Here is a 57,671-nt window from a genome sequence, read left to right as displayed (position 1 = left end):
GAACGACCCCGCCGTGCGGGTCCTCGGTCTGGTGGCGGCCAAGTCCGACTTCATCCCCGGCATCCGCACCCTCGACGAGGCCCACGAGGTGGGCCTGTTCGACCCCGCCACGTACGACACGATCGAGGCGGTCGGCTCGGACGAGGCGATCGAGGGGATGCTCACCCTCAACCGCCGGTGCGGCATCCTGGCCGGGCCCACCGGCGGGGCCGCCTACTTCGGCGCGGTGCGGCGGCTGCGCGTCGTCGACGCCGAGCTGACCGGGGGGCAGGAGCGGCAGACGGCGGTGTTCATCGTCTGCGACCGGGTCGAGAGCTATCTCGGCTACGTACGGCAGCGGCGCCCGGACCTGTTCGGGCGCCCGGCGCGGGCGAACTCGCCGGCCGATCTGACCGAACAGGAGATCCGTACGGCCCCGTCCGTCGCAGTCGCGGACGCCCAGGCCTGGATCGGCACCGGCCGGCCGCTGGTGGTCGACCTGCGCAGCCCGTTCGCGTACGCCGCGCTGCACATCGACGGCTCGGTGAACATCGTCGACGAGGTCTTCGAGGAACTGCTCCGCGGCGGACTGCCCTTCAGCCGCAGCCGCCCGGTCCTGCTGGCCTGCCCGGTCGGCGAGAAGTCCGCCCGCTACGCCGCGCTGCTCACCCGGATGGGACACCCGGACGTGCGCAGTCTGGCCGGCGGCATCATCGCCTGGCGGGACGCGGGCGCGCCCCTGGTGCGGGACTGACCGCCATGACCGCATCCCACCTGCGCGCCCAGGGCACCGCCGCGCTCACGGAGCTGGCGCAGTGGCAGCGCGCGCTGCGCGGCCAGTTCCCCATCATCACCGGCCATCCGGATCTCGCCTACCTGGACAGCGCCGCCACCGCCCAGAAGCCCCGGGCGGTGCTCGACGCCGTCCAGACCTACCTCACCACGACCAACGCCAACGCCGGACGCGGCACCTACCCCTGGGCGAACCGGAGCACCGCCCTGATCGAGGAGGCCCGCGAACGGGTCAGACGGTTCCTGGGCGACCCGGCCCCGGACGGCTCGGCCGTCCACTTCACCAGCGGCACCACCGAGGGACTGCGCGCGCTCGCCCGTGACTGGCTGCCCTCGTTCCTCTCCGACGGGGACGAGATCGTCGTCCCCGTCGCCGACCACCGGGCGAACATCGAGCCGTGGCTGGAGGCCCAGCGGCTGCTGGCCGGCCAGGGCGTGCGCGTCCGGGTCCGGCCGATGCCCTACCAGCCCGGCTCCGGCGACTACGACCACACCGCGCTCGCCGAACTGGCCGGGCCGCGTACCCGGTTCGTCGCCGTCACCCACGTCCACCACGTGTACGGCGGCGACATGAACATCGACCGGATCCGCCGGGCGGTCGGCCCGGACGCGGTCATCTGCCTGGACGCGGCCCAGAGCGTCGGCCATGTGCCGGTGTCGGTGGCCGGTCCGGAGGTCGACTTCGTCGTCTTCTCCGGGCACAAGGCGATGGCCCTGCCGGGGACGGGTGCCGTCTGGGCCCGCCAGGCGCGCGGACCGGCGTTCACCCCCGGCGGCTGGTCCGGCACTCCCAACACCGTCGGCATCGCCTCCCTGACCGCGGCCCTGGACTGGCTGGACGCCGCGGGCGTCGACCGGATCGAACGGTGGACGGTCGCCTTGGCGGCCCGCCTCACCGACGGACTGCGCCGGCTGGACGCGTACGAGATCCTGGGCTGCCAGACCAGTCTCGCCGCCGACTCGTCCGTCCAGCAGCGCCGGGGCATCGTCACCTTCCGGCACCGCGCCGTCGACTCCGGCGACCTCGGGTTCATCCTCTTCAGCGAAGGGTTCATGGTCCGCTCCGACCAGCACTGCCAGGGCGGCGCGGGCGAGCCGACGGGCTCGGTACGGGTGAGTCTGCACGTCTACAACGACGTGGCGGAGATCGACCGGCTGCTGTCCGTCCTGGCTTCACTGGCGTGAGTGACGCGCGGCGCCGCGGAGGCATAATGGGAACCGTTTTCACCTGTAGACTCGTGGTACGGACGGGACATCGGGTGCGAGACGGTGAGGTGGCACGACCCCATGGGACTGAGCCTGGCGACGGCGGAACGATGGGTGGAGCGCTGGGAGCGCCAGCAGCAGCGGTACGCCATCGACCGCGAGGAGCGCTTCACCGTCATCGCCGACGTCGTCGAGCACATCACCGCCGGCCGGCCGGGCCGCCCGCTCGTCGTCGACCTCGGCTGCGGCCCCGGCTCGCTGGCCGCCCGGCTGGCCCGCCGGCTGCCGTCCGCCGAGATCGTCGGGGTCGACCGGGACCCGCTGCTGCTGGAGCTGGCCAGGACCCACCACGCGGACGCCGCCCGGTACGTCGACGCGGAGATCGACGCACCGGGCTGGACCGAGGCCCTGGGCCTCGACCGCCCGCTGGACGCGGCCGTGTCCACGACCGCCCTGCACTATCTGCCCCCGGACGCGCTGCGGCGCACCTACCGGCGGCTCGCCGGACTCCTGCGGCCCGGCGGTGTCCTCGTCAACGGCGACCACCTGCCGCACGAGGATCCCGCCCTCGCCGCCATCGCCGACCGGGTCGGCAGCCGGCACGCCGAGCGGCAGCGGGCCTGGCCCGAGGAGGACTGGACGTCCTGGTGGACGGCGGTCGCCGAGGAACCCGAACTGGCCGACCTCCTCACCGAACGCCGCGCCCGCGAACCCTCCGCCGGCACCCCCGAGCCCGCGCCCCTCTCCCTCGCCGCGCACGTCCGGCTGCTGCGGGAGGCGGGGTTCCGGCAGGCGGGCGCGGTCTGGCAGTACGGCGACAGCCACGTGGTCGTCGCGATCCGCTGACTCAGGGCCGCCCGGACAGGGAGCACAGGGTCAGCAGGTCCGCGGCGTCCGCCCCGGCGGGCCGGGCGACCGTGCGGGAGGCAGGCGGCCGCTGGCCCGCCGCGAGCCAGTTCTCCAGCGCGGTGAACGCCGAGCGGTGACAGGGGGTGAGCGGGCGCAGCCGGTCCGGGAAGGCGTCGACGAGCCCGTCGGTGTGGGTGCCGCCCTCGATCCGGTAGTAGCGGTGCGCGTGGCCCCGCCCGGCGTCCTCCACCATGCGGGCGTAGACGTCCGAGTCCCGGCCGATCGGGAGCAGGACGTCGAGGGTCCCGTGCAGGGTGATCAGCGGCTTGCCGATCCGCCCGGTGAGCGCGATCTTCTCCACGGCCCGCCGGACCTCGTCGGGCCGCGCCGTGTAGTCGTAGTCGGCGTCGCAGCCCGGGGTGCCCGGCGCGCAGTACGGCGTTCCGGCCTCGGCTGTCCCGTCGTAGCCGGGGTCGAGTTCCTCACGGTGGATACGCTGGGTCAGGTCCCAGTAGACCTGGTGGTGGTACGGCCAGAGGAACTCCGAGCCGGCCGGGAATCCGGCGGCGTGCAGCGCGGCCCGCGCCCGCTCGGCGTCCGCGCCGCCCGCGGCGTACCGGGGGTAGGCGCGCAGCGCCGGCGGCAGGAAGTGCAGCAGCGTGGGGCCGTCGGCGCGCCAGAGGGTGCCCTCCCAGTCCACGCCGCCGTCGTACAGCCCGGGGTGGTTCTCCAGCTGCCAGCGCACCAGGTAGCCGCCGTTGGACATCCCGGTCGCCAGCGTGCGGGACGGCGGGCGCAGATAGCGCTGGGTGACCGCCGCGCGGGCGGCCCTGGTGAGCTGGGTGAGCCGCTGGTTCCACTCGGCGATGGCGTCGCCCGGTGCGCTGCCGTCCCGGTGGAAGGCGAGCCCGGTGTTGCCCTTGTCGGTGGCGGCGTACGCGTAACCGCGGGAGAGGACCCAGTCGGCGATGGCCCGGTCGTTGGCGAACTGCTCGCGGTTGCCGGGCGTACCGGCGACCACCAGTCCGCCGTTCCAGCGGTCCGGGAGGCGGAGGACGAACTGGGCGTCGTGGTTCCAGCCGTGGTTGGTGTTGGTGGTGGAGGTGTCGGGGAAGTAGCCGTCGATCTGGATGCCGGGGACCCCGCTCGGCACCGTCAGGTCCTTCGGGGTGAGCCCGGCCCAGTCGGCGGGGTCCGTGTGGCCGGAGGCGACCGTCCCGGCCGTGGTCAGCTCCGTCAGACAGGCCGCCCGCTGACGTTCGGCGCCGGGCACGCGCACGTGTGCCTGGCGGGCGCAGTGGCCCCTGGCGTCGGCGGACGCGGACGCCGTGGTGACTGCCGCTGTCGCCGGGACTGTCGCCGTCGCCGTCGCCGGTGAGGAGGTGAGGGCGAGCGCGGCCAGAGCGAGGGCGGCCGGGACGGCCCGTGGCCAAAAGCCTGGTGCGGAGCGGCGGGTGGGACGCATCAGCTGCCTCCGGGGTCGAGTGCGGGGATGCGCGGAGGTTAGGCGGCCGGCAGTGGGTGTGACCATGGCGGGCCGGCACACAGGACTTCCTCTCGACCTGGGTTGCGGACCTATGCCTTGGCCGCTCGGCCGCCCCGATGATGCCCCCACCCATCCCCCAGGAGCAGGAGGCAGTCGCCATGAGAGAGCCGAGAGAGCCGAGAGAGCCGCACTCCGCCGGGCGGAGCCGCCGGGTCAGGCGAGGCATCCGCCGTTGGATCGCCGCCGCGGCGGGCGCCCTCGCCCTCACGGCAGGTCTGGTGGCCGTGGGCCCGCCCGCCGCCGCCGCGGGCCTGACCCAGGTCACCGGTTTCGGCACCAACCCCGGCAACCTCGCCATGTACAGCTACGTCCCCGACGCCCTGCCCTCCGGCGCCCCGCTCGTGGTCGCCCTGCACGGCTGCACGCAGAGCGCGAGCGACTACTACACCCACTCGGGCTGGCCGAAGCTCGCCGACCGCCTCGGCTTCGCGGTGGTCTTCCCCCAGACGAACGGTGCGAACAACGCCAACTCCTGCTTCAACTGGTTCGAGCCGGGCGACAGCAGGCGCGGCAGCGGCGAGGCCCTGTCGATCAGGCAGATGGTCGACAAGGCGGTCACGCAGTACGGCAGCGACACCCGGCGCGTCTACGTCACGGGCCTGTCCGCCGGTGGCGGCATGACGGCGAACCTGCTCGCCGCGTACCCCGATGTCTTCGCGGGCGGATCCATCGCCTCCGGGCTGCCCGCCCACTGCGCCGGCAGTGTGACCGCGGCGTACACCTGCATGTACAGCCCGCCGGACAGGACCCCGGCCCAGTGGGGCGACCTGGTGCGCGCCGCCGCCCCCGCCGGCACCGCCTCGTGGCCCCGGGTGGCGGTCTGGCAGGGCTCCGCCGACACCACGGTCCGGCCCGCCAACGCGACCGAACTGCGCGACCAGTGGACGAACGTGTGGGGCGTCGAACAGACCCCCTCCCGCACCCTGAGCCTCACCGGGGGCACCACGCTCAGCGTCTACGACGACGCCTCCGGCAGGCCCGCGGTCGAGGTCTACTCGGTCTCCGGTATGGCGCACGGGCTCGCGGTGGACCCCGGCAGCGGTGCCGAGCAGTGCGGCAGCACCGGCACGTACTACCTCGACACCATCTGCTCCGGCTACCACACCGCCCGGTTCTGGGGCCTGGACGGCGGGGGCGGGGATCCCGGAACGCTGCCCGCCCCCACGGGGCTGACCGTCACCGGAACCACCGGCACGACCGTCGCCCTGCGCTGGAACGCGGTCGCCGGGGCGGACTCCTACCAGGTCTTCCGCGGTGGTACGAAGGTGGCGGGCACCGCGTCCACCGCCCACACCGACACGGGCCTGGCCACCGGCACGGCCTACCGCTACACCGTGACCGCCGTCGACTCCACCGGTCGTGCGGGCGCGGCCTCCGCCGCGGTGACCGCGACCACCACGGGTTTCACCCCCACCTGCCACACGGCGAGCACCTACGACCACACGGTCGCCGGGCGGGCCTACGCGAGCGGCGGCCGTGCCTACGCCCAGGGCTCCGACCAGTACCTGGGCCTGTGGAACACGTTCACCGTCCAGACGCTGAAGCAGACCTCGCCGGGCTACTACGTGATCACCGGCTGCTGATCCCCGCGACGGGACGTCACTCCCTGCGCAGGATCAGGCGCCCATGCTGGAAACGCTCGTTCTCGAGGGGTTGCCGCAGCATGCGGCCCAGCTCCTGGAACCCGGCGTCCTTCGCCAGGCCCGCCAGCTGGTCGACCGGCCAGCGGTGGGCGGTGGTGACCGCGTGGTCGAAGGGCGTCAGGGGCTCTCCCCCGGACTCGAAGAACCCGAGGAGAAGGTGGCCGCCGGGGGCCAGCGCCCGGTGGAACTCCGCCAGATACACGGGCACGTCGGCGGGGGCGGCGTGGATGATCGAATACCAGGCGACGATGCCTCCGAGGGTGCCGTCGGCGACGTCGAGTGCGGCCATGGACCCGACGGAGAACCGCAGATCCGGGTAGAGCGCGCGAGCGTGCTCGATCAGCGCTTCCGACAGGTCGACCCCGAAGACGTCGAGGCCCAGGTCGCGCAGATGGGCTGCCACATACCCGGGTCCGCAGCCCAGGTCCCCCACCGGGCCGGCCCCGGTCTGGCGGACGAGGCCGGCGAACGCCTCGATGATGGAGCGATCGAGGGGAAGGCGGGCCAGGCCGTCCCGCACCAGGGCGACGTACTGGGGCGCGATGGCGTCGTACGCCTGGGCCGTGGTGTTCAGTTGAGACGTGTCGATGGTGTGCAAGCCAGTTCTCCTGGTCGGTGGCCGGTCGGTCAGCGGCGGGCGGCGCGGCGCTGGGGCGGCGTGATGCGCACGGGCTTCGCCACGGGCGCGTTCTGTATGTCGTCGAGCTGGGCGGTGATCGTGGCGCGCAGGTCGTCGTAGTCGCCGAAGGAGTGGTCGTGGAACAGGGTGTAGCCCGACCACATCAGGTTGGCGCACACCCGTGCGGGCACCCGGCCGGTGCGGGCGCCCATGCCGACCAGGGCCACCGACTCGATGCTGCCGGGCGCTTCGCTGTTCTGCCGGTGGATCGCCTGGAACGCGGCGGCGCTGGCCAGGGCCACGTTCAGGGTCTCGCTCACGTTCTGCGAGGACTGCTCCATCGTCGGCGTGGAGATCAGGACTTCGGGTTCACCGCCCCGGACGGGACGCAGACCGCGCTGCCCACCGGGAGACTTCCGCCGAACCGGTCGCGGATCGCCCGCTGCACCCGCAGCTGGATGCCCGCTCCGAGGTACCGCGTGACGGCCGCGTCCACGCCACCGTCCATCCGTCCGCGGGAGTTGGTCGGACTGACCCAGGCGTCGGCCTTCTCGTCGAGGATCGACCCCTTGCGGATCTCGATCTCGGGGTGGTCGGCGAACGCCGCCCGCCAGGCCTCCACCACACTCGCGTCGATGTCGGTCAGCACGACCCTCAGCGGCGACTGCACGCGGTTCACGGTCACGGTCCACTCCCATCGGCACACGGATCTTCCACCGCTCCGGACGCTACCGCCCCCCACTGACAACGCCGTTGGGAAGATCGCGTTGTCAGAGAAGACCGAGCGCGGCGGGCTGTGCACGGTGCGGCTGACCGAACTGGAGGAGGATCCTCTCGTGTCCTGAGCACGGCCCGGGGGCCTCACCGCCAGTCGCCGGCCACCCCGGCCAGCAGGCGCGGATGGGCGGCCCCGTCACACTCCACGATCACGTCGGTGGTGAACAGACGATCGGTGACGGCCGAGATACCAGCCGCTCACGAAGACGGCGTACAGGACGGCGGCGGCGCCGAGGCGACGGGGGGTTATCCAGTTCAGCACCCAACCAGTTTTCCAGGGTGCCGGGTTGGCGGTGGAGGCGGCAGCCGATCAGTTCTCCTGGAGGACGGAGAGCACGTTCCCGGCGGGGTCGGTGAACCAGGCGATCGCCGCGGGGCCCTCGTCGCCCCGGACGATGCCCTTCTCGTCGTGCTCGAATCCGGGGTAGCGCTCCAGGGTCACGCCTCGTCGTTCCAGCTCACCGACGGTGGCGTCGATGTCGTCCACGGGGAAGTTGAGGATGGTGAACGTCGCGGGGGCGTGCGTTTCCTTGGGGTAGACGAAGATCCGCGCGCCGCTGCCGAGCCTGATGATCAGCATCCGCATGGCCCCCTGCCCGGTCTCCTCCACCTCGAGACCGAGCGTCTCACCGTAGAACCTGCGGGCCGCGGCGAGGTCGTCGACCGAGAAGCCGCTGAACGCCTGCGATTGTCCGAGCATGCCGTGTGTCTCCTTCACGGGTGAGCCGTCCGACACCCCAGGCCACACCACCCGCCCCTCGGTCCCGCCCCACGCCACGCGGGCGGCGTCCGGATGGTCGTGTCCCCTTCACCCGCAGGAAGCGGTCCGGGAACCGTGGTCCGGAACCGGCAGGTCCGGGTACTCGGCGCGGCATGATGAGACGAGCGGTGTGGCAGGGACTGGTCGCCGGTACGGCCGGTGTGGCGGTGATGACGCTCGGCGAGAAGGCGGAGCAGCGGCTGACCGGGCGGCCCGATTCGCACGTCCCGGCGCGGACGCTGGAGCGCCTGGCCGGACTGCCCGAGCGCCCGGGACGCCAGCCGGTGGCGGTGAACTGGGCCATGCACGTCGGCCAGGGCGCCCTGCTCGGTGTCCTGCGGTCGGTCATGGCGCACGCCGGTCTGCGCGGCGCGTGGGCATCGGCGCAGTTCGCGGTCGTACGGCTGACCAATGACCAGATCCTGGAGAACGCGACCGGCGTCGGCGCCCCGCCCCCGACCTGGCCGCGCGCCGAGCTGATGGCCGACCTGCTGCACAAGACGGTGTACGCGTTCGCCACCGGCGCCGTCGCGGACGCGCTGGCCGCCCGCGACGGTCCAGGACCCGGCCAACGGCACGCGGGCCGGAGCCCGGGCCGCCGCGCCGGCGCGGGGCCGCCGCCGCGTGATCAGGCCTGGGGTCGCTGAACGCGCAGACCGGTCCCGTAGCCGCGTCGTGTCACGGCGCGGGTCTGCCGGCGTCCCGTGGCGGCGTACCACTGGACGGCCAGCGCCGCCGCGAGCAGGAGTTCCGCGGCGTCACCGCCGTAGTACATGATCTGCGCGCCGGTGTGCAGATCGTCGGCGGTGAAGGCGGTGCCCGGCGGGCCCGCGGCGTACAGGCCCTTGGCCAGGGCCGCATGGGCGGCCCCGGCGACGAGCAGCGTTCCGGCGCGCACCGGCAGGCTCCGGCGCCGGCGCACGGGATCCAGCTGGCAGACGGCGAAGCCGAACAGCAGTCCCGCGCCCACCATGTGCAGGTGGACGAGGACGTCGAGCGGCGGGTGGCGGTGGGTGACGGACATCAGACCGGTCCGGTACAGGGCCCACACGCCCCCGATGTGCAGGGCCGCGGCGAGCGGGGGCAGCAGCAGCCATCCGGCGATCCTGGAGTGCGCCACGCTCAGCAGGCCGCGCCGGGGACCGCCGGGCGGCAGGGTGCGCAGCGTCAGCGTGAGGGGCCGGGCCATGACGAGCAGGACCGGCGCTGCCATGCCGACGAACAGATGACGGACCGAGTGCTCGGTGAAGGGGCCGCCTGGCAGCGGCCCGCACCACCCCCAGAGCAGCAGCGCCACACCGGCGCCGAACGCGCCGTCCCGCCGCCCGGGCCAGCCGTCGCCACGGCGCCGCAGACGCCCCGCGGCCAGCGCGTACGCCACTCCGGCCAGGAGACCCACGAGGGCGACCACCGGTCCGAGGGGCGGAGGGTGGCCGGCCGTCACGGTGTCCGCGGGCCCCGCCGTGCGGCCCGGGCGGACAGTCCCGCGCCGATGAGGAGCAGGACGAGGCCGGCCAGGTTCCAGGCCCAGTCGTACGGGGTCACGTCGACGCCGTAGCGGATCTGGTGCAGGCGCAGCAGCTTGTGGTCGACGATCCCGTCGAAGACCTGGAAGGCGCCGAGGCCGAGGAAGAGCCCGGCCCAGGCGTGTGCCGGAGACAGGGCGTGCCGTCGGCGCAGGTCCGCGAAGAGGACGAACCCGGCGACCAGTCCCAGCAGTTCCGCGGTGTGCAGCAGGCCGTCCGACAGCAGTGCCACCCCGTCGGAGGACCGGTCGTAGAAGTGGTGCCAGTGGAGGATCTGATGGAACACGATCTCGTCGATCGCGGCCATGACCGCTGCGCCGATCAGAGCGCAAACGGCCAGTGACCGCCGAGGCCCGGTCGCGCCCCCGGCGCGCGCCCACTGTTCATCCATGCCCCAACGCCTTTCCCCTCTCCTGCCGCGTCATGCTCGTGACGAGGGCTCACGGCCCGGTTCCGGCCAGCGGCCGGCGCGGTGTCAGGCCGCCACCGTCTTCTTCCGGGGGCGGCCGGGGCGCTCGGCGCGTCCCGTTCGGGCGAGGGCGTCGATCAGTCGCTCCCGGCTCATCTTCGACCGGCCGGCGACATTCAGATCGGTCGCCCGCCGGTACAGCTCGGCCTTGCTGAGCTTGCGCAGCTCGGACTCGGCGGCCACGCCCTCGCTCTTCGGCGCCTTCTTACTCGCCGCGCCCGCCTTGCCCCCGCCCTCCCTGCCCGCCTTGCCCCCCTTGCCCCCGCCCGCCTTGCCCGCCTTGCCCGCCTTGCCCCCGCCCTCTTTCGCGGTGCCGCGGGCGCGGTCGATACTGCCCTGGAGGACTTCCATCAGGTCCATGACGTCGGTCGCCGGTGGTGCCTGCTCGGCGGGCGTGATCTCCTGGCCCTCGGCCTTCGCCCGCACCAGCTCCCGTACCTTCTCCTGGTAGGTGTCGTGGTAGCGGGACGGCTCCCAGGGTCCGCTGAGCGCGTCGACCAGTCGCAGCGCCATGTCCAGCTCCTTGCCGCGCTCGGCGCGCGCCGAGGGCAGCTCGGGCAGTTCCCTGCCCGGGTCGCGGACCTCGTCGGCCCAGTGCAGGGTCTGCAGGACGAGCAGCTCCTCCTCCGCCCGCAGGGCGGTCAGATACTGCCGGCCGCGCATCACGAGCGTGGCGATCCCGACCTTGCCGGACTCGGCCAGCGCCGCGCGCAGCAGCTCGTACACCTTCTGGTACTGCTCGCCGCGCGGGGCGACGTAGTAGGTGCGGGCGAAGTAGACCGGCTCGACCTCGTCCAGGTCGACGAAGTCGGAGATCTCGATGGTCCGGGAGCGGCCCGGCGCGATCTCGTCGAGTTCGTCGGGCTCGACGAGGACGTACTCGCCCTCCCCCACCTCGAAGCCCTTGACGATGTCCCCGGCGGAGACTTCCTCACCGGTGCGCTCGTTGACCCGGCGGTTGCGGATGCGGTCGGAGGTGCCGCGCTGGAGCTGGTGGAAGTGGACGGTGTGGTCCTCGGTCGCCGTGTACAGGCCGACCGGCACGCTGACCAGTCCGAAGGTGATCACGCCGGTCCACATCGCCCGGGCCATCGGCGCCGCTCCTCGGTCCCTGGACCACCCCGGCATGGGTGCTCCCTGCCCTTGACGCTGGCACCGTCGCGCCCGGGACGCGCGCCGGGCGATCCACATGGAGCACACCCCGGCCGCGGGGGCGGCGCGGACCGGCCGCCCCGGCCAGAGGTCGGGCACGCTCTCCCAGTTCTCCACGCCGAGCTTCTCGGCTTCCTGATCGAGCGTGCGCGCCGCGAGTCCGCCGAGCGCCCCTCGCGGAGTGCTTCAGGCCGCGAGCAGCTGGTGCACGAGGGTGCCGGCGGCCCACTCCCGCCACTCCTCGGGTGTCCAGCCCCGCTCGTGCACCAGGAGCACATAGGTCTCCGGGGCGAGGACGGCGAGGGCGATGTCGGCGGCGCGGTCCGGGGCCAGGCCGGGCCGCAGCGCCGACTTCGCCTCCAGCGCTTCGGCGAAGCGGAGCTGCACGGTGCGGCGCTGTTCGATATTGGTGTGCCACAGCTCGGCCAGCTCCGGATCGTTCGCCGCGGCCGACCGGACCACCTCCAGCAGCGGGGCGACCCGTGCCAGGATCCGCGCGGCGCCGGCCGCCTGTAGCCGCACCTGCTCGACGGCGGGCGCGGCCAGCGCCTCGGCGACCCAGGGGCGGTCGAGTGTCGCGACGGGCTCGGTGTCGCCGGCGATCTCGATGTCGATGAGCTCGGAGAGGATCGCCCGCTTGGTGGCGAAGGTGAAGTACAGCGTCTGCACCGCCATCCCGGCGCGGTCCGCGATCGCCTTCATGGTCGTCGCCGTGTAGCCGTGCGCGGTGAACAGGTCCCGCGCCGCGCCCAGCATGCGGGCCCGGTTCGCCGCGGTCCTGGCGCGCCGCGTCCCGGTGGTCTTCCCCGAGTCCATCTGCCGTCCGTTCCTCTCCGACCGGTCACCGACGACCGTCGACCGTCACCGACAGGTCACCACCGACTGGGCACCCCAGCCGCTGCTCACCCCGGCGACTGGTCACCGACTCTAGTCATGTGGCCGGCGCAGTGGGACGGTCACCTCCCCCGTGCCCTCGGCGCTCGCGCCGCCGGCGACGCGCACGGTGAAGGGCCGGTCGGTGCCCTCCGCGGTGACGCGCAGGACGTCGCCCTCCCGCCGTACGCGGAACACGGCGGCCTCCGCGCCGGTCAGGTCCGGTACGCCGACCCGGCGGGCGTACTCCGCCGAGGCGGGCGGGTGGACGAGCAGGGCCGGGTGGTCCAGCCAGTCGCCGTCGGGCCGCCGTTCGTCGCCGGCCAGCGGCAGCACGGCGCCCTCGCGGACGTACAGCGGCAGGCTGTCGTAGCCGTGCCGTTCGGTGCGCCACGCCGGTCCCGTGACCCGTTCGCCGGTCAGCAGGTGGGTCCAGGTGCCCTCGGGTAGATAGACCTCGACCTCGCCGTCCTCGGAGAACACCGGCGCGACCAGGAGGTCGGGGCCGAGCAGGTACTGGCGGTCGAGCGGGCGGCACGCGGGGTCGTGCGGGAACTCCAGGACCATGGGCCGCATCACCGGGACGCCGGTGCGGTGGGCTTCCGCGGCGGCGCCGTACAGGTAGGGCATCAGACGGTGCTTGAGCCGGGTGAACCGCCGGGCGACGTCGACGGCCTCCTCACCGAACTCCCACGGCACCCGGTACGACGACGAACCGTGCAGACGGCTGTGGGAGGACAGCAGGCCGAAGGCCAGCCAGCGCTTGAAGACCGACGGGTCGGGCGTGCCCTCGAAGCCGCCGATGTCGTGGCTCCAGAACCCGAAGCCGCTCAGCGACAGGGACAGGCCGCCCCGCAGCGACTCGGCCATGGCCTCGAAGGACGACCAGCAGTCGCCGCCCCAGTGCACGGGGTACTGCTGCCCGCCCGCGGTCGCGGAGCGGGCGAAGAGCACGGCCTCGCCCGGCCCGCGTTCCTCGGCGAGGAGTTCGAACACGGTCTGGTTGTAGAGGTGGGTGTAGTAGTTGTGCATCCGCTCCGGGTCCGAGCCGTCGTGCCAGACCACGTCGGTCGGGATCCGCTCGCCGAAGTCCGTCTTGAAGCAGTCCACGCCCTGGTCGAGGAGCGGCTTCAGCTTCGACTGGAACCAGGCGCGGGCGTCGGGGCTGGTGAAGTCGACCAACCCCATGCCGGCCTGCCACAGGTCCCACTGCCAGACGTCGCCGTCGGGCCGGCGCAGCAGGTGCCCGAGCGCGGCGGCCTCGTCGAACAGCGGGGATTTCTGTGCGATGTACGGATTGATCCAGGCGCTGACCTTCAGCCCCTTGGCCTTGAGCCGGGCGAGCATGCCCTCCGGGTCGGGAAACACCTCGGGGTCCCACTGGAAGTCGCACCACTGGTACTCGCGCATCCAGAAGCAGTCGAAGTGGAAGACGGAGAGCGGGATGCCGCGCTCGGCCATGCCGTCGACGAACGACATCACGGTCGGCTCGTCGTAGTCCGTGGTGAAGGACGTGGTGAGCCACAGGCCGAAGGACCAGGCGGGCGGCAGCGCCGGGCGGCCGGTGAGGGCGGTGTAGCGGGTGAGGACGTCCTTCGGGGTGGGGCCCGCGACGACGTAGTACTCCAGCGTCTGGTCCACGACGCTGAACTGCACCTGCCCGACGGACTCGGAGCCGACCTCGAAGGAGACGGCGCCGGGGTGGTTGACGAAGACGCCGTAGCCACGGGAGGAGAGGTAGAAGGGGATGTTCTTGTAGGCCTGCTCACTGCTGGTGCCGCCGTCGGCCTGCCAGATGTCGACGGTCTGGCCGTTCTTGACGAACGGGGTGAAGCGCTCGCCGAGCCCGTAGATCTGCTCGCCGACGCCAAGCGCGAGCTGGGCGAGGACATGGTGCGCGCCGTCGTCGGTGACGGCGAAGGCGGTGCCCTTGCGGCCGGACCGGGTCACCTCCCGTCCGTCCGGGGCGTGGAAGGTCAGGGCCCACGGGGCGGCCCGGTCCAGGCGCAGGGTCAGCGGCCCGCTGGTCAGTTCGGTGACGGTGCCGTCCCGGCGGACCTCGCCCGCTCCGCCGGTCTCGGCCGCGAGGGCGAAGTCCGGTCCCGGGCGCAGCGGGCCGGCGTGATGGGTGAGGCGCACACCGATGACGCCCTCGGCGGGCGAGAAGCAGTCGACGGTGAGCAGCGGCGCGTTGAGCGTGTCCCCTCGGTGCCTCACCCGCTGCGTGGAGGCATGGGCGGTGAAGCGCTTCGATTCGACGCGCACATCGCGCACCTCGGTGGCGTATGCGACCTGGACGCCGTCACGGATGCGCCAGAACCCGTTGGTGAACTTCATGGTCTTCCTCGGGGGAGCGGGGCTGTTCGGCGGGGACTGCGGAGACTGTCGCCCGGGGAGTCGGATCGTACACAGAGCCAGCGCGGGCTGCCGGGCGTTCGGCCAACAAATGCTCACTGAACAGGCCCTTTCTTCATGCACCATGGATCGGCCCCCACTGGGCGCTCAGAAGAAGTCGTGTACGGGTCTAGCGGGACGCCGATCGATTGACGTATTAGTCATCTGGCCGAACAAAAGCCCCGGCGGGGAGGCCGGGCCATCCGACAGCAAGGGCCGCAGCATGTCGAAGCGCTTCAACCACCGCCGGGCCGTGGTGCCGCTCGTCGCCGTCTCCGTCCTCGTCGCCGCGCTGGCCGGATGCGGCCGGCAGCGTGACGGCGACGTCTACACCGTGCTGAACTCCTCGACCGACGAGACCTACCACCGCTGGGACGCGCAGGCGATGGACCGCTGCGGGGAGCGGCTGGGCGTCACCATCGAGCAGCAGAGCGTCCCGGCCGCGCAGGTGATGACGAAGGCGCTGCGCATGGCGTCCTCGAAGTCGCTGCCCGACATCGTCCAGTTCGACGCCTCCGAGATGCCGACGTTCGCCGAGGCGGGCGGCCTGATCGACCTGGAGACCCTCGGCCTGAGCACCCGGGACATACCCGGGGGCATCGTCGACTTCGGTTCCTACGAGGGCACGTACTACGGTGCGGCCCGCTCCGTGAACACCCTCGCGCTGTTCTACGACCGGGACGTCCTCGACGCGGCCGGCGTGGCGGTCCCCACCACCTGGGACGAGCTGCGGGAGGCCGCGCGGAAGCTCACCCGGGGCAAGCGGTACGGGCTGGCGCTCAGCGCGGGCGGCGCCGAGGACGGCGTCTTCCAGTTCACGCCGTTCATGTGGTCCAACGGCGGCGACGAGACCCGGCTGGACGGCCCGCGGGTCGTCGAGGCGCTCGACTACTGGAAGGCCCTGCTGGCCGACGGCTCGCTGTCGAAGTCGACGGTCAACTGGACACAGGCGGACGTCAACGACCAGTTCATGGCGGGCAACGCGGCCATGATGATCAACGGTCCGTGGCAGGTGGAGACCCTCAACACCAAGAAGTCGCTGCGCTGGGGCATCGCGCGGATCCCGGTGCCGAAGACGGGCGGGGACTCGGTCGCCCCGCTCGGCGGTGCCGTGCTCACCGTGCCCCGCACCGGCGAGGCGGAGCGGGAGAGGACGGCGGGCCGGATCGTCGCCTGCCTGGCCGGCCAGATGGAGCAGCTGACCTACGCGCTGAACAGCTGGATGGTCCCCGCCCACGCCGGGGCCGCCGCCGTGTGGCGCGAGCGGGTGCCCGAACTGCGGGCACTGGCCGACCAGGTGGCCACCGCCCGGTCCCGTACCGCCAAGCTCGGCGCCGGCTGGCCGAGCGTGTCGCTCGCGCTCCAGAGCGCCTTCCAGTCCGCCCTGACCGGCGAGTCCAGCGAGGCCGCCCTGAAACGCGCCCAGCAGCGGGCCACGAGCGGAAACTGAGGTACGCGACGTGACCACGTCCACCGTCACCGCTCAGGCGCCGGGGAAAGCCTCCGGGCGGGCCGCCGGGCCGGGCCCGGCCCGGCTGCGCCGCCGCCGCACGCTGGCCCAGTGGGGCTTCGTCGCCCCCGCCGTCGTCTTCATGGCCCTGTTCTTCGGCTACCCGCTCGTCCGCAACGTGGTGATGAGCTTCCAGCGCTACACGCCGAGGACGTTCTTCACCGGCGAGGCTCCCTTCAACGGGGTCGACAACTGGTCGGCCGTCTTCCAGGACGCCCTGTTCGGCAAGGCGCTGTGGCACACCCTCGTGTTCACCGCCGGCTCGCTGCTCGGCCAGTTCTGCCTCGGCCTGGCGCTCGCGGTGTTCTTCAGCCGCCGTTTCCCGCTGAACGGCATCCTGCGGTCGCTGATCCTGCTGCCCTGGCTGGTGCCCATGGTGGTGTCCGGCATCGTGTGGCGGCGCATCCTCGACCAGGACACGGGCGTGCTGAACGCGTTTCTGGACACGCTCGGCCTCGGCGGCCACACCCCCTGGCTGACCAGCCCCGGCATGGCCCTGCTGTCGGTGATCCTGGTCAACATCTGGATCGGCGTCCCGTTCAACATGGTCATCCTCTACGGCGGCCTCCAGGAGATCCCCCGGGAGCTGTACGAGGCGGCCGCCCTGGACGGCGCCTCCGCCTGGCGGACCTTCCGCTCCCTCACCCTGCCGATGCTCAAGCCGGTGATCACGGTCGTCCTCGTGCTGGGCTTCATGTCGACGGTGAAGATCCTCGATCTGATCCTCGCGCTCACCGACGGCGGCCCCGCCGACGCCACCCAGACCCTGGGCACCCTGACCTACCAGAACTCCTTCGTCCGGCTGGACTTCGGCGCGGGCGCGGTCGTCGGCAACGTACTCATCCTGGTCTCCGCGGTGTTCGCGGTGCTCTACCTGCGGGCCAACCGCACCGAGGGGAAGTGACCTCCGTGACCTCTCGCACGCCCACGCCGGCCAGGCGCCGCTGGGGATCCACCGTCGCCGGGGTGCTCATCCTGTGCGTGATGCTCTTCCCGCTGTACTGGATGCTCAACACCGCTCTCCAGCCCGCCTCGGGGCTGCTCCAGGTCGACCCGGTGCCGAGCGGCCTGGACCTGTCCGGGTTCTCCAGGGCCCTCACCGACCAGGGCGGTCACCTGCTGACCTCGCTGCTCGTCTCGCTCGGCGCGGTCGCCGTCTGCCTGGCGATCGCCGCCCCCGCGGCCTACGGGCTGGCCCGGTTCGGGCTGCGCGGCTCGCGGACGATCGTGTTCGGCACGCTGATCACCCAGATGGTGCCGGGCATCGTCATCGCCAACGCGCTCTACAACTCCTACGTCGATCTCGGTCTGGTCAACTCCTACCTCGGCCTGATGCTGGCGGACGCCTCCCTCGGGATCCCGTTCTCGATCGTGCTGATGCGCTCCTTCATGCTGTCGGTCCCGGGCGAGGTGATCGAGGCGGCGCAGATCGACGGGGCCGGGCCGGTGCGGACGTTCGTGCGGGTGGTGCTGCCGATGAGCCGCAACTCGCTGATCACCTCCGGTCTGTTCGCCTTCCTGTTCTCATGGAGCGACTTCATGTTCGCGCTCACCCTGAACACCACCGACGAGGTCAAGCCGATCACGCTCGGCATCTACCAGTACATCGGCGCGCACGTCGGCGACTGGGGCTCGGTGATGGCCGCGTCCGTCCTGTCCGCGGTGCCCGCGGCGATCCTGCTGGTCCTCGCCCAGAGGTACATCGCCGCCGGCATCACCGGCGGTTCCGTGAAGTGACCCGCCCGGCGCGTTCATCAAGTTCAGCGAGGGGGAGAAATCAGCCGCCTCTTCTCGTACGTTTGTTATGCGGTAAATGCCCTGCGTGTTTCATAGCGGCGCGGTCCGCGGTGCGCGACCATACGAACCGCGGCCCTGTGAACTCCGACACCGCACCATTCCACGCAGCAGACAGGAAGAAGGACGGGCATGTCCGGCAGCGAAAGCGAGAACCCAGCAATCCCCTCCCCGACGCCCGCGCCGACTCGGCGGCCGCGGTCGAACCGGGACTGGTGGCCGAATCAGCTGGACCTCCAGATCCTCCACCAGCACTCGCCCCGCGCCAACCCGATGGAAGAGGACTACGACTACGCGAAGGAGTTCGCGACCCTCGACGTCGAGGCGCTGAAGCGCGACGTCTTCGAGGTGATGACCACATCCCAGGACTGGTGGCCCGCCGACTACGGCCACTACGGGCCGCTCTTCATCCGGATGAGCTGGCATGCCGCGGGTACGTACCGCATCGCGGACGGCCGGGGCGGCGGCGGCAGCGGCGCCCAGCGCTTCGCCCCCCTCAACAGCTGGCCGGACAACGCGAGCCTCGACAAGGCGCGCCGGCTGCTCTGGCCGGTCAAGCAGAAGTACGGCCGGAAGATCTCCTGGGCCGATCTTCTGGTTTTCGCCGGAAACTGCGCCATGGAATCCATGGGATTCAAGACGTTCGGGTTCGGATTCGGGCGGGAGGACATCTGGGAACCCGAGGAGATCTTCTGGGGTCCCGAGGACACCTGGCTCGGGGATGAGCGTTACAGCGGCGACCGGGAACTCACCGGTCCTTTCGCCGCCGTGCAGATGGGACTGATCTACGTCAATCCGGAGGGCCCCAACGGAAATCCGGATCCGATGGCCGCCGCGCGGGACATTCGCGAGACATTCGGCCGTATGGCGATGAACGACGAGGAGACGGTCGCGCTCATCGTCGGCGGCCACACCTTCGGCAAGTGCCATGGCGCGGTCGACCCCAGCTACATCGGCCCGGAACCCGAGGCCGCCCCCATCGAACAGCAGGGTTTCGGCTGGCGGAACACCTACGGCAGCGGCAAGGGTCCCGACGCGCTGACCAGCGGGCTGGAGGGCGCGTGGACCTCCGCGCCGACGCGGTGGGACAACGGCTACCTGGACAATCTGTTCGGGTACGAGTGGGAGCTGACGAGGAGCCCCGCAGGCGCCCACCAGTGGACCCCCACGGACCCCGCGGCCCGCGAGACCGTGCCCGACGCCCATGACCCGGCGAAGCGGCACGCGCCCATGATGCTGACGACGGACCTCGCGCTGCGGGTGGACCCGATCTACGGGCCGATCGCGAAGCGCTTCCACGAGAACCCGGACGAGCTGGCGCTGGCGTTCGCCAAGGCCTGGTACAAGCTGCTGCACCGCGACATGGGCCCCCTCTCGCGCTACCTCGGCCCGTGGGTCCCCGAGCCTCAGCTGTGGCAGGACCCCGTTCCGGCGGTCGATCACGAGCTGGTCGGGGACGAGGACATCGCCGCCCTCAAGAGCACGGTCCTCGCCTCGGGACTGTCGCTCTCCCAGCTGGTCACCACCGCCTGGGCGGCGGCGGCGAGCTTCCGCGGCACCGACAAACGCGGCGGCGCCAACGGGGCCCGGATCCGGCTCGCGCCGCAGAAGGACTGGGAGCTCAACGCCGTCCCCGAGGTGGCCGGGACACTGCGGACGCTGGAGGGGATCCAGCAGGACTTCAACCGCTCCCAGAGCGGCGGAACGCGGGTGTCCCTCGCCGACCTGATCGTCCTCGGCGGGTGCGCGGCCGTCGAGCAGGCCGCGCGCGACGCCGGGCACGCCGTCACGGTCCCGTTCGCCCCGGGGCGTACGGACGCCTCGCAGGAGCAGACGGACGCGGACACCTTCGCCGTCCTGGAACCCAAGGCGGACGCGTTCCGCAACTACCTGCGGGCGGGCGAGAAGCTGTCGCCGGAGACCCTGATGCTGGACCGCGCGAACATGCTGACCCTGACCGCGCCCGAGATGACGGTGCTGGTCGGCGGCATGCGGGCCCTGAACACCGGCTTCCAGGGGTCCGCGCACGGCATGTTCACGCACCGGCCGGGAGCCCTGACCAACGACTTCTTCGTCAACCTGCTCGACATGGGCACCGAGTGGAAGGCGTCGGCCTCGGACGAGAACGTCTACGAGGGCCGGGATCGCGCCACCGGCGAGGTGAAGTGGACCGCCACCGCCGTCGACCTCGTCTTCGGTGCGCACGCCCAGCTGCGTGCCGTCTCGGAGGTCTACGCGGCCCACGACGCGGGTGAGAAGTTCGTCCGTGACTTCGTGGCCGCGTGGGACAAGGTGATGAACCTCGACCGCTTCGACCTCCGTTGAGCCCGGTGTCCCGGCCGGTCGCGCACGGCCGGCCGGGACGTTCGGCAGGGCGCTCGGCCGGGCGCTCGGCCGGGCACTCGGCCGGAGGGTGCCGTCACGCCTTCTGCGGTTGCAGGTAGCGCGCCAGCAGGTCGTCCAGGCTCACCATGCCGGTGAGCCGGCCGGAGTCGTCGCGGACCACGGCGAGCGAGGCACGGCGCCGGCGCAGCACGTCGATGGCGTCGGCGACCGTGGCGTCCCCGGTCAGCTCGGGGACCGGGCGGGCCAGGGAACGGGCGCTGGTGGTCCGTCCCCGCGCGCGGGCGACCAGGGCGTCGCGGGCGTGCACCGAGCCGAGGACGGTGCCGTGTTCGCGGACCGGCAGCCGGGTGCGGTCGCCGGCCGCGGCCCGCCGCAGGATCTCGTCGGCGTCGGCGCCGCCGTCGACCCAGGCGATCTCCGCGGCCGGCACCAGCAGGTCGCGCACCGGGGTCTCCGGCTCGGTCAGCGAACGCGTCAGCAGCCCCGAGTCCGTCTCGCTGATCAGGCCGAGCCGTTCGGACTCCGCCACCAGGTGGGTGAGCTGCTCACGGTTGTGGACCGCGGCCAGCTCGTCGCGCGGGGTGACCCGGCACAGCCGTACCAGTGCGTTGCTCAGCCGGTTCAGCACCCGGATCAGCGGCCCCACGGCCGTGACCACGGCCCTGAACGGCGGGGACAGCAGCATCGCCGAGCGCTCCGGGTGGGCGATGGCCCACGACTTGGGGGCCATCTCGCCGACCACCATGTGCAGGAACACCACGACGATCATGGCGACGGCGAACGCCACACCGTAGCTCACGGCGCCGGGCAGCCCCAGCCGGTGCAGCAGCGGATCGAGTTCATGGGAGATCGCGGGCTTGGACACCGAGCCGAGGCCCAGGGTGCAGACGGTGATCCCCAGCTGGGCGCCGGCCAGCATCAGCGACAGCTCGCGCATGCCGGCCAGGGCCGCCCCGGCGCCGCGCCGCCCCTCGGCCGCCGCCTTCTCCATGCGGTGCCGTTTGGCGGCGACCAGCGCGAACTCGGCCGCCACGAAGAACCCGCTGCCGATCAGCAGCAGCACGGTCACGAAGACCGCCGTCGGGAAGCTCATGCGGTGTCCTCCGGCTGCCCGGCGAGCCGCTCGATCCCGACCCGCTCCGGCACATGCCGGTCGAGGGTGCGGACGTCGATGACCGCGCCGCCGCCCCCGGGCAGTTCCACGGTGATCCGGTCGCCGATGGCCGGGAAGCGGCCGAGCCGGTCGACGATCAGGCCGGCCACGGTGTCGTAGTCCTCCTCCTCGGGCAGCTCGACGCCGGTGGCGTCGGCCACCTCGTCCAGCCGGCGGCCGGCGTCCACCAGCCAGCCGTGGCCGTCCGCGACGGCGACCTCGGTGACGGTGTCGGACTCGTCGGCGATGTCCCCCACCAGTTCCTCCGCGATGTCCTCGTAGGTGACGATGCCGGCGACTCCGCCGTGCTCGTCGAGGACCACGGCGAACTCGTCGTCGCGTTCCCGCATCCGCCGCACGGCGTCCGGCAGCGGCAGTGTGTCCGGCAGCAGCAGGGGCCGCCGGGCGACCGTGCCCGCCGTCGTCCCCGCGAGCCGGGCGGCGGGCAGCGCCATCAGCTCCCGGACGCCGAGTACACCGGCGACGTCGTCGGGGTGGTCACCGAGGACGGGGTAGTTCGAGTGGCCGTGCCTGCCGATGAGGCCGACCGCATCGGCGGCGGTGGCGTCCTTGCGGACGAACACCGCGTCGACGCGCGGCACCATCACCTCGTCCAGGGTCCGGTCGGAGAACTCCAGGGCGTGGTCGAGCAGGTCGGCGGTCCCGCGCGGCAGGTGTCCCTGCTCGTGGGACTCGCCGATCAGATGGCCCAGCTCCTCCAGGGTGGCGCCGTGGTGCAGTTCCTCCACCGGCTCGATGCCGGCCTTGCGCAGCAGCCTGTTCGCCGCCCCGTCGAAGATCCGTACGACCGGGCCGACGACCTTCAGATACGCCAGCGTGGAGCCGGCCAGGGAGCGTGCCAGCCGCTCCGGGACGGCGATGGCGATGTTCTTCGGGGCCAGTTCGCCCAGCACCATCTGCACAGCCGTCGCCAGCACGAAGGCCAGCACGACCGAGATCCCGGTGACGGCGCCCTCGGGGATGCCGGAACCGGACAGCAGGGGCCTGAGCAGCGCCGACACGGACGGTTCGGCGATGAAGCCGACGACGAGGCCGGTCACCGTGATGCCGAGCTGCGCGCCGGAGAGCATGAACGACAGCCGCTCCAGCACCTTCAGGGCGCGGGCGGCCTTGTGGTCCCCCGCCTGCGCGGCCCGGGCGAGCGCCAGCCGGTCGACGGAGACGTACGCGAATTCCTGGGCGACGAAGTAGCCGGTACCCGCGGTCAGCACGAACACGGCCAGCACGCCCAGCCAGGCCTCCACGGCACTCATCGAGCACCACCCCGCCCTGTGCCGTGCTCAGGGGATTTCCGGCGGGATGGTCGGGGACTGTGCCCCGAGGGGTCCGTCGATCTGGCGGACAAGCAGCGACTCCTCGTCTTGGTATGTATCCGGACAACGATTCCGGCCGAAACCTTGTTCCCGGCCGGGAACGGCCCGCCGGTGCCGGTGCGGCGGTCACGCGGAGGACGGAGCCGCCGGTCCGACCAGCTCGTCCAGGACGTCCTCCATCGTCACGAAACCGATCACCCTGCCGTTCACGCCGACCACGGCGGCGAGATGGCTGCCGTCGGCACGCAGGGCGGTGAGGGTGTCGTCCAGCGGCGTGTCGATCCGGACGCGGGTGACCCGGTGCAGGGCCGTGCGCGGGAACGGCCGGTCGCGGTCGGTGACACCGAGGGTGTCCTTGATGTGCAGATAGCCCAGGAGGGTGCCGTCCGGGCCGGTGACCGGGAAGCGGGAGAACCCCGCCTCGGCGGCCGTCCGCTCCAGCCGCGCCGGGGTGATCGACGCGTCCACGGTCCGCATCTGCCGCGCGGGGACCAGGATCTCGCCGACCGGCCGGGTGCCCAGTTCCAGCGCGTCGCGCAGCCGCTCGCCGTCGGCGGGCGTCAGCAGCCCGGCCTCGCTGGCGTCGACGACCATGCGGGCGAGCTGGTCGTCGGTGAAGGCGGAGGCGACCTCGTCCTTCGGCTCGACGCGCAGCAGCCGCAGCAGGGCGTTGGCGAAGGCGTTGACACCGAAGACGACCGGCCGGAGCGCGCGGGTGAGCCCCACCAGCGGCGGGCCGAGCAGCAGCGCGGTGGCCACCGGGGCGGCGAGCGCGATGTTCTTGGGGACCATCTCGCCGATCAGCATGTGCAGATACGTGGCGAGGGCCAGCGCGATGACGAACGCGACCGGGTGGACCAGGCCGTGCGGGAGGTGGACCGCCGCGAAGGCGGGTTCGAGCAGGTGGGCGATGGCGGGTTCGGCGACCGCGCCGAGCACCAGTGAGGAGGCGGTGATGCCGAGCTGGGCGGTCGCCATCATCGCGGAGAGGTGCTGAAGGCCCCACAGGGTCATCCGGGCCCGCTTGTTGCCGGTCTGGGCGCGGGGCTCGATCTGGCTGCGGCGGACCGAGATCAGGGCGAACTCGGCGCCGACGAAGAAGGCGTTGGTGAGCAGCGTCAGGGCGCCGATGGCGAGCTGTACGGCGGTCATCGGGCGTCCTCCGCGAGGCGGGCGGTGCGGGCGGCGGCGGCCGGTGCGGTGATCCGTATCCGGTCGGCGCGGTGGTGGTCGACCTCCAGGACCTCCAGCTGCCAGCCGTCGAACTCGCAGGTGTCGCCCTTGACGGGGATGCGCGCGAGGTGGGTGGCGATGAGGCCGGCCACGGTCTCGTAGGGGCCTTCGGGGGCGGTGAGGCCCGTCTCGGCGAGCTGGTCGAGGCGTACGCTGCCGTCGGCCTCCCACACCTCCCGGCCGTCGCCGGTGCGCGGCGCGGGCAGCAGATCGGGCGTCTGGACGGGGTCGTGCTCGTCGCGGACCTCGCCGACGACCTCCTCGACGATGTCCTCCACCGTCGCCACACCTGCCGTGCCGCCGTACTCGTCGATGACCACGGCCATGGTGCGGCTGGCGCGCAGCCGCTCCAGCAGGCGGTCGGCGGGCAGGCTGTCGGGCACCAGCAACGGCTCGGTGGTCAGCGCCGTGACCGGGGTGAGGGCCCGCTGCCGCGGAGGGAGGGCGAGGACGTCACGGATGTGCACGCTGCCCACGACCTCGTCGAGGCTGTGGCGGTAGACGGGGAAGCGGGACAGGCCGGTGGCGTGGGTGAGGTTGGCGGCGTCGGCGGCCGTCGCGTGCACTTCGAGGGCTTTGACGTCCACCCGCGGGGTCATGACGTTCTGCGCCGTCAGCTCGCTCAGGTGCAGGGTGCGTACGAACAGCTCGGCGGAGTCCGGCTCCAGGGCGCCCTCGGCGGCCGAGTGGCGGGCGAGCGCGACCAGTTCCTCGGGGGTGCGGGCGGAGGCCAGCTCCTCGGCGGGTTCCAGGCCGAAGCGGCGGACGAAACGGTTCGCCGTGCTGTTGAGATGGCGGATGAACGGGCCGAACGCCGCGGTGAAGCCGCGCTGCGGGCCCGCCACCACCTTGGCGACGGCCAGCGGCCGGGAGATCGCCCAGTTCTTCGGCACCAGCTCGCCGACCACCATCAGCACGACGGTGGACACCAGCACACCCAGCACGGTCGCCACCGGCGGGGCCGCACCGCCCAGGCCGAGCGCCCGCAGCGGGCCGCGCAGCAGCGCCGCGAGGGACGGCTCGGCGAGCATGCCGATCACCAGCGAGGTGACGGTGATGCCGAGCTGGGCGCCGGACAGCTGGAGGGTCAGCCGGCGGACGGCCCGCAGGGCGCCGTCGGCGCCGCGTTCCCCGGCCTCGGCAGCCCGTTCGAGGTCGGCGCGCTCGACGGTGGTCAGCGAGAACTCGGCCGCGACGAACACCGCGCAGGCCAGGGTGAGCAGCAGGGCCAGCAGGAGCAGCAGGATCTCGGTCACCGTGCCACCCCCGCTCCCTCACCCGGATGAGGCCCGCACGGGACGGCACGGCTGGTACTGGGAGGCTCACCCATCGGGAACCTTCGCTCCTTCTCTTCGGGACGTGGGGGAAACAGGATCGCCTGCTTCTACATCCACTGTAAAGGACTGATAGTTCCTACATCGCTGTAGAAGTGATTGCCGAGGCCGGCTCGCTCCGAAGGGGATGTCATGGCCCTGTGGGACCGCCTCAAGGAATCCGCGTCGCGGACGCGGACCCAGCTGACGGCGAGGAAGAACGAGCTGACCAGTGGCGCGAGCTGACCAGTGGCGCGTTCCGCGACGCGAGCATGGCGATGTGCGCGCTGGTCGCCGCCGCCGCCGACGGCACGGCCGATCCGTCCGAACGGCAACGCGTGGCCCATCTCATCGCCGCCAACGACGTGCTGCGGCGCCGACGGCGACTTCGACGCGGACAGGCGGGCCGTCGTCCGCGAGGCGTGCTACGCGCTCGGCCCGCCGCCGCACGAGTCCGGCCTCCGGGGGTCAGGGCCGGCGGGCGCCCGCCCTCAGAGCGGGGTCGCCGCGTGCAGGATGAGGGCGAGGGTCACCGCCGCGTTGGCGGAGGACATCGCGGACACGGCGGTACCCACGGCCGCCGTCCACGCCGCCAGGCCCACCGCGGTGAACGCCGAGGGCCAGTTCCGCGCGGCGGGCGCGGGGCCGAGCAGGGCCGCGACCCGGCGCGGCACCGGCCCGGACGCGGCGAAGCCCGCGAGCGTCGGCAGAGGCGTCCCCCAGGAGACCAGCGCCGCCTTGCCGATCGCGCGGGCCACCACCCGGCGGTCGCCGACGGCGCGGGCCGCTTCCTCGTCCGCCCAGCGCTCCGCCGTGTACGACACCGCCGTACGCAGCGGCCGCAGGAACGGGTTGGCCCGCGCGGCCAGCTGCACCACCAGCAGGAACCGGTGGTGCCGGGCCGACAGATGGGCCCGCTCGTGCGCGAACAGGGCGCGCCGCTCGGCCGGTCGGAGGCCGGCAAGCAGCCCCGTGGTGACGACGACACGACCGGCCCGGCCGCGGGCGCCGCCGCCGGGCAGGGCGTAGGCGTAGGGCGTGCCGTCGGGCAGGACGGCGACCCGGGTGCCGGGGAGACCGGCGAGCGCGCGGTGGGCGCGGCGCCGTACGGCCCGGTGCCGCCACAGCAGTCTGCCGCAGGCCACGGCGACGGCCAGCAGCGCGGGAACGGCCAGCTTCCCGGCCACCTCGTCCTGCGGGACGGCCGCACGCACCTCGGGGTGCGACCACCCGTCCGGCAGCGGGTTGCCCGGCAGCTGCGCGGTGCCGGCCACCACCAGCAGCCCGAGGCAGACCGTGCTGCACAGCGCCATCACGCCGGCCACGCCCGTCACCAGCCGGGTGGCGACGCGCGGATGCAGGTGCTGCTCGGCGAGCCGGGCGATCGGCCAGGCCGTCAACGGCAGGATGAGCGGCAGAAAGACGAACACCCCCATGCGGTCTCAGTCTTCCCCTTCGCCCGCTGCTCCCGCTTCTTCCCCGCCCGCCTCCGCCGCCGGGGCGTCGCCCTTCGCGCGGTCCAGCAGGTCGCGCAGCATCCGCTCGTCGTCCGCGTCCAGCCCGGTGACAAAGCTGGCCAGCACCGCCTCACGGTCGCTCTCGGAGTCCAGCACCTTGCGCATCCTGCGGGCGGCGAGCCCGGCCTCGTCCGCCGCGGGCGTCCAGGCGAAGGACCGGCCGGCCCGTTCGCGGGTGACCGCTCCCTTGGCCATCAGCCGGGTCAGGATCGTGACGACCGTGGTGTAGGCGAGCCCTCCGCCGAGCCGTTCCTGCACCCAGCCCGCCGTGGCGGGGCCGTCCGCCGCACGCAGGGCGGACAGGACCTGTGCCTCCAGCTCGCCCTGCCCCCGCCGCCGGGGGCGCCGCTGATCCGTCACGCCCTGTCTCCCTTCCGCCGCCTCCTGGGTCACGAGCGGTACATCGTAAACCGCGAGGCAGGAGCCACTGTCCGGGATTTCTACAGTGCTGTAGCTTGCCTTCGGGGGTCCGCGTCGCGGGCCCGGACCGCACCCGCTGAAAAGGGAACGCAGTGTTCGGACTGAGTGAGCTGGCCGTCGTCCTCATCGTCGTCATAGCCGTGATCGCCGCGAGGAAGGGCCCGGAGCTGGCCCGGTCGGCCGGCAAGGCGGCGCGCATCCTCAAGGCGGAGGGCAGGGCGGTGAAGGACGGCCGGGAGCCGGCCGCACCCCGGGTGATCCGCGGCGAGACGGAGACTCCCGCACCGCCGCACCGGCCGCAGGACTGAGCACCCGCCCCGCCTCACCGGCGCGGGACTGAGCACCCGCCCCGCCGCACCCGCCGCAGGACTGAGCACCCGCCCCGCCGGGCCCCCTCCAGTCCCCTGCTCCTGACCGCGCGCCGCTCCCCGACCGCTGCCGGCGGGTGATCCGGCCAAGGGGGCGGCCGGGCCGTGGCCTAGGCTCGGGTCGTATGCAGGTGGTTGCGGTTCTCGCGCTCGACGGGGTGTCGGCCTTCGATCTGGCCATCCCCTGCCAGGTGTTCGCGTTCGCCACCCGGGACGACGGGACACCGGCCTACGAACTGCGGGTGTGCGCCGACCGGGCGGTGCCGGCCATGGCCGGACCGGCCCAGCCCTTCGACATCTCCTCCCCGTACGGCTGGGACGACGCCCTGGACGCGGCCACCGTCATCGTGCCCGGCATCCCCCACGACCATGTCCCCGATCCGCGGGCCGTCCAGTTGCTGAGGGAGGCGGCGGCCCGCGGCGCCCGCATCGCCTCCATCTGCACCGGCGCCTTCGCCCTCGGCCACGCCGGACTCCTGGAGGGCCGCCGCGCGACCACCCACTGGCGGTTCGCGGACCAGCTGGCCGAACGGTTCCCCGGAACGCGCGTCGACCCGTCCGTGCTCTACGTCGACGAGGGTCAGGTGCTCACCTCGGCCGGGATCGCCGCCGGCCTCGACCTGTGCCTGCACATGGTCCGCCGCGACCACGGCGCGGCGGTCGCCGCGAAGGTCGCGCGGATGCTGGTGATGCCGCCGCAACGGACCGGCGGCCAGGCCCAGTTCATCGAGTACCGGGCGCCCGAGGACGACTCCGCCGACCTCGGTGACACCTTGCAGTGGATGCGCGGCAAGCTGAACGAGCCGCTGAGTCTCGCCGACATCGCCGCCCACGCGATGATGAGCCGCCGCAGCCTGTCCCGGCACTTCCGGGCCCAGACGGGTACGACCCCGCTGCGCTGGCTGCTCGCCCAGCGCGTCCAGCGTGCCAGGGAGCTTCTGGAGACGACGGAGCTGCCGCTGACGAAGGTGGCCGACGAGACCGGGTTCGGCTCGGTCGAGGCGCTGCGCCACCACTTCACCCGGCAGGTCGGCACCACCCCGTCCGCCTACCGGGACACCTTCCGTATGTGAGCCGTGAGTTGCGCCTCCGAGGGCTGGCCGCATCTTGCGCGTCATAGGCACGCGCGCCGGTGTCGTCGGTCACCGGCCGCCGGAAGACTGAACGCGTTCCCGCTTCCGCCGGCCGCCGGACACCGTGCTGCCCCGTCCATCCGGAGACCCCCATGTCCACCCAGCCCACGGGCGCCGCCCCGCTCCCGCACACCGGCAACCGGACCGGGCGCCCGCTGCGCGTCCACACCGTGCTCTACGACGGCGTCGAGGAGCAGGACTTCGCCGGTCATGTCGAGGTGCTCGGCATCGCCGGCGAGGACCTCGTCACGCAGTCCTTCGTACACGTCGAAGGGGTGCGCCGGGTGCGGACGGCAGCCGGCATGGAGATCCTGTGCCGGGACGCCTGGTCGCCCCGCTCGGCCGACGTGATCATCGTGCCCGGCGCGGGGTACGGCGACGGCTCCGGTCTGCAACGCGAGATCGCGCGTGGCATCCTGCCCCGCGCCCTCAAGGCGGCCCCGAGGAAGGGCCTCGTCCTGGGCGCGGTGTGCACGGGCACCATGCTGCTGTCCGCCGCCGGACTGACGGCCGGACGCCGGTGCACCACCCACCACATCGCCCAGGACGATCTGCGGCGGGAGGGCGGACACGTGGTCGGCGGCCGGGTGGTCGACGACGGCGACCTCGTCACCTGCGGTGGCGTCACCTCCGGCATCGACCTCGGTATCTGGCTGCTCGAACGGTTCCTCGGCCCGGACACGGCCGTCTTCGCCGAGGAGGTCCTGGAGTACGAGCGCCGGGGCACCGTCAACACGCGCTGACGACACGGGCGTTCCCCCCTCTGACGGAACGACGCGACCGTACCCACCGCCTCCGGCACCGCTCCCCCGCGGCAGCCCCGACCTCGAACGGCTCAGCGATGACCACCTACGGCATACTCCTCTTCGACACCGCGGAGGAACTCGACTTCGCGGGCCCCTGGGAAGTCTTCACCACCTCCGCGGCGCTGCGCGACGGCGCCGACACCGCGCTGCTTCTCGCCGAACGGCCCGGCCCGGTGCGCTGCGCCAACGGCATGCGCGTGCTGCCGGACCGTACGCTCGACGACCACCCGCCGCTCGATGTCGTGCTCGTCCCCGGTGGTTCCGGGGCCCGGGAGGCCGAGCCGCACAACCCGCGCGTCACCGGATGGCTCGCCGAGCGGGCCGCGCGGGCCCAGTGGGTGGTCGGTGTCTGCACCGGCGCCTTCCTGCTGCACGCCGCCGGACCGGCGCGCGGCCGCCGGGTGGCCACCCACTGGCAGTACGAGGCGGCCCTGGCGGCACGCGGGGACGTGACCGTCGTCTCCGAGGCCCGGTACGTCGTCGACGACCGGCTCCTCACCAGCCAGGGTGTCTCCGCCGGGATCGACAGCGCACTCTGGCTCGTCGGCCGTCTGCACGGCCGTGACCACGCACGCGCCGTGCGCCGCGAACTCCAGTACGACCCGGCGCCCCCGTATCTCGCCGACGAGCCCCTCGTCGGCTGACCCGCGCGGGCCGCCTGGCCCCAGGCGCCCGCATCGCCCCTGCCCCCCACCCAGCGAAAGAGACGATCCGTGAAACGACGCACCCTCCTGCGCGGCGCGACCGCTCTCGGTGCCGCCGGCCTGGCCGTCGGCACCGCCCCGCACAGTGCCGCCGCTGCCCCTTCGCCGCGCGGCGGCGGCAAACCCTTCCGCGTGCACGTCGTCCTCTTCGACGGCGTCGAGGAACTCGACTTCTCCGCCCCCTACGAGGTGTTCGCCGCCTCCGACTACTTCACCGGCCGTTCCGTGGACGTGCGCTACGTCGCCCTCGACGGCCCGCGCACCGTCAAGGCCGCCTTCGGCACCACCCTCCGCGTCGACCACGCCTGGGCACCGGAGCAGGCGGACCTCCTCGTCGTCCCGGGCGGCGGCTACGCCCGCCGCGAGGATCCCGGCGTCTGGGCCGAGATCCGGCGGGGTGCGCTGCCCCGGGCGCTGGCCGAGGCCCCTCGCCCGGGCCTCACCATCAGCGCCCTGTGCACCGGGGTGATGCTCCTCTCCGCCGCCGGCCTGACCCGGGGCCGGCCCTGCACCACCCACCACCGGGCGCGGCCGGACCTCGAAGAGCAGGGCGGGCTCCTGAAGAACGCCCGCGTCGTCGACGACGGCGACCTGGTCACCGCCGGAGGCGTCACCTCCGGCCTGGACCTCGCCCTGTGGCTGGCCCGCCGCGAGCTGGGCGTCGACACCGCGCTCGGCCTGGAGGCCATGCTGGAGTACGAGGCTCGCGGCACGGTGTGGACGGCCCGCCCGCGTCCGGCCTGACGGCCGCCGCCCGGGCCCCGCGAGGAGCCCGGGCGGCGCTTGCGCGTGTCGCGGTTCAGGGGGTGTAGACGGTGGGTCGCGGTGCGGTGGGCATGCCGCTGCCGATGAAGAAGCCGGGGTGCGGGGGCTGGTTGTAGGCGGTGTTCTGCCAGGCGAGGGCGGTGCGGTACTGGGTGTCGTGGAGCAGGGTGGTGATCCTGGTGCCGGTCTGGTGGGGCGTCGCGTAGATGCGCAGGGCGCGGTTGTCGCTGGTCCGCCAGACGACCTCCTCACGCCAGTCGCCGAGGATGTCCCCGGAGAGGGCGGGCGTGGCCTTGGTGCCGTTGCCGGAGGAGACGCCGGAGCCGGTGAGCAGGCGGGTGTCGCCGGAGGTGCCGTACTTGTCGATGCGGGTGGCGTCGAGGAGTTCGCGGACCGTGTCGCCGTCCCACCAGGACAGGAAGTTGACGCTGGAGGGCTCCCGGCCGAGGGAGGCGCCGGTCGCGGAGCGCAGCGTGGTGTCGGCGGCCGACCACGCCTCGGCTCCCGCGCTGCCGGCGTAGACGTCGGCGGCGACGCCGCGGCCGTTGTCGGAACCCGAGGCGGTCTGCCACAGGATCTGCCCGGTGCGCGCGTCGGCCATCCAGGAGCCGGGCTTGCTCGAGTCCTCCGAGACCTTGAAGTACTCCAGGCCCGCGCGGGAGGGGTTGAGGTCGCCGACGTGGCCCGCGTCGCCGTGGCCCAGCCGGGTGGTCCACAGGCCGGCGCCGTTGTCGTCGACGGTCATCGCGCCGTAGACGATCTCGTCCCTGCCGTCACCGTCCACGTCCGCGATCGACAGACTGTGGTTGCCCTGCCCGTCGTAGCCCTTTCCCGCGTTGGTCGAGGAGCTGGTGTCGAAGGTCCAGCGGCGGGTGAACTGACCGCCCCGCCAGTCCCAGGCGGCGATGACCGTGCGGGTGTAGTAGCCGCGCGCCATGATCAGGGAGGGGCGGGCGCCGTCCAGGTAGGCGGTGCCGGCGAGGAAGCGGTCGACGCGGTTGCCGTAGGAGTCGCCCCAGGAGGAGACGGTGCCGCGGGCGGGGACGTAGTCGACGGTGCCCATCGCCCTGCCGGTCTGGCCGTTGAACATGGTCAGGTACTCGGGGCCGGACAGGATGTATCCGCTGGAGTTGCGGTGGTCGGCCGACGAGCTGCCGATCACCGCGCCCGTGCCGTCGCGGGTGCCGTCGGCGGTCTTCATGGCGACCTCGGCCTTGCCGTCGCCGTCGTAGTCGTACACCTGGAACTGCGTGTAGTGCGCGCCGGAGCGGATGTTGCGGCCCAGGTCGATCCGCCACAGCCGGGTGCCGTCGAGCTTGACGCCGTCGACGACGGTGTTGCCGGTGTACCCCGACTGCGAGTTGTCCTTGGCGTTGGTGGGCTGCCACTTCAGGACCAGGTCGAGTCTGCCGTCGCCGTCGAGGTCGCCGACGCTGGCGTCGTTGGCCTCGTAGGTGTACGCCACGCCGTCCGGGGTGGTACCGCCGGACGGCGGGGATATCGGCACATCGAGGTATCCGGACCGGAACTGCAGCGCCTGCCCGGAAGCGGGCTGCTCGGTGCCGTTCACCACCGCGCGCACCGTGTACTCCGCCGAGTCCGCGGCGCCGGAGTCGAAGTAGTTGGTCGCGCCGGTCAGCGGCGAGGAGTTGAGCTTGCTGGTGCCCCGGTAGACGTTGAACGCCACGTTGTCCGGGTCGGTGGCCAGCCACCGCCAGGACACCAGGTTGCCGCTGCTGGTGTGGACGCTGGTCAGTCCCCGGTCGAGACGTTCGACCTGCTTGGCGGTCGCGGCGTTCGCGGTGTCCGGCAGTCCGACGAGCGTGGAGACGGCCAGCGCGGCGGCGGCCGTGACGCCGCCGATCAGCCGGCTTCTCGCCTTCCGGACGCGTGGCGTGGTGCGGGGGTGTGCGTCGGTCACGATGACCTCCGGTGCGTGGGGGTGAGCGACCACGGCGTGTCTGGGCAGGGTGCGGGTGCCGGTGCGCTCAGGTGAGTGTGGGAACGCTCCCACGGCGTGGAGGGTAGGAGGCGGCTGTTGCGCCGTCAAGGATCCTGTCGCAATCGGATGTTCGGCAATGTGCGGATCCGTTGCTTCGCCTCGGAGTCGATTCGCGTGGCCAGTTGCCCGGCCGCCCAGCTCCCTGCGCACACGTCGAAGCACTCCGAGAAGCGCTGCGGGCCTCGGTCTGGGCTCGCCCACCAGTTCGCCGGTCATCTGGCCGCTCCACGGACTCACCGACGCAGCGAGCCGGGTGAGGCCGCACATGCCCGCCGAAGCCGGCTCAGGCGGCCCGCACTTCGGCAAAGCCGGTCGTCCACCCCGTATCGGTTGTTGCACGCAGCACGGCGACGTAACATGCGCTGTCGCTGTTTAGTCATTACACGTCGCTGCTGCGGCTGATGACACGGGAGGGTCGATGGTCGCGGACATGGTCAGGACCTGGGTGGCGGGCTGGGCTGTATCGCGTCGGACGCCGCCGCCGGTCGACAAGCCCTGGGGGTTCTACATCTCAGTGGCCGACAACCCCGACGAAGTCGGGCGGCATGTCCTGCCCGAGGCTGACGAGGCGCTGATCCGCAGCGCCGCTGCCTCGGTGACCGTACCGCGGACCTGGATGAAGATGCCCGCGGAGCCGGAGGAGATCGAGCCCTGGCTGCTTCCGGGCTGGGTGGTGGCCTACGAAGAGACCGGGCATCTGATGGCAACCGACTTCACGGCCACGAACCCGGTCGAGCCCGGGGGATACACCGTGGCCGTGGAAGCCGTTGGAGCCGTCATCCACGTGCGGGTGCTGGACGCGGCGGGCGAGCAGGCGGCCAAAGGCCAGATGGCGCTGCTCGGGCACGCCGCGGTCGTGGACCGGGTGCTGACCGAGGATGCCCATCGGCGGCGTGGACTGGGGCAGTTGGTGATGCGCACGCTCGCCGACCGCGCCCTGGAGGAGGGCGCGGGCCTCGGCGTCCTCGGCGCCACTGACGCCGGGCGCGCGCTGTACGAGACGCTGGGCTGGAAGAAGCACGCCACCCTGGCCGAATGCGTCTACCGGCCCTGACGCCCGGAGCGTCAGCCGCACAGCGCCCCCTGCTCCGGATCTCCTCCGGCGATGACAGCGGACCGCGCCGTCCGCCGAGCCGCTCGAACGGCTCTCCGCCATCGGCATGCGCTGGGCATGACCACGGACAGACAGGCAGCGGGGCCGGCAGGGGCACCCGTCCGCCCTGCCGCGGAACAGTCCGTGGGCTCCGGCGACCGCAACGCCGCCAGCGGCTGCCGCCCGCTTCCGCGAAGCTGCGCTGAGCAGGGACGATTGGTCTCCGTGCGCCTCATCCGCGCCCCGGCGTGCAACTCCCTCACCCATTGGAGTGACAGAAATCGGGCGCGGCAGCGGGCAGGATCCGTATGCACGCAGCCGCTCACACTGGCCGCCGCCGACTCTCACCTCTCCACCGTGGGCCATCGGCCTGTGGTTCAACGGCTTCACTGCCGCGCCCCGAATGGAGCACCGCTGTGCCCTTGAGCGTCGAACCGATCGAAGCCGAGAGGGCCGTCGCCGACGCGCTCGGGTCCCACCTCGTCGGCCATCGGGAAGTGGAGGGCACGTCAGGAGGGCGCCACAGTGGTGGTCGCCCGACGAGACCCCGGCGACAGGACTGCGGTGTCCGCGTCGGGACCCACACTGCCGGCAGCCGCGACCGCATACGGCCACTGGCGGTCGGGGTGGGGTTGCCGCGTCCATCGTCGCCTTGTCCGCGAAGCGGTCGGCCGCCAGTGGCCCACCGTCCTCGCACCACCCTTCTACCGAGCTGACCTCGGCCGGGGCGGCCGCCACTGTGCCGGTGGGCCGTTTGGCCGGACCGGACCGGCAGGCCGCCATGGCCCCACCCGGCCCGCACGGCCGCACGCCGGCCCCGTTCTGTCTTCGGTCCGCCCGAAGCCGCTCCCGCCGGCCCCCCGACCCATGTGGTTTCCCGCCCGCCGCACGCGCGTACGCAGTGACTCAAGGACGCCACCATGACGGACACACCCCTGACCGCTCCCACCGGTTCACCCGACGCCCACGCCTCCGCGGCTCACTCTCCCTCCCCTCGCTCCGACGTGGCAGCCGATGCCGCCGTTCCCTCCACGCCCGTGAACGAGCGGGAGAAGATCGCGATCGTCGGGATCGGTTGTCGGTTACCCGGCGGAGCGTGCGACCACCGCGCGTTCTGGCAGAACCTGGTCGACGGCAAGGACTGCATCACGCCGACCCCGTCCAGCCGTTACGACACGCTGTCCCTCGGCAGCCGTGACGCGGCCAGGCCGGGCCGGCTGGTAGGTGGCCGGGGCGGCTATATCGACGGCTTCGACGAGTTCGACCCGGCGTTCTTCGGCATCAGTGGCCGGGAGGCCGACCACATGGACCCGCAGCAGCGCAAGCTGCTGGAGGTGGCTTGGGAAGCGCTGGAGGACGGGGGGCAGAAGCCCGCCGAGCTGGCCGGCCGCCAAGTGGGCGTCTACGTGGGCGCGTTCACCCTCGACTACAAGATCGTCCAGTTCTCGGACCTGTCCTTCGAGACGCTGGCCGCTCACACCGCCACCGGCACCATGATGACGATGGTGTCGAACCGCATCTCGCACTGCTTCGACTTCCGCGGACCCAGCATCTCCCTGGACACCGCCTGCTCATCCTCCCTGGTGGCCGTCCATCTCGCGGTACAGAGCCTGTTGCGCGGCGAGACGGAACTGGCGCTGGCCGGCGGCACGTTGCTGCACATCGCGCCGCAGTACACCATCGCCGAGACCAAGGGCGGCTTCCTCTCCCCGCGGGGGCGCTCGCGCACCTTCGACGCCTCCGCCGACGGCTACGTACGGGCCGAGGGCGTCGCGGTGGTCGCGCTCAAGCGGCTTTCCGACGCGCTGCGCGACGGGGACCCGGTGCACGCCGTCATCATCGGCAGCGGCGTCAACCAGGACGGCCGTACCAACGGCATCACCGTGCCCAACCGGGACGCCCAGGTGTCGCTGATCGAGCGCGTCTGCGCCGAGGCCGGGATCGTCCCCGGCAGCCTTCAGTACGTCGAGGCCCACGGCACTTCCACCCCGGTCGGGGACCCGGTCGAGGCCACCGCGCTGGGCCTGGCTCTGGCGGTGGGCCGCCGGCCCGGCGACAAGTGCTACGTGGGGTCGGTCAAGACCAACATCGGGCACACCGAAGCGGCCTCCGGACTGGCCGGCCTGATCAAGTCCGCCCTTGCGCTCAAGCACCGGCTGATCCCGCCCCACATCAACCTGGAGCGGCTCAACCCGGCGATCGACCGGGCCTCCCTGCCGTACGAGATTCCGACGCAGCCCACGCCATGGCCGGCCCACGAGGGTCCCGCCCGGGCCGGGGTCAACTCCTTCGGGTTCGGCGGGACCAACGCGCACGTCCTGCTGGAGGCCGCTCCCGAGCCGGAGGCGACCGCTGCGGCCGGCCCCGCGCCGGACTGGACGGTCCTGCCGCTCACCGCACGGCACGACGCGGGTCTGCCCGAGCTGGCCGCCGGCATCCGGGCCGAACTGGCCGGCGTGCGGGGCGGGAGCCCGGCACGTCCGGCCGACCTCGGTCACACCCTGGCGCACCGCCGCCAGCACCACGCGACCCGGCTCGCGGTGGTCTACGACAGCCGCGAGGCCACCGCCCGCGCCTCGCTGGACGAGGCGCTCGCCGCGTACCTCGACGGTGAGCCGCACCCCCGGGTGCTGACCGGCCGACGCCGCGAGCACCGGGACCGGCGGCTGGTCTGGGTCTTCACCGGCATGGGCCCCCAGTGGTGGGCGATGGGCCGCCGGCTCCTGGCCACCGAGCCCGTCTACCGAGAGACCGTCGAGCGCTGCTCGCAGCACATCGCCGAACTCACCGGCTGGTCGCTGCTGGACGAACTGGCAGCCGACGAGGCGCACTCCCGCATGTCCGAGACCTGGCTGGCCCAGCCTGCCAACTTCGCCGTGCAGGTGGCCCTTGCCGCGCTCTGGCGCAGCCGGGGCGTGCGTCCGGACGCGGTGGTCGGCCACTCCACTGGAGAGGTGGCCGCCTTCCATGAGGCCGGTGTCTACGACCTGGCGGACGCGGTCAAGGTGGTGGTGCACCGTAGCCGGCTCCAGCAGCGGCTGGCGGGCACCGGCGGCATGCTGGCCGTCGGTCTCACCGAGGCCCGGGCGCTGCGCAGGCTGCGCCCGTACCGTGACGCGGTGTCCGTGGCCGCGGTGAACGGCCCTGGCTCGCTCACGCTCTCCGGCGATGAGGCCGCTCTGGCGGAACTCGCCGCGCAACTCACCGCCGAGGAGGTCTTCACCCGCAGGCTGGCCGTCGAAGTGCCGTACCACAGCCCCCGGATGGAGGTCATCAAGGACGAGTTGCTGGAGTCGCTGGCCGGGCTCAAGGCACGGCAGGCCGAGGTGCCGGTCTACCTCACTGGCCGCGAGGGCACCGCGCACGGCACCGAGCTGGACGCCGGCTACTGGTGGCAGAACGTCCGGGACACGGTGCGCTTCCGGCAGGCTGTGGAACGGCTGGGCGATGACGGTTACGGCGTGTTCCTGGAGATCGGTCCGCACCCGGTGCTGGGACGTTCCGTCCACGAGGTGATGGAGGCTCGTCCCGACGCGGCGAACCGGCCGCAGGTGTGCACTCTGCCGTCGATCCGCCGTCAGGAGGACGAGCAGGTCACCTTCACCACCTCACTCGCCGCGTTGTACACCCTCGGTGTGGAGGTCGACTGGCCGGTGCTCCAGCCCACCGGCCGCCCGGTGCCTCTGCCGCGCTATCCCTTCCGGCGGGAGAGGCACTGGGTCGAGCCCCGGCCGGTGGAGCAGATCCGGCTGGGGCACGTGGACCATCCGCTGCTCGGCCGTCGGCTGGCCAGTGCCGAACCGGCCTGGGAGGCGCGGCTGGACGTCGAGACACTGCCGTTCCTGGAGGATCACCGAATTCAGGGGAGCGTGCTCTTCCCGGCCGCCGGGTACCTTGAGATGGCCGTGCAGGCGGTGCGCGCACTGACCGGCGGCACCGACGCCACGCTGAGCGACATCGAGCTGCGCAAGGCGCTGTTCCTGCCCGACGGCCAGAGCCGCGCCGTCCAGTTCACGTTCTCGGCCGAGCACGGCGGCTTCACCGTCGCCACTCGCGCCGGGGACGGAAACGAGCCGACGGTACACGCCGTCGGCAGCGTGCGGCCCGGTCAGCGCCGCCGCCCCGGCCGCCCACTGGACGCGGCGGCGGTCCAGGACCGCTGTGGACGCCATCTGTCCGGGCCGGACTGCTACGCCGCCCTGGCCTCCCTCGGGTATCACTACGGTCCGGCGTTCCAGGGGATCGACGAGGTCTGGGTGGGCCCCCGTGAGGCGCTGGCGCGCGTCCGGCCGACGGCCGCGGTCGCCGGGCAGGGCGTCGGCCATCATGTCCATCCGGTGATGATGGACTCCTTCTTCCAGACACTTCTGACGCCGGGGCTGTCGGAGGAGGCCCGCGCAGGCACCGGCATCCGGCTGCCCGTCGCCATCGCGGAGGTCCGGCTGGACGCCGTCGGTGACCGCCCCGTCTGGGTGCACGCGACCGTGACCGGGGACGACGGCGAGCTGCTCGGTGACATCGCCGTGTACGACGAGGAGGGTACGGCCCTCGGCGTGATCACCGGCTTCCGCGCCGCCGACGTGGATCGGGCCGCCGCTTCCGTGGGCCTGGCCACGATCGACGGGTGGCTCACCGAGACGACGTGGAAGGAGCTGCCGGAGGCACCCGAGGCCCCGGACGGGCCGGACGGGCACCCCGACCAGTGGCTGCTGTTCGCGGACGGCGGGGGTGTCGCCGAGGCACTGGCCGAACGGATCACCGCGCGCGGGGGCGGTTGCCAGTCCGTCCGGCCCGGTGCCGGCTACCGGCCGGCCGCGGGCGGCCGCCCGGCGACCGTGGAACCCGGTTCCGCCGACGACCTCGCCCGCTTGCTGGCCGACCGGCGTGCCGCCGGCGCCCCCGAACCGGCTGCCGTCGTGCACCTGTGGAACCTGGACCGGCCGGAACTGGCCGGCGCCGACCACGCCGCCGTGGCGGGCCACACGGGCCGCGGCGGCCACAGCCTGGTCGCTCTGGCCGCCCTGCTCCCGGCGCAACTGCCCGGCGCCCGGCTGCACATCGTCACCCGGGCGGCGCAGGCCACCGCTCCGGGTGAGCCGGTCGAACCACTCGGCGCGCCCGCGTGGGGCATCGGCCGGGTACTGCGCCACCAGGAGCTGCCCGGCCATCCGGGAAAGCTGGTCGACCTCGCTCCGACGGCGGCGCCCGCCGGTGAGGAGGCGGACGCGCTGCTGCGCGAGTTCTCGCTGGCCGACGAGGACGAGATCGCGCTACGCCCGGGTCGTCGGCTGACCAGCCGGCTGCGTCCGGCCGAGGGCCTGAGCCGACCGCTGCCGCCGCGCCTGCGACAGGACGGCGCCTATCTGGTGACCGGCGCGTTCGGCGCGCTGGGGCGGCTGCTCTGCCGCACCCTGGCCCGGCGTGGTGCCCGGCGGCTGATCCTGGTCGGCCGCACACCGTTGCCCGCACGCGAGCAGTGGCACGACCTCGCCCCGGAGAGCCCCCCGGAGCGCAACGCCGCCTTTCTGCGCGAGCTGGAGGCACTCGGCGCCGAGCCGGTCCCCGTGGCACTGGACATCACCGACGAGACGGCGCTGGCCGCCTGGCTGGCCGAGTACCGGCGGCTCGGCCACCCGCCCGTCCGCGGCGTCTTCCACCTGGCCGGCCAGGTCCGCGACACGCTGGCCGCGGACATGGACCGCGAGGCGTTCGACGCCGTCCACGGGCCCAAGGTGCTGGGTGCCTTCGCCCTGCACCGGCAACTGGCCGGCGAACCGCTCGACCACTTCGTCCTCTTCGCCTCGATCGCCTCGCTGCTGACCACCGCCGGACAGACCAACTACGCCGCCGGCAACGCGTTCCTGGACGCCCTGGCCCACCACCGCAGGGCGCTCGGCCTGCCCGCGCTCAGTCTGGACTGGGGCCCCTGGGCCACCGGCATGGTCGAGGAACTCGGCCTGGTCGACCACTACCGGAACAACCGTGGCATGAACTCGCTCACCCCGGAGGCCGGGATGGCGGTGCTGGAGCGGGTGATCGGCCAGGACCGAGCGCAACTGCTGGTGGCCACCGTGGTGGACTGGCCGGTCTTCCTCTCCTGGTACCCGGCCCCACCGCCGCTCGTCGCCGACCTGGCCGAGACCGCGGGGCGGGACGACTCCTCGCCGGCCGGGCGGGGCGGCATGCTGGAGGCGCTGCGGCAGTCGGACGAGGCGGACCGGCCGAAACAGCTCACGGAATGGTTCACGGCGCTGGCCGCGGCCGTGCTCAAGGTGCCGGCGGAGCAGATCGCACCGGACGTCGGGCTGGGCGGGCTCGGCCTGGACTCACTGCTGGCAATGGAGCTGCGGGCCCGGATCGCCACGGAGTCGGGCGCCACCCTGCCCCTGGTGGCGCTGCTGAGCAACGCGCCGGTGAGCGAACTGGCCGCCCGCCTCTACGAGTCGCTGGCCGGACGGATCGACGCGGGAGCGGCCGACGTCGACACGGCGGCGATCGAACGGTACGAGGACGAGTCGGCGTATCCGCTGACGCAGAACCAGAAGGCGCTGTGGTTCCTGAAGCAGCTCAACCCGGACGGTTTCGCCTACAACATCGGCGGGGCGGTGGAGGTGCGGGTCGAGCTGAAGCCGGAGCTGATGGCCGCCGCCTTCCGGACGGTGGTCGAGCGCCACCCGAGCCTGCGGGCCTCGTTCGTACGGGAGCGCGGCGGGCCGGTGCAGCGGATCCCGGCCGAGGTGGAACCGGACTTCGCGGTCCTCGACGTCGAGCAGCTCTCGTGGGACGAGATCCACGAGATGATCGTCCGCGAGTACCGCCGGCCCTACGACCTGGAGCGCGATCCGCTGGTACGGCTGCGGCTGTTCCGGCGCGGGCCCGCACGCTGGGTCATCATGAAAGCCGTCCACCACATCATCTCGGACGCGATCTCCACCTTCACCTTCATCGAGGAGCTCCTGGAGGTCTACGAAGCGCTGCGCCGGGGCCGGGTACCGCAGCTGCCCCCGGTCACCGCGCGGTACCTGGACTTCCTCAACCGCCAGAACGCGTTCCTGGCGGGCCGCGAGGCATCCGCGATGCTGGAGTACTGGCGGTCGCATCTGCCGACCGATGTGCCGGTGCTCGCCCTGCCCACCGACAAGCCGCGCCCCGCCGTCCAGACGCACAACGGCGCCTCCGAGTTCTTCGTCCTGGACGAGGAGCTGAGTGCCCGCGTGCGCGCGCTGGCCGCCGAGCACGACGCCACCGTCTTCATGGTCCTGCTCAGCGCCTACTACCTGCTGCTGCACGCCTACGCGGGCCAGGACGACATCATCGTGGGCAGTCCGGTGACCGGGCGCACGGACGAGGAGTTCGCCGGCGTCTACGGCTACTTCGTGAACCCGCTGCCGCTGCATGTCTCCCTGTCCGGCGCGCCGACCGTCGCCGAGTTGCTGGACCGAGTGCGGACCACGGTGCTGGGCGGACTGGACAACCAGGAGTACCCGTTCGTGCTGCTGGTGGAGGAGCTGGGCCTCCAGCACGATCCCAGTCGCTCCGCGGTGTTCCAGGCGATGTTCATCCTGCTCCACCACAAGGTGGCCACCGAGAAGTACGGCTACCGCTTGGACTACATCGAACTGCCGGAGGAGGAGGGGCAGTTCGACCTCACCTTGTCGGCCTACGAGGACGAGGCGGACCGGAGGTTCCACTGCGTCCTGAAGTACAACACCGACCTCTTCCACGCCGGGACGGCCGCCCGGATGGCCCGCCACTACGTCACCCTGCTGAACGGTTTGACCACAGCCGGGCCGGAGCGGCCGGCCACCACGCTGGAGCTGCTGGGGCCGGAGGAACGCGCCCTGGTCCTGCGCCAATGGAGCGGCACGGACCGCCGGGTCCCGCACGACGGCGTGGTGCACGAACTGATCCTGCGCGCGGCGGCCGCCCACCCGGACGCGCTCGCGGTGGCGGCCCCCGCCGAGTCCGGTCCGACCGTCCGGCTGGCCTACGGCGACCTGGCCGAGCGGTCCCGGCGGGCCGCGGCCCGGCTCCGTGCGCTGGGCGCCGGACCCGGAACGGTGGTGGCGCTCTGCCTGGAGAAGTCGCCGGAGCTGGTCGTCGCTCTGCTGGCGGTGCTCCGTACAGGCGCCGCATACCTCCCGCTGGACCCCGGCCACCCGGTGGGACGCCTGGCGGACATGGTGGAGCGCGCCGGTGCCGCGCTGCTGGTCTGCGACGACCGGGACCGGTTCGAACCGCTGCCCGCCCGGCCGGTCACCGTCGCCGAGCTCGGCTCCGCCGGCGAAGAGGAGTTCACGGACGTGCCGGTCGGCCATGACGACACGGCGTACGTCATCTGCACCTCCGGCTCCACCGGCCGCCCCAAGGCCGTCCGGGTCACCCATGGCAATCTGGCCTCCGCCTGCCACGCCTGGCGGGCCGAGTACCGGCTCGGTACCGACGTACGGGTGCACCTGCAGATGGCGAACCCCTCGTTCGACGTCTTCACCGGGGACGTGGTCCGCGCGCTGTGCTCGGGCGGTGCCCTGGTGCTGGTCGGCCGGGAGCTGCTGTGCGACCCCGCCCGTCTGCACGAGGTGATGCGCGCCGAACGCGTGGACGCCGCCGAGTTCGTCCCGGCGGTGGTGCGCACGCTCGCCGACCACTGTGAACGGACAGGTCTCGACCTCGCGTTCATGCGCCTGCTGGTGGTGGGCTCGGACGTGTGGAAGGTCGAGGAGTACGAGCGGTTGCGCGCCCTGTGCGGGCCGGGGACGAGACTGGTCAACTCCTACGGCCTCACCGAGGCCACCATCGACAGTGCCTTCTTCGATGGCCCGACGGACGGGCTGGAGCCGAGCCGGCCGGTGCCGGTCGGACGGCCGTTTCCGAACACCGCCCTCTACATCCTGGACAGGCAGGGACGGCCGGTTCCGCCCGGGGTGACCGGGGAACTGTGGATCGGCGGCTCGGGCGTGTCCCCGGGCTACCTCGGTGAACCGGAGCACACCGCCCGCCGGTTCACCACGCGCCCGCTCGGCGGCTCCGACGGCACCGAGCCGGTCCGGGTCTACCGCACCGGCGACCTGGCCCACTGGGATGCCGACGGCCGGGTGCATCTGCTGGGGCGGGCCGACTCGCAGATCAAGGTGCGCGGCCACCGGATCGAGTTGGGGGAGATCGAGTCGCGGCTGTCCGAGCGGCCCGAGGTGGCGCAGACGGTGGTCACGGTCCGTCCCGACCGTGGTGGCGATCCGGTGCTGTGCGCCTACTGCGTCCCGGCGCCCGGGCGGACAGTGAACCGGGGCGAACTGCGCCGCCATCTGGCCGGCTGCCTGCCGACCTTCATGATCCCGACCTGTTTCACCGAGTTGCCGGAACTGCCCCTCACCGCCAACGGCAAGGTGGACACCGCGGCACTGCCCGAACCCCGGGCGGACGCCGACGGGGCGGAGGCAGAGCCGCCCGTGACGCTGTACGAGGTCCGGATGGCCGAGCACTGGCGGGCCCTCATCGGCATCGAGGAGCCCGGCATCCAGCACGACTTCTTCGAGTGCGGCGGCTCCTCGATCAAGCTGATCGAGCTGATCCACGAGCTCCAGGCGGAGTTCGCCGTCGACATCCCGGTGAGCAGGCTTTTCAGGACCACCACCCTGCACGGGATGGCGAAGACCGTCGAGCACATCGTCACCGGCCGGATCGAGGGCTCCCTTCCGTATCTCACGTTCCACCCGGAACAGCCGCGGACGGTCTTCTGCTTCCCTCCGGCCGGCGGCCACGGACTCGTCTATCGACAGTTCGCCACGCACCTGCCGGACTACCGGATCGTCGCGTTCAACCACCTGTCGGGAGACGACAGGACGGAGCGCTACGCCGACCTCGTGGAGTCACTCCAGACCGAGGGCCCGTGCACCCTGCTCGGTTACTCGCTCGGCGGCAACCTCGCCTTCGAGGTGGCCAAGCAACTGGAACTGCGCGGACGCAAGGTGTCACACGTGGTCATCCTGGACTCGTACCGCATCTCCGAGTCCTTCCGCCTCACCGAGGAACACCTGGCGGACTTCGAGCGCGAGCTCGGGGAGCATCTGCGCCGGCACACCGGGTCGGCGACGGTGGCCGAGGAGACCCTCGACCAGGCCAGGGACTACATCGACTTCTGCGGCCGCACCCCGAACACCGGGACGGTCGCGGCCCCGGTCTGGGTCATCTCCGACGAGACCAAGGCGGACCTCCACGCGGCCGGGCTGGGCGGCTCCTGGCACGGCAGCTCCACGACGCGCACGACAGTCCTGCGGGGCTCCGGCGCGCACGCCGACATGCTCGATCAGGGGCACCTCGAACACAACGCCGGACTGGTGCGCGCGCTAGTGGATGACTCCCCCACCGCACCCGTGTGACGTCCGCGCGCCCCGCGGGACCCGACTCGACAGGAAGGCGAATCTGGACATGGACACGCAGCGGGAGCCGCTTCCGTATCTCGTGGAACCGGCCCCGGGATTCGGCCCCCACCCCGCGTACGAGGAGCTGCGTGAGCAGCCGCCGGCCCGGGTGCGGATGCCGTACGGGCAGGAAGCCTGGCTGGCCACCCGGTACACCGACGTCAGGACGGTCCTGTCGGATCCCCGCTTCAGCCTGGCCGAGACGGCGGCGCGGGACAAACCACGAGTGCGGCAGGAAACCGCCGGCAGCTGCGGGTTGTTCACTCTGGACCCGCCCGAGCACACCCGGCTCCGGCGCGTACTGGCCAGGCACTTCGGCGCTCGCCGGATCGAGCAACTGCGCGAGAGGGCGGAGGAGATCGCCGAGGAGCTGCTCGACCGGATCGTGGAGTCGGGGTCACCGGCCGATCTCGTCGGCCGGTTCGCCGTCCCCCTCTCGACGACCATCGCGGGCGAGGTGCTCGGTGTGCCTCGTGAGGACCACCACCGGCTGTGGACCTGGGCGGAGCGCAGACTGGCCGGCACAGCGACGGAGAAGGAACTGCGGTCACAGGCCGAGGAGTACTCCTCCTGCGTGACCGGGCTGTTCGAACTGCGCCGCCTGCACCCGGGCGACGACGTGCTCAGCTGCCTGCTGCGGGCCCACGACGACGGCGTGATCACGAAGGGAGAGGTGTCGGCGCTCGCGGAGGACGTCCTCGTCGCGGGGTTCGTGACGGTCGCGTACCAGACCGCTGGTTCCTTCTACCACCTGCTGGTCGATCCGAGTCGGCTGGAGCGGTTGCGCGACCGGCCGGAACTGCTCGAGACAGCCGTCGAGGAGCTGGTGCGCTACGTACCGCTCAACAACTTCATCCTGCCCCGCTACGCCCTGGAGGACATCGAGCTGGGCGGGGTGCTGGTCCGGGCCGGCGAGCCGGTGCTGGTGGCCCTCGCCTCCGCCAACCGGGATCCCGTGGTGTTCGCGGGCCCCGACGACCTCGTCCTCGACCGCGCGGCCTGCCCTCATGTCGGTTTCGGGCACGGCCCGCACTACTGCCTCGGAGCCCCCCTGGCGCGGCTGGAGCTGCGCGTGGCCCTCGAGACGGTGGTGCGACGCCTGCCCGGACTCAGACTCGCCGTCGCCGAGGAGCACCTGCGCTGGAAGACCGGGGGCGCCGTCAACGGCCTCCACGCCCTGCCCGTCGCATTCGAGGCCGCGGGCGGCGCCCCTGCCCGGGAACGTTCGGGACGACAGGTGGCATCCGCCGACGGCAGCGAGACGGGAGGGCACACCAATGGCGCATGACACCCGTCCGGACACACTCGCGCGGAACCAGCCGCTCGCCTTTCCCTTCGGACCGGGCCGCGGGCTGGAACCCCACCCCGCGTACGCGCGGCTGCGCGAGCAGCCCGTCGCCCGGGTGCGGCTGCCCCACGGGCAGGACGCCTGGCTGGCCACCCGGTACACCGACGTCAGGACGGTGCTGTCGGACCCCCGTTTCAGCCTGGCCGAAGCCGTGGGCCGGGACCGGCCCCGGACGGAGGCGAACGACTGGGACCAGGTCGGCCTGATGTCCCTGGACCCGCCCGGGCACACGCGGCTGCGCTCCCTGATGACCAGGGAGTTCAGCGCCCGCCGGATCGGCCGGCTGACCGCCCGCGTCCGCCGTGCCGCCGAGCAGCTCCTCGACCACGTCGTGGCATCGGGGCCCCGGGCCGACCTGGTCGGGCAGTTCGCCGTCCCCCTGCCGTTGACCCTCAACTGCGAGCTGTTCGGGGTCCCGCCCGAACACAGTCGATTCCGCGACTGGGTGGAGCGCATCGTGTTCGCCTCCACCGTGGAGGAACTCACGGCACAGACGGACGAGTGGGCCGGAAGGGTCGCCGAACTGCTCGACCTGCGCCGCGCGAACTTGGGTGAGGATCCGCTCAGTTCACTGCTGCGGGCCCATGACCGGGACCGGACGATCACCGAAGAGGAGCTCCTGGCACTCGTCACCGATCTCGTCGCCGCCGGCTTCGTCACCGTCACCGGCCAGATCGCGGCCTCCCTCTACCACCTGCTGACCCGCCCCGAGGCCCTCGTGCGGCTGTCCGAGCGGCCGGAGCAGGTCCCGGCGGCCGTCGAGGAACTCCTGCGGTACGTCGATCTCCTCGATTTCACCGCCCCGCGCTATGCGACGCAGGACGTCGAGCTGGGCGGGGTCCTCGTCCGCGCCGGCGAACCCGTCATCACCTCGCTGGCGGCCGCCAACCGGGACGCCGCGGTCTTCCCCCACGCCGACGACCTCGTTCTCGACCGCGCCGGGGCCCCTCACCTCGGTTTCGGGCACGGTGTGCATTTCTGCCTCGGCGCGCACCTGGCGCGGCTGGAACTGCGAACGGCCCTCGAAGCGGCACTGCGTCGCCTGCCAGGGCTCCGGCTCGCCGTACCGGAGGAGGACCTGCGCTGGCGGACGGGGGGCATCGCGAACGGCCTCCATGAGCTGCCCGTCCTCTTCGACGCGCACCGTGCGCCTGTCGCTGGGGAAGGCGGACCGCGGTGACGGCACATGGCACCGAGCCGGACTGGGCCCGCCGGACGCGTACTGCCGGCAGCAGACCGCGGATCCTCATCATCGGGGCGGGAGTCGCGGGCCTGTCGACCGGCTGCTACGCGCAGATGAGCGGGATGCGGACCCGCATCCTGGAGAAGCACGTCCTGCCCGGCGGCTGCTGCACGGCCTGGTCGCGCGACGGCTACGTGTTCGACTACTGCATCGAGTGGCTGATCGGTACGGGGACGGGCAACGACGCGGCCAGGATCTGGCGTGAGCTGGGGGCCCTGGACGGCAAGACGGTCCGGAACTTCGAGATGTTCAACAGGGTGGTCGACGAGGACGGCCGCTCGGTGACGTTCTACAACGACCCCGACCGGCTGGAGCGGCACCTCCTGGAGATCTCCCCCGCCGACGCACGGCTGATCCGGTCCTTCTGCCGCGATCTGCGGCGGTTCACCGGCATCAACCTGTACCCGTTTCTCACGGCGCCGCCACTGCGGACGGCACGCGATCGGCTCAGCCTGCTGCGCACTGTCCTGCCCGCTTTCCTGCTGTTCTGGCGCACCGCGGCGACCCCGATGGAGTCCTTCTCGGCGAAGTTCCAGGATCCGCTGCTGCGGCGGGCGTTCCCCTTCATCTTCTTCCAGGACCACGAAGTCTTCCCGCTGCTCCCCTACTTGTTCAACATGGCCAGCGCCTTTCACGGCAACGCCGGTTTCCCGCAGGGGGGATCACTGGGCCTGTCCCGCTCCATCGAGGAGCGGTACACCTCACTGGGCGGACGGATCGACTACCGGGCGCGGGTGCGGCGCATCCTCGTCGAGGACGACCGAGCGATCGGCGTGGAGCTCAAGGACGGGAGACGCTACTACGCCGATCACGTCGTCGCGGCGTGCGACGGCCGCACCACGATCCACGGACTGCTGGACGGGCGGTACACCAGCCCCGTCGTCGACACCCTCTACACCGAACTGCTGCATGATCCGAAACTCGTGTACCCGGGAGTGGTCTCCGCCTTCGTGGGGGTGCGCGGCGACGCCGACCCCGCTGCTCCGCACAGCACCACCTACCTGCTGTCGCGGCAGGACAGCGCCGAGTTGCCGGCCGTACGGCAGAACAGCCTGGTCGTGCAGGAGCGATCCCTGTACTGCGACACCTTCGCGCCGTCCGGCAAATCGGTGGTCCACTGCACCTACTTCAGCGACTTCCCCTACTGGAAGGAGCTGCGCAGTACCGACCGCAAGGAGTACCGGGCACGCAAGGGTCAGGTCGCCGACTTCGTGGAGCGCTTCCTGGAACGTCACCGTCCGGGCATCGGCGGCCGGATCGAGGCGATCGACGTGGCCTCTCCGGTCACGACCCTGCGCTACACCGGAAACCACAACGGCAGCATCCTCGCCTGGAAGTCCTTCACCGCGGCCGAGAAGCTGTCGAACAAGCTGGTCAGCAGGGACCGCATGCGCCTGCCGGGCCTGCGCGGCTTCTCCATGGCCGGCCAGTGGGTCGGCGGCGGCGGTCTGATCCGCGCCGCGGCCTCGGGCCGTTTCGCCGTCCAGTACCTGTGCCAGGAGTTCGGGCTGGAGTTCACGGCCTGGGACAGCCCCGGCGGCGAGCCCTGGCACCGCGGCAAACTCGGCCACCTGCCCCAACTGGACGCCTGGCAGGCGGGCCCGTCGTCCCGGAACCGTGGACAGAGCTGAGGAGGCACCGGCGATGCCATCGTCACAGCGAACCAGAGAGTCGATGATCATCATCGGTGGCGGCCTCGGCGGCCTGTCCACCGGCTGCTACGCCCAGATGAACGGCTACCGGTCCCGGATCTTCGAGATGCACGAGATCCCCGGAGGCTGCTGCACCGCCTGGGACCGCGGTGACTTCACCTTCGACTGCTGTGTGAGCTGGCTGCTCGGGAACGGACCCGGCAATGAGATGCACCAGATCTGGCTCGAACTCGGCGCTCTGCAGGGCAAGGAGATGCGGCACTTCGACGTCTTCAACATCGTGCGCGGCAGGGACGGTCGGGCGGTGTACTTCTACTCCGATCCCGACCGGCTGCAGGACCACCTGCTCTCCCTCTCGCCGGCCGACGCCCGGCTGATCCGGGACTTCTGCGGCGGCCTGCGCCGGTTCCGCGCATGCCTGGTCAGATACCCGTTCCTCAAACCCGTGGGCCTGATGGGGCGGGCCGAGCGCTGGCGCATGCTGGCATCCTTCCTCCCCCACTTCAACATCATCCGCAAGTCGATGGCGACGCTGATGACGGACTACTCGGCACGGTTCAAGGACGCTCTGCTGCGCGAGGCGTTCAACTACATCCTCTACGAGAAGCACCCCGCGTTCCCCGTGCTGCCGTTCTACTTCCAGCTCGCCGCGCACGCCAGCCTCTCCGCGGGCGTACCCGAAGGCGGTTCCCTGGGGCTGGCCGAATCGGTCGAACGACGCTACCGGCGCCTCGGCGGGGAGGTGACCTGCAACGCGAAGGTCGAGGAAATCATGGTCGAGAACGACCGCGCGGTGGGGGTGCGGCTCAGTGACGGACGGGAGTACCGCGCGGACATCGTGGTCTCGGCCTGTGACGGCCGAACGACGACCATGAAGCTGCTGGGCGGCCGCTACCTGGACGACACGTACCGAAAGCTGTACACACAGACCATTCAGGAGCCGGGCATGGTCTTCCCCGGTTACGTCATGATGTTCCTCGGGCTCCGCCCCGCCTTCTCGCGGGGCGAGCCGTGCACCACCTACCTCCTGGACGAGGACATGGCGGCGCGACTGCCGGGCCTGCGGCACCCCAGCGTGAACGTGCAGTTCCGCAGCACGCACTTTCCGGAGCTGTCCCCCGCGGGGGCGACCGTCGTCTACGCCACCTACTTCTCCGACACCGCCCCCTGGCGCGCCCTGAACGCCGGGCACCCGGAACAGCGCACCCGCTCCCACCGGGGCAGGACGGTGCATACCCGCCCGCTGCCGCACGGGCGTGAGTACTACGCGGCCAAGCGCCAGGTCCGTGAGGCCCTGGTGGGATTCCTGGACAGGCGTTTCCCCGGGCTGCGGGAGGCGATCGTGGTCCGCGACCTGTCCACCCCGCTCACCCAGGTGCGCTACACCGCCAACCACGACGGGACGGTGCTCGGCTGGCAGCCCTTCGTCGCGAGTGGCGAGACGGTGGAGGAGCAGGTCAAGAGATACGGCCCGGCGCTTCCGGGCCTCAAGGACTTCTACCTCTCCGGTGTGTGGGCCACCACCGGCGGCCTCATCCGGGCCGCCGCGGCCGGTCGCCACGTCATGCAGTTCGTCTGCCGCGACGACGGCCGGGAATTCACCGCCGGCATCGACGACAGCGCACCGCCGCCCACACACGTCGTCATCCCCGTGGGCAAGTAACCACCGGCCCACGGTCCCCTGTCACATCTGAACACAGAGAGGACTCACGCATGAGGATCGAGACATGGGTCGTACGGGAACACGCCGAGGGCGTGCCCGACGTCGGCAGGGTCTACGAGAAGGTGGTCGACGATGTCGACATCGAACTCGCCGACGACGAGATGCTCCTCAGGACCCGCTACGTCTCCCTCGACCCCTTCCTCAACGGCCTCACCCAGGTGACGCCGCTCGGCGGTCACGCTCCCGGACTGTCAATCATGGAAGTGCTCGAGGCCGGGCCGGACGCCGCCTTCCGCCCCGGAGACCTGGTGGAAGGGTTCGGCGGCTGGCGCACCCACCTCGTCAGCGACGGCAAGCCCTACGTCTGGGACACGGGATCGTTCCTCTTCGACGTCACCCCCTTCCGCAAGCTCTCCCCGGAGCACTACGACGCCCGGCTGCCGATCACCACGGCACTGGGCGTCATGGGAGTTCCGGGACTGACCGCCTGGGGGACGATGACGAAGTTCTTCACCGTCGAACCCGGCGACACGGTCCTGATCAGCGGTGCGACCGGGGCCATCGGATCACTGGTCGGCCAGCTGGCCAAGCGCGCCGGCGCCCGTGTGCTCGGCACCACCAGCACGCCTGCGAAGAGGGCGTATCTCGACGAACTCGGCTTCGACCAGGCGCTGCTGTACCGGCACGGCGACGACATCGACACGATCCTCCCGGCCCTGCGCAAGGCCGCGCCTGACGGCGTGGACAAGTACTTCGACAACATGGGCGGCGCCATCACCGACGCGGTCTTCACCATGCTCAATCGGTACAGCCAAGTGGCGGTGTCGTGGCAGTGGGCCACCACGGTCGGTGGGGACCGGACAGGGCCACGGCTGCTGGAGCAGATCATGCGTCCACGCACCACCATCCGCGGCATCTACGCCCAGGACTGGTACACCGACGAGGACTTCACCGCCCTCCACGACGATCTGGGGGGCATGGTCCGGCGCGGAGAGATCGGTTACGACGAGACCGTGCACCACGGCTTCGACCGCATTCCGCTGGCCTATCAGGGCTTGTACGAGAACAAGGCAGAAAGCCGCGGGAAGCTGATCGTCGAGGTATGACCGTTAGTACGGAGCGCCCCGTCCTCGACGGCAAGGGCAATATCTCCACCGGTTCCGGACCCGACGAGCAAGCCCCGGGATGTTCCGTTCTGTGCCGCCGTCCCGAAGCATGGCGCACACCCCACCAAAGCACATGATGCCCGGGCCCCCGGCGGGCCGGGCGTCAGCCCGGGCGGGGACCGGTCTCGGAGTCGTTGGGGTCGACACCGGTGAACGCGGTGTCGTCCTTCGTCCCCGAGGGGCGTCCGGAGCGGCCCTTGCGGCCGGTGTCCCGCATGCCCTTCTCCGGCTTGCCGCCGTACTCCTCACCCGGCGCGGTGCCGCTCTCGACCTCGTCGCCGGGCACGGAGGTGCGCTCCTCCTTGGAGATCTTGCGGCCCGGGCCGGGTGACGGGGCGTCCTGTGCGCGGAAGGAGCGGCGGGCGCTCGGGTTCTCCTGCTGTCGGGTCTCGTCGACGTCGGGAGACCAGCCGTGGTGCTCGGTCCCCTCGTGCCGGCTCACCCCCTGGCCCCGTGACGGCTTCGATGACTTCTGTTCCTTGGGCATGCGCCGACCTGCCTGTCCGCTGTGGTGGAGGCACGTCCTCCCGTGCCGTGGCAGTAAGAATTCTTCCACTCCCCCACAAAATCGGCATATCAACAGGTCCGGAGGCGTGCAGTCACGGGCTGTCCATGCCGACCATGTGGCACGAACCGCGACCCTTACGAGTGATGCGCGGGATTCGTGTCGACGGCCGGGCGAGCCGGTGCCGGACCATCTCAGGCAGCCGGTTCGCGTCACCACCGACCGCCGCACCCTGGGAGGGTCGCCATGCGCATCCTGCTCGTCGCCAGCGCCTACAACAGTCTCACGCAGCGCCTGCACGCCGAGCTGCGCGAGCGGGGGCACACCGTCGCCGTCGAGGTCACACCCCACGGCAGCGACGTACGTGCCGCCGTCGACCGGCACACGCCCGAGCTGGTGGTGGCACCCATGCTGAAGGCGGTCGTACCGCGTGAGGTGTGGACGGCCAGGACATGCCTGATCGTGCACCCGGGGCCCGTGGGCGACCGGGGGCCGTCTTCCCTGGACTGGGCCGTCCGCGAGGGCGCCGGCGAGTGGGGCGTCACCGTGCTCCAGGCGGAAGAGGAGATGGACGCCGGGCCCGTCTGGGCGACGGCGACGTTCCCCGTCCCGCCGGTGGCCAAGAGCGATCTGTACCGCAACGAGCTGGCCGACGCCGCCGTCGACGCGGTGCTCCTGGCGGTCGAACGCTTCGCCTCCGGCCAGTACGTTCCTCTCGACCAGGGCACACTGCCCAGGATGGCGGGCGCGCGCACCAGGCCCCCGATGCGCCAGGCGGACCGCCGTATCGCATGGGCCGACGACACCACCGACACGGTGCTGCGCACGCTGCGTGCCGCCGACTCGCAGCCCGGTGTCCTGGACGACCTCCTCGGCGGGCAGTGGTTCCTCCATGGCGGCCACCCCGAGCACGGGCTGCGCGGCCGCCCCGGCGAGCTGCTGGCCACCCGGGCGGGCGCGATCTGCCGCGCCACCGCCGACGGGGCGGTGTGGGTTCCCGAGTTGCGGGCGCGCACCGGACCCGGCGCTCCGCGCGCCTGCAAGCTGCCCGCCACCCTCGCGCTGAAGGGGTGCCCGGAACTGCCGGACCTGCCCGAGCTGCCCGCCCCGGCTCTCCTGGCCGCCGACGACGACAGCACCTGGTCGGACATCCGGTACCGGGAGGACGGCCCGGTGGGTGTGCTCTCGTTCTCCTTCCCGGGCGGCGCGATGTCCACCGAGCACTGCCGGCGCCTGCTGGACGCCTACCGGGCGGCGTGCGCCCGGCCCACCACCGTGCTGGTCCTGGGTGGCGGCCGGGACTTCTTCTCCAACGGCATCCACTTGGGGGTCATCGAGGCCGCGACCGATCCGGCGGCCGAGTCATGGGCCAACATCAACGCCATGAACGACCTGGTGGAGGCGGTCCTCACCACCACCGACCGCCTCGTCGTCAGCGCGATCGGCGGCAACGCCGCCGCCGGGGGCGTCATGCTGGCCCTGGCCGCCGACGAGGTGTGGTGCCGCTCCGGCTCGGTGCTCAACCCGCACTACCGGCGTATGGGGCTGTACGGCTCGGAGTACTGGACCTACAGCCTGCCCCGCCGGGTGGGGGCCGCCATGGCCGAGCAGCTCACCGAGGAGGCGCTTCCGGTCACCGCCGCCCGCGCCCGGGACATCGGCCTGATCGACCGGGTGGTCGAGTGCGCCCCGTCGTGCTTCACCGCCGAAGTCACCGGACTGGCCGCACACCTCGCCGCCTCCGCGCGGGCCCAGACGCGCCTCGCCGCGAAGAAGGCGGAGAGCGAACAACGGGAGGCCGTCACCCCATTGGCTGACGTCCGTGAGCGGGAACTGGCACGTATGCGGGAGATCTTCCAGAACCCCGCCGCCCCCTACCACGCACTGCGCAGGGCGTTCGTCCGCAAGGAACCGGTCGCCGCCGATCGAGCCGCCGCAGATGCGAGGAGCGCCCCGCTGGCGGACTCTTAGCCCGGTAAAGGATTGTTCCAGCGGTTTTGCCGTTTTCCTCCCCGAGGAGGGCTTCGATGAACACAGCGTCGCCGACCACCGTCGAACAGGCGGGCACCCCCGACTCGCCCGGTACCGAAGAGAAGCCGATCCACATCCTCTGGATCAACGCCGGGCTGAGCTGCGACGGTGACTCGGTCGCCCTCACGGCCGCCATGCAGCCCAGCATCGAGGAGATCGCCCTCGGGGCCCTGCCCGGCCTGCCGAAGATCGCCGTGCACTGGCCGCTGATCGACTTCGAGTGCGGGCCGGTGGACGGCGCGGACACGTTCATCGAGTGGTTCTTCAAGGGTGAGCGGGGCGAGATCGACCCGTTCGTCCTGGTGATCGAGGGGTCCATCCCCAACGAGGCGATCAAGCAGGAGGGCTACTGGTGCGGATTCGGGGACGACCCGGACACCGGCCAGCCCATCACCACCAGCGAGTGGATCGACCGGCTGGCCCCCAAGGCCCTCGCCGTGGTGGCGATCGGCACCTGCGCCACCTACGGCGGCATCCACGCCATGGCAGGGAACCCCACCGGCGCGATGGGCGTGCCCGACTACCTGGGCTGGGACTGGAAGTCGCAGGCGGGCATCCCCATCGTCTGTGTGCCGGGCTGCCCCATCCAGCCGGACAACTTCGCCGAGACCCTGACCTACCTGCTCTACCAGGCGGCGGGGTCGGCGCCGATGATCCCGCTGGACGACAAGCTCCGCCCCACCTGGCTCTTCGGAGCCACGGTCCACGAGGGCTGCGACCGGGCCGGCTACTACGAACAGGGCCAGTTCGCGCTGCAGTACGACTCGCCCAAGTGCCTGGTGAAGCTCGGCTGCTGGGGTCCGGTCGTCAAGTGCAACGTGCCCAAGCGCGGCTGGATGAACGGCATCGGCGGCTGTCCCAACGTGGGTGGCATCTGCATCGCGTGCACCATGCCCGGCTTCCCCGACAAGTTCATGCCGTTCATGGACGAACCTCCTGGCGGAAAGCTCTCCAGCACCGCCAGCGGAGCCTACGGCGCGGTGATCCGGCGGCTGCGGACGATCACCGCCAGGACGGTGGACAAGGAGCCCAAGTGGCGGCACACGGGCCGGGAGATCACCACCGGCTACCGGCCGCCATGGTGACCACGCCCGGCCCGGCAGCAGCTCCGGACCTCCCGGGCCGCTCGAAGACCCGTTCCACACCCCGCTCGAAGACCTGACCGAAGGGCATCACAGACACCATGGCGACCTCGACGACGTCCGGTGACGGCACCGGACTGGTGGAGATGGCTTGGGACCCGATCACGCGGATCGTGGGCAGCCTCGGCATCCACACGAAAATCGATTTCAAGCAGAAGCGGGTCGCCGAGTGCTACAGCACCTCGTCGGTCTTCCGCGGCTACAGCGTCTTCATGCGGGGCAAGGACCCGCGCGACGCGCACTTCATCACCAGCCGCATCTGCGGCATCTGCGGCGACAACCACGCCACCTGCTCGGTGTACACGCAGAACATGGCGTACGGGGTGAAGCCGCCGCACCTCGCCGAGTGGATCATCAACTGCGGCGAGTCCGCCGAGTTCATGTTCGACCACAACATCTTCCAGGAGAACCTGGTCGGGGTCGACTACTGCGAGAAGATGGTCCGCGAGACCAATCCGGGGGTGCTCGAACTCGCCGAGCGCACCGAGGCGCCGCACGCCGCCGAGCACGGCTACCGCACCATCGCCGACATCATGCGCTCGCTCAACCCCCTGGAGGGCGAGTTCTATCGCGAGGCCCTCTCGGTCAGCCGGTACACCCGGGAGATGTTCTGTCTGATGGAGGGCCGCCATGTGCACCCCTCCACCCTGTACCCGGGCGGCGTCGGCACCATCGGCTCCGTCCAGCTCTTCACGGACTACATGACCCGGCTCATGCGGTACGTGGAGTTCATGAAGCGGGTCGTGCCCCTGCACGACGACCTGTTCGACTTCTTCTACGAGGCGCTGCCCGGCTACGAGGAGGTCGGCCGCCGGCGCGTGCTGCTCGGCTGCTGGGGAGCGTTCAACGACCCCGAGTACTGCGACTTCACGTATGCCAACATGTCGGACTGGGGCCGGCGGATGCTCGTCACCCCCGGTGTGATCGTGGACGGCAAGCTGGTCACCAACGACCTCACCGAGATCAACCTCGGCATCCGGATCCTGCTCGGCAGCTCCTACTACGAGGACTGGGCGGGCCGGGAGCAGTTCGTCACCCACGACCCGCTCGGCAACCCGGTCGATCCCCGCCACCCTTGGAACCAGCACACCATCCCGGCACCGCAGAAGCGGGACTTCGACGACAAGTACAGCTGGGTGATGTCGCCGCGCTGGTTCGACGGCAAGGACTACCTGCCGCTGGACACGGGCGGCGGCCCCATCGCCCGTCTGTGGTCGACCGCTCTGTCCGGACTCGTCGACATCGGGTACGTGAAGGCCACCGGCCACAGCGTCGTCATCAACCTGCCCCGCACGCTCACCAAGCCGGAGACCACCTTCGAGTGGAAGATCCCCCGCTGGAGCAACGCGCTGGAGCGCAACCGAGCCCGCACCTACTTCCAGGCGTACGCCGCCGCCGTGGCGCTGCACTCCGCGGAGATGGGCCTCGCGGAGGTGCGCGCCGGGCGTACCCAGACCTGGGAGAAGTTCGAGGTTCCGGACGAGTCCATCGGGGTCGGTTTCACCGAGGCGGTACGCGGTGTCCTGTCGCACCACATGGTCATCCGGGACGGCAAGATCGCCAACTACCACCCGTACCCGCCGACGCCCTGGAACGCCTCCACCCGCGACACCTACGGGACACCCGGACCGTACGAGGACGCCGTGCAGAACACGCCCATCTTCGAGGAGAACCCGCCGGAGAACTTCAAGGGCATCGACATCATGCGCGCCGTGCGCAGCTTCGACCCGTGTCTGCCCTGCGGTGTGCACATGTACGTCGGTGACGGCAGGACCGTGAAGTCCATGCACGTCCCCACCGGCCTGAGCGGTCTGTCCGGATGAGCGGCGGTACCGACACGGGCGTCGCGCCCGGTGCGCCCCCGGCGTCCGGCGCGATGACCGCGGACACGGCCGGCCGGCTGGTCGAGGAGGTCCTCGACCGGCTGGCGGACTCCGGCGACCGCGCGGCGTGCGAGGCCGCCGAGGAACTCGTGCGGGTCCTCATGGAGTTCTACGGAGCCGGTCTGGCCCGCGCGGTCGAGCTGATCGGACGTCACCCCGACGCCACGGCCGGCGACACCCTCGCCGCGCTGCTCGGGGACGAGCTCGTCGCGGGTCTGCTGGTCCTGCACGGGCTGCACCCGGACGACGTGCCCCGGCGCATCGACCGGGCGCTGGCCGGCCTCCCCCACCCGGTCGAGAGCGCCGGCTTCGACGCCGCGACCGGCGTGCTGCGCCTGCGGCTCACCGGGGCGGCGGGCTGCGGCTGCGCCGGCACCCGGGAGGGCATCGAACAGGCGGCGCGCGACGCCCTCGCGTGCTTCGCGCCCGAGGTGACGGCGGTGGAACTCCAGGAGGCCGCCCGGGAGCCGGCCCTCCTTCAGATCGGGGCCGGCCCGCCGCGCGCCGCAGACGGCGGCCGCTCACCGGCCGCGGCGCCGTG

General features: G+C 72.0%; 43 protein-coding genes and 1 pseudogene (1 of these 44 running past the window's edge). 26 read left to right on the top strand and 18 right to left on the bottom strand.

The features are described 5' to 3' along the window. The 3 genes from VE614_RS08395 to VE614_RS08385 form a co-directional block, all read left to right on the top strand. Window positions 1-733, top strand: the 3' portion of a protein-coding gene (locus VE614_RS08395) for a pyridoxal-phosphate dependent enzyme (protein ID WP_324934246.1). It extends 596 nt beyond the left edge of the window; only the last 733 of its 1,329 coding nucleotides appear in the window; its start codon lies beyond the left edge, outside the window; its stop codon occupies window positions 731-733. A gap of 5 nt (window positions 734-738) precedes the next feature. Continuing rightward, window positions 739-1,956 (top strand): aminotransferase class V-fold PLP-dependent enzyme, encoded by a 1,218-nt coding sequence (locus VE614_RS08390; RefSeq protein WP_324934244.1) that lies wholly within the window; start codon window positions 739-741, stop codon window positions 1,954-1,956. 102 nt (window positions 1,957-2,058) lie between these two features. Then, window positions 2,059-2,823: a class I SAM-dependent methyltransferase gene (locus VE614_RS08385; protein WP_324934242.1), complete on the top strand. Its 765-nt coding sequence runs from the start codon at window positions 2,059-2,061 to the stop codon at window positions 2,821-2,823. A 1-nt stretch (window position 2,824) separates the two neighbouring features. On the opposite strand, the gene VE614_RS08380 is transcribed toward VE614_RS08385, so the two are convergent. Beyond that, window positions 2,825-4,291, bottom strand: coding sequence for a tannase/feruloyl esterase family alpha/beta hydrolase (locus VE614_RS08380; RefSeq protein ID WP_324934240.1), 1,467 nt, complete (start codon window positions 4,289-4,291; stop codon window positions 2,825-2,827). A gap of 179 nt (window positions 4,292-4,470) precedes the next feature. Here VE614_RS08380 and VE614_RS08375 point away from each other — a divergent pair, with 179 nt between their 5' ends. Further along, window positions 4,471-5,955 (top strand): PHB depolymerase family esterase, encoded by a 1,485-nt coding sequence (locus VE614_RS08375; RefSeq protein WP_324934238.1) that lies wholly within the window; start codon window positions 4,471-4,473, stop codon window positions 5,953-5,955. Between the two features lie 16 nt (window positions 5,956-5,971). Here the strand turns inward: VE614_RS08375 and VE614_RS08370 are convergent, their stop codons facing one another. From VE614_RS08370 to VE614_RS08355, 4 genes are all read right to left on the bottom strand, one after another. Beyond that, entirely contained in the window at window positions 5,972-6,613 is a 642-nt protein-coding gene (locus VE614_RS08370; RefSeq protein WP_324934236.1) for a class I SAM-dependent methyltransferase, read from the bottom strand. A 29-nt stretch (window positions 6,614-6,642) separates the two neighbouring features. Continuing rightward, window positions 6,643-6,975: a hypothetical protein gene (locus VE614_RS08365; protein ID WP_324934234.1), complete on the bottom strand. Its 333-nt coding sequence runs from the start codon at window positions 6,973-6,975 to the stop codon at window positions 6,643-6,645. A 14-nt stretch (window positions 6,976-6,989) separates the two neighbouring features. Then, on the bottom strand, window positions 6,990-7,319 hold the full coding sequence (locus VE614_RS08360) for a macro domain-containing protein (protein WP_324934232.1): 330 nt from the start codon (window positions 7,317-7,319) through the stop codon (window positions 6,990-6,992). Between the two features lie 402 nt (window positions 7,320-7,721). Then, window positions 7,722-8,111, bottom strand: coding sequence for a VOC family protein (locus tag VE614_RS08355; protein ID WP_324934230.1), 390 nt, complete (start codon window positions 8,109-8,111; stop codon window positions 7,722-7,724). Window positions 8,112-8,284: 173 nt separating this feature from the next. Here VE614_RS08355 and VE614_RS08350 point away from each other — a divergent pair, with 173 nt between their 5' ends. Further along, window positions 8,285-8,818: a hypothetical protein gene (locus VE614_RS08350; RefSeq protein WP_324934228.1), complete on the top strand. Its 534-nt coding sequence runs from the start codon at window positions 8,285-8,287 to the stop codon at window positions 8,816-8,818. Here the strand turns inward: VE614_RS08350 and VE614_RS08345 are convergent. From VE614_RS08345 to yicI, 5 genes are all read right to left on the bottom strand, one after another. Beyond that, the gene (locus VE614_RS08345; RefSeq protein ID WP_324934226.1) at window positions 8,800-9,582 is read right to left on the bottom strand and encodes a cytochrome c oxidase assembly protein; all 783 of its coding nucleotides are present in this window, start codon (window positions 9,580-9,582) and stop codon (window positions 8,800-8,802) included. The two genes, VE614_RS08350 and VE614_RS08345, sit on opposite strands and share 19 nt — an antisense overlap. Window positions 9,583-9,611: 29 nt before the next feature. Beyond that, window positions 9,612-10,004, bottom strand: coding sequence for a DUF2243 domain-containing protein (locus VE614_RS08340; RefSeq protein WP_324934224.1), 393 nt, complete (start codon window positions 10,002-10,004; stop codon window positions 9,612-9,614). A gap of 168 nt (window positions 10,005-10,172) precedes the next feature. Next, a complete protein-coding gene (locus VE614_RS08335) occupies window positions 10,173-11,258 on the bottom strand; it encodes a Ku protein (protein ID WP_324934221.1) in 1,086 nt (361 codons plus the stop codon). Between the two features lie 246 nt (window positions 11,259-11,504). After that, window positions 11,505-12,134 carry a helix-turn-helix domain-containing protein gene (locus VE614_RS08330; protein ID WP_324934219.1) on the bottom strand — a complete coding sequence of 210 codons (630 nt, stop codon included), beginning with the start codon at window positions 12,132-12,134 and terminating at the stop codon, window positions 11,505-11,507. A gap of 111 nt (window positions 12,135-12,245) precedes the next feature. After that, window positions 12,246-14,528, bottom strand: coding sequence for an alpha-xylosidase (gene yicI, locus VE614_RS08325; protein WP_324934217.1), 2,283 nt, complete (start codon window positions 14,526-14,528; stop codon window positions 12,246-12,248). Window positions 14,529-14,808: 280 nt separating this feature from the next. On the opposite strand from yicI, the gene VE614_RS08320 reads away from it, so the two are divergent. The 4 genes from VE614_RS08320 (at window position 14,809) to katG (ending at window position 20,214) form a co-directional block, all read left to right on the top strand. Further along, window positions 14,809-16,035: a sugar ABC transporter substrate-binding protein gene (locus tag VE614_RS08320; RefSeq protein ID WP_324934215.1), complete on the top strand. Its 1,227-nt coding sequence runs from the start codon at window positions 14,809-14,811 to the stop codon at window positions 16,033-16,035. Between the two features lie 10 nt (window positions 16,036-16,045). Then, complete coding sequence (locus VE614_RS08315) at window positions 16,046-16,999, top strand: sugar ABC transporter permease (protein ID WP_324934213.1); 954 nt, start codon at window positions 16,046-16,048, stop codon at window positions 16,997-16,999. 5 nt (window positions 17,000-17,004) lie between these two features. Then, window positions 17,005-17,832, top strand: coding sequence for a carbohydrate ABC transporter permease (locus VE614_RS08310; protein ID WP_324934211.1), 828 nt, complete (start codon window positions 17,005-17,007; stop codon window positions 17,830-17,832). Between the two features lie 189 nt (window positions 17,833-18,021). Continuing rightward, the gene (gene katG, locus VE614_RS08305; protein ID WP_324934209.1) at window positions 18,022-20,214 is read left to right on the top strand and encodes a catalase/peroxidase HPI; all 2,193 of its coding nucleotides are present in this window, start codon (window positions 18,022-18,024) and stop codon (window positions 20,212-20,214) included. A gap of 94 nt (window positions 20,215-20,308) precedes the next feature. Here the strand turns inward: katG and VE614_RS08300 are convergent, their stop codons facing one another. The 4 genes from VE614_RS08300 to VE614_RS08285 form a co-directional block, all read right to left on the bottom strand. Further along, window positions 20,309-21,328 (bottom strand): hemolysin family protein, encoded by a 1,020-nt coding sequence (locus tag VE614_RS08300; protein WP_324934207.1) that lies wholly within the window; start codon window positions 21,326-21,328, stop codon window positions 20,309-20,311. Further along, entirely contained in the window at window positions 21,325-22,662 is a 1,338-nt protein-coding gene (locus VE614_RS08295; RefSeq protein ID WP_324934205.1) for a hemolysin family protein, read from the bottom strand. Before VE614_RS08295 ends, VE614_RS08300 begins: the two co-directional genes overlap by 4 nt. Window positions 22,663-22,848: 186 nt before the next feature. Further along, window positions 22,849-23,874 (bottom strand): hemolysin family protein, encoded by a 1,026-nt coding sequence (locus tag VE614_RS08290; protein WP_324934203.1) that lies wholly within the window; start codon window positions 23,872-23,874, stop codon window positions 22,849-22,851. Further along, window positions 23,871-25,211 (bottom strand): hemolysin family protein, encoded by a 1,341-nt coding sequence (locus tag VE614_RS08285; protein WP_324934201.1) that lies wholly within the window; start codon window positions 25,209-25,211, stop codon window positions 23,871-23,873. The genes VE614_RS08290 and VE614_RS08285 overlap by 4 nt, the downstream gene beginning before the upstream one ends. Window positions 25,212-25,421: 210 nt before the next feature. Here VE614_RS08285 and VE614_RS08280 point away from each other — a divergent pair. Beyond that, a pseudogene (locus VE614_RS08280) lies at window positions 25,422-25,730 on the top strand (Tellurite resistance TerB); the annotation flags it as partial. A 29-nt stretch (window positions 25,731-25,759) separates the two neighbouring features. Here the strand turns inward: VE614_RS08280 and VE614_RS08275 are convergent. Both VE614_RS08275 and VE614_RS08270 read right to left on the bottom strand, forming a co-directional pair. Continuing rightward, entirely contained in the window at window positions 25,760-26,704 is a 945-nt protein-coding gene (locus VE614_RS08275) for a M56 family metallopeptidase (RefSeq protein ID WP_324934199.1), read from the bottom strand. A 6-nt stretch (window positions 26,705-26,710) separates the two neighbouring features. Next, window positions 26,711-27,145 (bottom strand): BlaI/MecI/CopY family transcriptional regulator, encoded by a 435-nt coding sequence (locus VE614_RS08270; RefSeq protein WP_324934197.1) that lies wholly within the window; start codon window positions 27,143-27,145, stop codon window positions 26,711-26,713. A 152-nt stretch (window positions 27,146-27,297) separates the two neighbouring features. Between VE614_RS08270 and VE614_RS08265 the strand changes: the two genes are divergently transcribed. The 5 genes from VE614_RS08265 to VE614_RS08245 all read left to right on the top strand — a co-directional run bounded on the left by VE614_RS08265 (window position 27,298) and on the right by VE614_RS08245 (window position 30,960). After that, window positions 27,298-27,513: a twin-arginine translocase TatA/TatE family subunit gene (locus VE614_RS08265; protein ID WP_324934195.1), complete on the top strand. Its 216-nt coding sequence runs from the start codon at window positions 27,298-27,300 to the stop codon at window positions 27,511-27,513. 185 nt (window positions 27,514-27,698) lie between these two features. After that, complete coding sequence (locus VE614_RS08260) at window positions 27,699-28,646, top strand: GlxA family transcriptional regulator (protein ID WP_324934193.1); 948 nt, start codon at window positions 27,699-27,701, stop codon at window positions 28,644-28,646. A 152-nt stretch (window positions 28,647-28,798) separates the two neighbouring features. Beyond that, the gene (locus tag VE614_RS08255) at window positions 28,799-29,449 is read left to right on the top strand and encodes a DJ-1/PfpI family protein (RefSeq protein ID WP_324934191.1); all 651 of its coding nucleotides are present in this window, start codon (window positions 28,799-28,801) and stop codon (window positions 29,447-29,449) included. Window positions 29,450-29,547: 98 nt separating this feature from the next. Next, on the top strand, window positions 29,548-30,156 hold the full coding sequence (locus tag VE614_RS08250; protein ID WP_324934189.1) for a DJ-1/PfpI family protein: 609 nt from the start codon (window positions 29,548-29,550) through the stop codon (window positions 30,154-30,156). 69 nt (window positions 30,157-30,225) lie between these two features. Then, window positions 30,226-30,960 (top strand): DJ-1/PfpI family protein, encoded by a 735-nt coding sequence (locus tag VE614_RS08245; RefSeq protein WP_324934187.1) that lies wholly within the window; start codon window positions 30,226-30,228, stop codon window positions 30,958-30,960. Between the two features lie 55 nt (window positions 30,961-31,015). Here VE614_RS08245 and VE614_RS08240 read toward each other — a convergent pair whose 3' ends face one another. Continuing rightward, window positions 31,016-32,902 carry a rhamnogalacturonan lyase gene (locus VE614_RS08240; protein WP_324934185.1) on the bottom strand — a complete coding sequence of 629 codons (1,887 nt, stop codon included), beginning with the start codon at window positions 32,900-32,902 and terminating at the stop codon, window positions 31,016-31,018. 499 nt (window positions 32,903-33,401) lie between these two features. Between VE614_RS08240 and VE614_RS08235 the strand changes: the two genes are divergently transcribed. From VE614_RS08235 to VE614_RS08205, 7 genes are all read left to right on the top strand, one after another. Beyond that, the gene (locus VE614_RS08235; RefSeq protein WP_324934183.1) at window positions 33,402-34,037 is read left to right on the top strand and encodes a GNAT family N-acetyltransferase; all 636 of its coding nucleotides are present in this window, start codon (window positions 33,402-33,404) and stop codon (window positions 34,035-34,037) included. A gap of 959 nt (window positions 34,038-34,996) precedes the next feature. Beyond that, window positions 34,997-44,455: a non-ribosomal peptide synthetase/type I polyketide synthase gene (locus tag VE614_RS08230; RefSeq protein WP_324934181.1), complete on the top strand. Its 9,459-nt coding sequence runs from the start codon at window positions 34,997-34,999 to the stop codon at window positions 44,453-44,455. A gap of 49 nt (window positions 44,456-44,504) precedes the next feature. Then, entirely contained in the window at window positions 44,505-45,785 is a 1,281-nt protein-coding gene (locus VE614_RS08225) for a cytochrome P450 (RefSeq protein WP_324934178.1), read from the top strand. Beyond that, entirely contained in the window at window positions 45,775-47,025 is a 1,251-nt protein-coding gene (locus VE614_RS08220; protein ID WP_324934176.1) for a cytochrome P450, read from the top strand. Before VE614_RS08225 ends, VE614_RS08220 begins: the two co-directional genes overlap by 11 nt. Beyond that, window positions 47,022-48,719, top strand: a complete 1,698-nt coding sequence (locus VE614_RS08215) for an NAD(P)/FAD-dependent oxidoreductase (protein ID WP_324934174.1) — start codon at window positions 47,022-47,024, stop codon at window positions 48,717-48,719. Before VE614_RS08220 ends, VE614_RS08215 begins: the two co-directional genes overlap by 4 nt. A gap of 43 nt (window positions 48,720-48,762) precedes the next feature. Further along, window positions 48,763-50,403 (top strand): NAD(P)/FAD-dependent oxidoreductase, encoded by a 1,641-nt coding sequence (locus VE614_RS08210; protein WP_324934172.1) that lies wholly within the window; start codon window positions 48,763-48,765, stop codon window positions 50,401-50,403. 50 nt (window positions 50,404-50,453) lie between these two features. Then, complete coding sequence (locus VE614_RS08205) at window positions 50,454-51,509, top strand: NADP-dependent oxidoreductase (RefSeq protein ID WP_324934170.1); 1,056 nt, start codon at window positions 50,454-50,456, stop codon at window positions 51,507-51,509. A 163-nt stretch (window positions 51,510-51,672) separates the two neighbouring features. Here VE614_RS08205 and VE614_RS08200 read toward each other — a convergent pair whose 3' ends face one another. Next, window positions 51,673-52,056, bottom strand: coding sequence for a hypothetical protein (locus tag VE614_RS08200; protein WP_414719546.1), 384 nt, complete (start codon window positions 52,054-52,056; stop codon window positions 51,673-51,675). Between the two features lie 264 nt (window positions 52,057-52,320). Here VE614_RS08200 and VE614_RS08195 point away from each other — a divergent pair, with 264 nt between their 5' ends. The 4 genes from VE614_RS08195 to VE614_RS08180 form a co-directional block, all read left to right on the top strand. Next, complete coding sequence (locus VE614_RS08195; RefSeq protein ID WP_324934167.1) at window positions 52,321-54,045, top strand: hydrogenase maturation protein; 1,725 nt, start codon at window positions 52,321-52,323, stop codon at window positions 54,043-54,045. Window positions 54,046-54,101: 56 nt separating this feature from the next. Further along, a complete protein-coding gene (locus VE614_RS08190; protein ID WP_324934165.1) occupies window positions 54,102-55,190 on the top strand; it encodes a hydrogenase expression protein HypE in 1,089 nt (362 codons plus the stop codon). Window positions 55,191-55,288: 98 nt separating this feature from the next. Further along, complete coding sequence (locus VE614_RS08185; protein WP_324934163.1) at window positions 55,289-57,070, top strand: nickel-dependent hydrogenase large subunit; 1,782 nt, start codon at window positions 55,289-55,291, stop codon at window positions 57,068-57,070. After that, window positions 57,067-57,671: hypothetical protein (locus tag VE614_RS08180; protein WP_324934161.1), on the top strand; the 605-nt coding region annotated here is incomplete at its 3' end. The genes VE614_RS08185 and VE614_RS08180, both read left to right, overlap by 4 nt.

The sequence above is a fragment of the Streptomyces sp. genome (genome assembly GCF_035645055.1).
GTDB lineage: Bacteria > Actinomycetota > Actinomycetes > Streptomycetales > Streptomycetaceae > Streptomyces.
The sequence above is the reverse complement of the archived record's forward strand: the minus strand, read 5'-3'. Positions and strand labels throughout refer to the sequence as shown.

Coding starts and splice junctions, on each gene's coding strand:
- VE614_RS08320 (WP_324934215.1), top strand. CDS start 14,809: ATGTCGAAGCGCTTCAACCACCGCCGGGCCGTGGTGCCGCTCGTCGCC.
- VE614_RS08205 (WP_324934170.1), top strand. CDS start 50,454: ATGAGGATCGAGACATGGGTCGTACGGGAACACGCCGAGGGCGTGCCC.
- VE614_RS08355 (WP_324934230.1), bottom strand. CDS start 8,111: ATGCTCGGACAATCGCAGGCGTTCAGCGGCTTCTCGGTCGACGACCTC.
- VE614_RS08200 (WP_414719546.1), bottom strand. CDS start 52,056: ATGCCCAAGGAACAGAAGTCATCGAAGCCGTCACGGGGCCAGGGGGTG.
- VE614_RS08365 (WP_324934234.1), bottom strand. CDS start 6,975: ATGGAGCAGTCCTCGCAGAACGTGAGCGAGACCCTGAACGTGGCCCTG.
- VE614_RS08385 (WP_324934242.1), top strand. CDS start 2,059: ATGGGACTGAGCCTGGCGACGGCGGAACGATGGGTGGAGCGCTGGGAG.
- VE614_RS08390 (WP_324934244.1), top strand. CDS start 739: ATGACCGCATCCCACCTGCGCGCCCAGGGCACCGCCGCGCTCACGGAG.
- katG (WP_324934209.1), top strand. CDS start 18,022: ATGTCCGGCAGCGAAAGCGAGAACCCAGCAATCCCCTCCCCGACGCCC.
- VE614_RS08190 (WP_324934165.1), top strand. CDS start 54,102: ATGAACACAGCGTCGCCGACCACCGTCGAACAGGCGGGCACCCCCGAC.
- yicI (WP_324934217.1), bottom strand. CDS start 14,528: ATGAAGTTCACCAACGGGTTCTGGCGCATCCGTGACGGCGTCCAGGTC.
- VE614_RS08220 (WP_324934176.1), top strand. CDS start 45,775: ATGGCGCATGACACCCGTCCGGACACACTCGCGCGGAACCAGCCGCTC.
- VE614_RS08195 (WP_324934167.1), top strand. CDS start 52,321: ATGCGCATCCTGCTCGTCGCCAGCGCCTACAACAGTCTCACGCAGCGC.
- VE614_RS08250 (WP_324934189.1), top strand. CDS start 29,548: ATGACCACCTACGGCATACTCCTCTTCGACACCGCGGAGGAACTCGAC.
- VE614_RS08255 (WP_324934191.1), top strand. CDS start 28,799: ATGTCCACCCAGCCCACGGGCGCCGCCCCGCTCCCGCACACCGGCAAC.
- VE614_RS08300 (WP_324934207.1), bottom strand. CDS start 21,328: ATGAGCTTCCCGACGGCGGTCTTCGTGACCGTGCTGCTGCTGATCGGC.
- VE614_RS08230 (WP_324934181.1), top strand. CDS start 34,997: ATGACGGACACACCCCTGACCGCTCCCACCGGTTCACCCGACGCCCAC.
- VE614_RS08235 (WP_324934183.1), top strand. CDS start 33,402: ATGGTCGCGGACATGGTCAGGACCTGGGTGGCGGGCTGGGCTGTATCG.
- VE614_RS08330 (WP_324934219.1), bottom strand. CDS start 12,134: ATGGACTCGGGGAAGACCACCGGGACGCGGCGCGCCAGGACCGCGGCG.
- VE614_RS08275 (WP_324934199.1), bottom strand. CDS start 26,704: ATGGGGGTGTTCGTCTTTCTGCCGCTCATCCTGCCGTTGACGGCCTGG.
- VE614_RS08225 (WP_324934178.1), top strand. CDS start 44,505: ATGGACACGCAGCGGGAGCCGCTTCCGTATCTCGTGGAACCGGCCCCG.
- VE614_RS08375 (WP_324934238.1), top strand. CDS start 4,471: ATGAGAGAGCCGAGAGAGCCGAGAGAGCCGCACTCCGCCGGGCGGAGC.
- VE614_RS08380 (WP_324934240.1), bottom strand. CDS start 4,291: ATGCGTCCCACCCGCCGCTCCGCACCAGGCTTTTGGCCACGGGCCGTC.
- VE614_RS08295 (WP_324934205.1), bottom strand. CDS start 22,662: ATGAGTGCCGTGGAGGCCTGGCTGGGCGTGCTGGCCGTGTTCGTGCTG.
- VE614_RS08340 (WP_324934224.1), bottom strand. CDS start 10,004: ATGGCCGCGATCGACGAGATCGTGTTCCATCAGATCCTCCACTGGCAC.
- VE614_RS08350 (WP_324934228.1), top strand. CDS start 8,285: ATGATGAGACGAGCGGTGTGGCAGGGACTGGTCGCCGGTACGGCCGGT.
- VE614_RS08335 (WP_324934221.1), bottom strand. CDS start 11,258: ATGGCCCGGGCGATGTGGACCGGCGTGATCACCTTCGGACTGGTCAGC.
- VE614_RS08260 (WP_324934193.1), top strand. CDS start 27,699: ATGCAGGTGGTTGCGGTTCTCGCGCTCGACGGGGTGTCGGCCTTCGAT.
- VE614_RS08185 (WP_324934163.1), top strand. CDS start 55,289: ATGGCGACCTCGACGACGTCCGGTGACGGCACCGGACTGGTGGAGATG.
- VE614_RS08290 (WP_324934203.1), bottom strand. CDS start 23,874: ATGACCGCCGTACAGCTCGCCATCGGCGCCCTGACGCTGCTCACCAAC.
- VE614_RS08210 (WP_324934172.1), top strand. CDS start 48,763: ATGATCATCATCGGTGGCGGCCTCGGCGGCCTGTCCACCGGCTGCTAC.